This window comes from Haloterrigena salina JCM 13891, assembly GCF_000337495.1.
GTDB classification, from domain to species: Archaea; Halobacteriota; Halobacteria; order Halobacteriales; family Natrialbaceae; genus Haloterrigena; species Haloterrigena salina.
Map to the genome: position 1 here is coordinate 165,405 of NZ_AOIS01000045.1, position 45,747 is coordinate 211,151.

The 45,747-nt window shown below is 66.5% G+C and carries 49 protein-coding genes (1 of these 49 cut by a window edge); 25 read left to right on the forward strand and 24 right to left on the reverse strand.

Annotated features, from left to right (window positions below):
* Both C477_RS13420 and C477_RS13425 read left to right on the forward strand, forming a co-directional pair.
* Positions 1-394, forward strand: the 3' portion of a protein-coding gene (locus C477_RS13420; protein WP_008895042.1) for a DUF3054 domain-containing protein. 38 nt of this gene lie to the left of the window's left edge; only the last 394 of its 432 coding nucleotides appear in the window; its start codon lies off the left edge, out of view; its stop codon occupies positions 392-394.
* Positions 395-511: 117 nt separating this feature from the next.
* A complete protein-coding gene (locus tag C477_RS13425) occupies positions 512-1,222 on the forward strand; it encodes a helix-turn-helix domain-containing protein (protein WP_008895043.1) in 711 nt (236 codons plus the stop codon).
* Between the two features lie 264 nt (positions 1,223-1,486).
* On the opposite strand, the gene C477_RS13430 is transcribed toward C477_RS13425, so the two are convergent.
* From C477_RS13430 to gcvT, 3 genes are all read right to left on the reverse strand, one after another.
* Positions 1,487-2,626 carry a GIDE domain-containing protein gene (locus C477_RS13430; RefSeq protein ID WP_008895044.1) on the reverse strand — a complete coding sequence of 380 codons (1,140 nt, stop codon included), beginning with the start codon at positions 2,624-2,626 and terminating at the stop codon, positions 1,487-1,489.
* Positions 2,627-2,770: 144 nt separating this feature from the next.
* Positions 2,771-3,154 (reverse strand): glycine cleavage system protein GcvH, encoded by a 384-nt coding sequence (gcvH, locus tag C477_RS13435; RefSeq protein WP_008895045.1) that lies wholly within the window; start codon positions 3,152-3,154, stop codon positions 2,771-2,773.
* Between the two features lie 2 nt (positions 3,155-3,156).
* Entirely contained in the window at positions 3,157-4,281 is a 1,125-nt protein-coding gene (gcvT, locus tag C477_RS13440; protein ID WP_008895046.1) for a glycine cleavage system aminomethyltransferase GcvT, read from the reverse strand.
* 467 nt (positions 4,282-4,748) lie between these two features.
* Here gcvT and C477_RS13445 point away from each other — a divergent pair, with 467 nt between their 5' ends.
* The gene (locus C477_RS13445; protein ID WP_049914529.1) at positions 4,749-5,693 is read left to right on the forward strand and encodes a DMT family transporter; all 945 of its coding nucleotides are present in this window, start codon (positions 4,749-4,751) and stop codon (positions 5,691-5,693) included.
* Positions 5,694-5,819: 126 nt separating this feature from the next.
* Here C477_RS13445 and C477_RS13450 read toward each other — a convergent pair whose 3' ends face one another.
* Both C477_RS13450 and C477_RS13455 read right to left on the reverse strand, forming a co-directional pair.
* Positions 5,820-7,436, reverse strand: a complete 1,617-nt coding sequence (locus tag C477_RS13450; protein ID WP_008895048.1) for a S8 family serine peptidase — start codon at positions 7,434-7,436, stop codon at positions 5,820-5,822.
* Positions 7,437-7,717: 281 nt separating this feature from the next.
* Entirely contained in the window at positions 7,718-8,989 is a 1,272-nt protein-coding gene (locus tag C477_RS13455; RefSeq protein ID WP_008895049.1) for a S8 family serine peptidase, read from the reverse strand.
* A 255-nt stretch (positions 8,990-9,244) separates the two neighbouring features.
* On the opposite strand from C477_RS13455, the gene C477_RS13460 reads away from it, so the two are divergent.
* The 6 genes from C477_RS13460 to C477_RS13485 all read left to right on the forward strand — a co-directional run bounded on the left by C477_RS13460 (position 9,245) and on the right by C477_RS13485 (position 14,612).
* The gene (locus C477_RS13460; protein WP_008895050.1) at positions 9,245-9,715 is read left to right on the forward strand and encodes an NYN domain-containing protein; all 471 of its coding nucleotides are present in this window, start codon (positions 9,245-9,247) and stop codon (positions 9,713-9,715) included.
* 74 nt (positions 9,716-9,789) lie between these two features.
* Positions 9,790-11,274: a sensor histidine kinase gene (locus C477_RS13465; RefSeq protein ID WP_008895051.1), complete on the forward strand. Its 1,485-nt coding sequence runs from the start codon at positions 9,790-9,792 to the stop codon at positions 11,272-11,274.
* Between the two features lie 98 nt (positions 11,275-11,372).
* On the forward strand, positions 11,373-11,594 hold the full coding sequence (locus tag C477_RS13470) for a hypothetical protein (protein WP_008895052.1): 222 nt from the start codon (positions 11,373-11,375) through the stop codon (positions 11,592-11,594).
* Positions 11,595-11,662: 68 nt separating this feature from the next.
* Complete coding sequence (locus C477_RS13475; RefSeq protein ID WP_008895053.1) at positions 11,663-12,514, forward strand: TatD family hydrolase; 852 nt, start codon at positions 11,663-11,665, stop codon at positions 12,512-12,514.
* A 74-nt stretch (positions 12,515-12,588) separates the two neighbouring features.
* Entirely contained in the window at positions 12,589-13,170 is a 582-nt protein-coding gene (locus C477_RS13480) for a DUF2150 family protein (RefSeq protein ID WP_008895054.1), read from the forward strand.
* Positions 13,171-13,640: 470 nt separating this feature from the next.
* Positions 13,641-14,612 carry a phosphoadenosine phosphosulfate reductase family protein gene (locus C477_RS13485; protein ID WP_008895055.1) on the forward strand — a complete coding sequence of 324 codons (972 nt, stop codon included), beginning with the start codon at positions 13,641-13,643 and terminating at the stop codon, positions 14,610-14,612.
* A 136-nt stretch (positions 14,613-14,748) separates the two neighbouring features.
* On the opposite strand, the gene C477_RS13490 is transcribed toward C477_RS13485, so the two are convergent.
* From C477_RS13490 to C477_RS13500, 3 genes are all read right to left on the reverse strand, one after another.
* Positions 14,749-14,943, reverse strand: coding sequence for a DUF7333 family protein (locus C477_RS13490; protein ID WP_008895056.1), 195 nt, complete (start codon positions 14,941-14,943; stop codon positions 14,749-14,751).
* 80 nt (positions 14,944-15,023) lie between these two features.
* Positions 15,024-15,794: a hypothetical protein gene (locus C477_RS13495; protein WP_049914530.1), complete on the reverse strand. Its 771-nt coding sequence runs from the start codon at positions 15,792-15,794 to the stop codon at positions 15,024-15,026.
* A gap of 124 nt (positions 15,795-15,918) precedes the next feature.
* Complete coding sequence (locus tag C477_RS13500) at positions 15,919-16,761, reverse strand: aldo/keto reductase (RefSeq protein ID WP_049914531.1); 843 nt, start codon at positions 16,759-16,761, stop codon at positions 15,919-15,921.
* A gap of 196 nt (positions 16,762-16,957) precedes the next feature.
* Between C477_RS13500 and C477_RS13505 the strand changes: the two genes are divergently transcribed.
* Genes C477_RS13505 through C477_RS13520 form a run of 4 tightly spaced genes read left to right on the forward strand, consistent with a single transcriptional unit; the run spans position 16,958 to position 20,550 of the window.
* Entirely contained in the window at positions 16,958-17,932 is a 975-nt protein-coding gene (locus C477_RS13505) for a DUF4129 domain-containing protein (protein ID WP_008895059.1), read from the forward strand.
* 10 nt (positions 17,933-17,942) lie between these two features.
* Entirely contained in the window at positions 17,943-18,491 is a 549-nt protein-coding gene (locus C477_RS13510; RefSeq protein WP_008895060.1) for a DUF7269 family protein, read from the forward strand.
* Positions 18,488-20,038 (forward strand): DUF58 domain-containing protein, encoded by a 1,551-nt coding sequence (locus tag C477_RS13515; RefSeq protein ID WP_008895061.1) that lies wholly within the window; start codon positions 18,488-18,490, stop codon positions 20,036-20,038. The genes C477_RS13510 and C477_RS13515 overlap by 4 nt, the downstream gene beginning before the upstream one ends.
* A complete protein-coding gene (locus C477_RS13520; RefSeq protein ID WP_152423325.1) occupies positions 20,035-20,550 on the forward strand; it encodes a DUF7519 family protein in 516 nt (171 codons plus the stop codon). The genes C477_RS13515 and C477_RS13520 overlap by 4 nt, the downstream gene beginning before the upstream one ends.
* A gap of 59 nt (positions 20,551-20,609) precedes the next feature.
* Here the strand turns inward: C477_RS13520 and C477_RS13525 are convergent, their stop codons facing one another.
* Positions 20,610-21,560, reverse strand: a complete 951-nt coding sequence (locus C477_RS13525) for an AAA family ATPase (protein ID WP_008895063.1) — start codon at positions 21,558-21,560, stop codon at positions 20,610-20,612.
* Between the two features lie 415 nt (positions 21,561-21,975).
* On the opposite strand from C477_RS13525, the gene C477_RS13530 reads away from it, so the two are divergent.
* Positions 21,976-22,758: a class I SAM-dependent methyltransferase gene (locus tag C477_RS13530; protein WP_008895064.1), complete on the forward strand. Its 783-nt coding sequence runs from the start codon at positions 21,976-21,978 to the stop codon at positions 22,756-22,758.
* A gap of 25 nt (positions 22,759-22,783) precedes the next feature.
* Here C477_RS13530 and ric read toward each other — a convergent pair whose 3' ends face one another.
* Both ric and C477_RS13540 read right to left on the reverse strand, forming a co-directional pair.
* Positions 22,784-23,500, reverse strand: a complete 717-nt coding sequence (ric, locus tag C477_RS13535) for an iron-sulfur cluster repair di-iron protein (protein WP_008895065.1) — start codon at positions 23,498-23,500, stop codon at positions 22,784-22,786.
* A gap of 320 nt (positions 23,501-23,820) precedes the next feature.
* Positions 23,821-24,567 carry a proteasome assembly chaperone family protein gene (locus C477_RS13540; RefSeq protein WP_049914542.1) on the reverse strand — a complete coding sequence of 249 codons (747 nt, stop codon included), beginning with the start codon at positions 24,565-24,567 and terminating at the stop codon, positions 23,821-23,823.
* 125 nt (positions 24,568-24,692) lie between these two features.
* On the opposite strand from C477_RS13540, the gene C477_RS13545 reads away from it, so the two are divergent.
* The 4 genes from C477_RS13545 to C477_RS13560 all read left to right on the forward strand — a co-directional run bounded on the left by C477_RS13545 (position 24,693) and on the right by C477_RS13560 (position 28,574).
* Entirely contained in the window at positions 24,693-25,601 is a 909-nt protein-coding gene (locus C477_RS13545; RefSeq protein WP_008895067.1) for an RsmB/NOP family class I SAM-dependent RNA methyltransferase, read from the forward strand.
* Complete coding sequence (locus C477_RS13550; protein ID WP_008895068.1) at positions 25,601-26,107, forward strand: DUF7122 family protein; 507 nt, start codon at positions 25,601-25,603, stop codon at positions 26,105-26,107. Before C477_RS13545 ends, C477_RS13550 begins: the two co-directional genes overlap by 1 nt.
* Positions 26,108-26,196: 89 nt before the next feature.
* On the forward strand, positions 26,197-27,237 hold the full coding sequence (locus C477_RS13555) for a hypothetical protein (RefSeq protein ID WP_008895069.1): 1,041 nt from the start codon (positions 26,197-26,199) through the stop codon (positions 27,235-27,237).
* Between the two features lie 314 nt (positions 27,238-27,551).
* Positions 27,552-28,574: a DMT family transporter gene (locus tag C477_RS13560; protein WP_008895070.1), complete on the forward strand. Its 1,023-nt coding sequence runs from the start codon at positions 27,552-27,554 to the stop codon at positions 28,572-28,574.
* A 24-nt stretch (positions 28,575-28,598) separates the two neighbouring features.
* On the opposite strand, the gene C477_RS13565 is transcribed toward C477_RS13560, so the two are convergent.
* The 4 genes from C477_RS13565 to C477_RS13580 all read right to left on the reverse strand — a co-directional run bounded on the left by C477_RS13565 (position 28,599) and on the right by C477_RS13580 (position 33,377).
* Entirely contained in the window at positions 28,599-29,447 is an 849-nt protein-coding gene (locus C477_RS13565; protein WP_008895071.1) for an alpha/beta fold hydrolase, read from the reverse strand.
* A 584-nt stretch (positions 29,448-30,031) separates the two neighbouring features.
* Positions 30,032-30,958, reverse strand: a complete 927-nt coding sequence (locus C477_RS13570) for a VOC family protein (RefSeq protein WP_008895072.1) — start codon at positions 30,956-30,958, stop codon at positions 30,032-30,034.
* A gap of 87 nt (positions 30,959-31,045) precedes the next feature.
* On the reverse strand, positions 31,046-31,498 hold the full coding sequence (locus C477_RS13575; RefSeq protein WP_008895073.1) for a response regulator: 453 nt from the start codon (positions 31,496-31,498) through the stop codon (positions 31,046-31,048).
* 283 nt (positions 31,499-31,781) lie between these two features.
* The gene (locus tag C477_RS13580) at positions 31,782-33,377 is read right to left on the reverse strand and encodes a DUF790 family protein (RefSeq protein ID WP_008895074.1); all 1,596 of its coding nucleotides are present in this window, start codon (positions 33,375-33,377) and stop codon (positions 31,782-31,784) included.
* A 112-nt stretch (positions 33,378-33,489) separates the two neighbouring features.
* On the opposite strand from C477_RS13580, the gene C477_RS13585 reads away from it, so the two are divergent.
* Positions 33,490-34,062 (forward strand): diadenylate cyclase, encoded by a 573-nt coding sequence (locus C477_RS13585; RefSeq protein ID WP_008895075.1) that lies wholly within the window; start codon positions 33,490-33,492, stop codon positions 34,060-34,062.
* 141 nt (positions 34,063-34,203) lie between these two features.
* On the opposite strand, the gene C477_RS22945 is transcribed toward C477_RS13585, so the two are convergent.
* From C477_RS22945 to C477_RS13595, 3 genes are all read right to left on the reverse strand, one after another.
* Positions 34,204-34,770: a zinc ribbon domain-containing protein gene (locus C477_RS22945; protein ID WP_152423329.1), complete on the reverse strand. Its 567-nt coding sequence runs from the start codon at positions 34,768-34,770 to the stop codon at positions 34,204-34,206.
* Positions 34,691-36,283 (reverse strand): S1C family serine protease, encoded by a 1,593-nt coding sequence (locus C477_RS13590; RefSeq protein ID WP_008895076.1) that lies wholly within the window; start codon positions 36,281-36,283, stop codon positions 34,691-34,693. The genes C477_RS22945 and C477_RS13590 overlap by 80 nt, the downstream gene beginning before the upstream one ends.
* A gap of 177 nt (positions 36,284-36,460) precedes the next feature.
* Positions 36,461-37,018 carry a DUF5806 family protein gene (locus tag C477_RS13595; RefSeq protein ID WP_008895077.1) on the reverse strand — a complete coding sequence of 186 codons (558 nt, stop codon included), beginning with the start codon at positions 37,016-37,018 and terminating at the stop codon, positions 36,461-36,463.
* 324 nt (positions 37,019-37,342) lie between these two features.
* Between C477_RS13595 and C477_RS13600 the strand changes: the two genes are divergently transcribed.
* A complete protein-coding gene (locus C477_RS13600; RefSeq protein ID WP_008895078.1) occupies positions 37,343-37,576 on the forward strand; it encodes a ribbon-helix-helix domain-containing protein in 234 nt (77 codons plus the stop codon).
* A 4-nt stretch (positions 37,577-37,580) separates the two neighbouring features.
* Here C477_RS13600 and C477_RS13605 read toward each other — a convergent pair whose 3' ends face one another.
* The 5 genes from C477_RS13605 to C477_RS13625 all read right to left on the reverse strand — a co-directional run bounded on the left by C477_RS13605 (position 37,581) and on the right by C477_RS13625 (position 40,798).
* Complete coding sequence (locus C477_RS13605; RefSeq protein WP_239641878.1) at positions 37,581-38,132, reverse strand: hypothetical protein; 552 nt, start codon at positions 38,130-38,132, stop codon at positions 37,581-37,583.
* A gap of 367 nt (positions 38,133-38,499) precedes the next feature.
* Positions 38,500-39,117, reverse strand: a complete 618-nt coding sequence (locus tag C477_RS13610) for a sodium/glutamate symporter (RefSeq protein ID WP_008895080.1) — start codon at positions 39,115-39,117, stop codon at positions 38,500-38,502.
* Complete coding sequence (locus tag C477_RS13615; RefSeq protein ID WP_008895081.1) at positions 39,114-39,701, reverse strand: hypothetical protein; 588 nt, start codon at positions 39,699-39,701, stop codon at positions 39,114-39,116. Before C477_RS13615 ends, C477_RS13610 begins: the two co-directional genes overlap by 4 nt.
* Before the next feature lie 295 nt (positions 39,702-39,996).
* Entirely contained in the window at positions 39,997-40,353 is a 357-nt protein-coding gene (locus C477_RS13620) for an SPW repeat domain-containing protein (RefSeq protein WP_008895082.1), read from the reverse strand.
* Positions 40,354-40,444: 91 nt separating this feature from the next.
* The gene (locus C477_RS13625; protein ID WP_008895083.1) at positions 40,445-40,798 is read right to left on the reverse strand and encodes a four-helix bundle copper-binding protein; all 354 of its coding nucleotides are present in this window, start codon (positions 40,796-40,798) and stop codon (positions 40,445-40,447) included.
* 276 nt (positions 40,799-41,074) lie between these two features.
* Here C477_RS13625 and C477_RS13630 point away from each other — a divergent pair, with 276 nt between their 5' ends.
* The 3 genes from C477_RS13630 to C477_RS23570 all read left to right on the forward strand — a co-directional run bounded on the left by C477_RS13630 (position 41,075) and on the right by C477_RS23570 (position 42,248).
* Entirely contained in the window at positions 41,075-41,395 is a 321-nt protein-coding gene (locus tag C477_RS13630; RefSeq protein WP_008895084.1) for a hypothetical protein, read from the forward strand.
* Positions 41,383-41,964, forward strand: a complete 582-nt coding sequence (locus C477_RS13635) for a hypothetical protein (protein WP_008895085.1) — start codon at positions 41,383-41,385, stop codon at positions 41,962-41,964. The genes C477_RS13630 and C477_RS13635 overlap by 13 nt, the downstream gene beginning before the upstream one ends.
* Before the next feature lie 122 nt (positions 41,965-42,086).
* Complete coding sequence (locus tag C477_RS23570) at positions 42,087-42,248, forward strand: hypothetical protein (RefSeq protein ID WP_008895086.1); 162 nt, start codon at positions 42,087-42,089, stop codon at positions 42,246-42,248.
* Between the two features lie 24 nt (positions 42,249-42,272).
* On the opposite strand, the gene C477_RS13640 is transcribed toward C477_RS23570, so the two are convergent.
* A complete protein-coding gene (locus C477_RS13640; RefSeq protein WP_008895087.1) occupies positions 42,273-43,730 on the reverse strand; it encodes a DEAD/DEAH box helicase in 1,458 nt (485 codons plus the stop codon).
* Between the two features lie 106 nt (positions 43,731-43,836).
* Here C477_RS13640 and grpE point away from each other — a divergent pair, with 106 nt between their 5' ends.
* Positions 43,837-44,907: a nucleotide exchange factor GrpE gene (grpE, locus tag C477_RS13645; RefSeq protein ID WP_008895088.1), complete on the forward strand. Its 1,071-nt coding sequence runs from the start codon at positions 43,837-43,839 to the stop codon at positions 44,905-44,907.
* A 201-nt stretch (positions 44,908-45,108) separates the two neighbouring features.
* A partial coding sequence (locus tag C477_RS13650) for an Hsp70 family protein (protein WP_008895089.1) occupies positions 45,109-45,747 on the forward strand: 639 nt, incomplete at its 3' end.

A 45,747-nucleotide genomic window follows, 5' to 3' on the forward strand; every position in this document is an offset into this window, starting at 1 on the left:
GGTCGACCGAACGACGCTCGCCCTCGGCGTCGGTGACGTCGGCCTAGTCACCGGATTGCTGGTCTACGGCCAACTCAGCCACGAGGCGAATCCGCTCGCACAGCCCCTCGCGACGCTCGAGACGATCGCCCCGTTCGTGATCGGCTGGCTCGTCGTCGCGGCGCTGGCCGGACTCTACACGCGGTCGGCCGCCGCGGCGCCGTTTCGAGCGGCCCGGCTGACGGCGGTGGTGTGGCTCGGCGCGGCGAACGTCGGGTTGCTCCTCCGGCAAGGGCTGTTCGGCGACTCGGCGATCTGGCCGTTCCCGCTCGTGATCACGGGGTTCGGGTTCCTCCTGCTGGTCGGCTGGCGCGTCGGGTACGCGACCGTCGTCGGCCGGAGCGGGACCGCGTAATCGCGCGCTGGACTCACTTTTCGGGACGCGGTACCGTGGGAATCGATGGCGTGCGATAGGGTCACGGGCCGCGGCGTCTCCAGTAGCTACTTGAGTCGACCGCGCGACCCCTCGCGTATGGGCGGACGTGGGCCAAAACGGGAACTCGCGGAGAAGATCGCCGGGGAAATCACGCTGAGCGACGATCCCGGCGCGACCTTGCGGAAGTGGCGCACCGATTTCGACATCTCGCAAACGGATCTCGCCACCGAGTTGGACGTCTCGTCGTCGGTCATCTCCGACTACGAGAGCGGGCGCCGGGAGAGCCCCGGCATCGGCGTCGTCCGCCGGCTCGTCGACGGACTGCTCTCGATCGACGAACGGCGGGGCGGCGACCGTATCCGGCAGTACGGCCGGGTCCTCTCGGCCGGCTTCGACAGCGACGTCGTCCACGACCTGCGGGAGTACGCGACCTCGATCCCGCTCGAGAAACTGTACGACGACATCGACGCGACCCGGATCACCGCCGGGAGCACCGACCGCATCAGCGGTCACACGGTCATCGACAGCATCCAGGCGATCACGCGTCTCTCGAGCGAGGAGTTCTTCCGGCTCTACGGGCAGAGCACGAACCGCGTGCTGGTGTTTACGGGCGTCTCCCGCGGCGAGTCGCCGCTGGTCGCCCTGCGGGTCGTCAATCCGACGCCGAACGCGGTCGTTCTCCACGGCATCGACGAGGAAGACCTCTGGGATCACGCCGCCGATCTGGCCCGCATCGACGGCTACTCGCTGGCCGTGACGAACACCGATCTCGACGGGATGCTCGAGTACCTCGTCGGCCTCGAGTGAGCGACTCGTCCGCTCCCCGATCCCCGTCCTCCACGATGCTCGACTGGACGGAACGCGTAACGGTCGCCCTGACCGCGGTCTTCGCGGTCACATTGACGCTGACGATCCGCGCCGACGAGCCGCTGCTGTGGCTCCGCTGGCGGCCGCGATGATAGTGCTCTCGGGTTCGCACTCGTCCTCGTCAACCGGGACGACTCGTCTCCGTAACTACTTGTTCCCGTAATCACTCGTCACGCGACACCGGCGGCCGTCGATTCCCTCACCTCACCACAGTCCAGCCACTAGCGACAGCGCGAGGAGCCCGCTCCCCGTCAGCGCGAGCCCCGCGAGCGCACAGCCCGCGATCGTCCGGCGGAACCGTCGGTCGACGCGTCGCTCACAGCCGGCGGCGACGATATGCTCGGAGCCGGATCCCTCGCCGTCGGTCACCGTCGGGAGCGCCTCGAGTTCGAGTGCCGATTCGTCGGCCCGGTCCGGTCTCGAGCCGTCGTCGTCTCGAGCGTTCGGGACCTGCCGGGCGTTTCGGTCCGGTTTCGCCCGGTCTCCACCTCGAGCCACGCCGACGACAGTGAGTTCGTCGCCCGGTTCGACGGTCGCCTCGCGGTACGTCTCCCGGTGCTCGGTCGGTTCGTAGTCGGTCTCGGCGAGGTGCGTCCGGAGCGATCCGGACGGCCGTTCGCCGGCGGGCACGACCGTCGACTCGGTCTCCTCCAGTCGCAGTGTCGCGCCCGCCGGGTCGACGGCGACGCGGCCGGTTTCGTCCTCGAGGAGGAACGCCGTTCGGCGGTCGTCGATGGGGCGGGTCTCTCGCAGCGTCGCGTCCGCGAACGAGAGAAACGACGCGCCGCGACCGGACCGCGTCGTCTCGGGCCCGTCGTCGGATTCGGCGACGCCCTCGCGGGTGACCGAGAGTTCGTAACAGACCGCTTCGCGGCCCGACAGCGGCGCCTCGAGGGGTTCCTTGAGCGGGCGCATCGTTCCGCTCACCCGTACGGGATCGTCGTCGCCGGCGACGTCGCCAGCGTCGGTGACGGGCGTTCGACGGACCCGGAGATACGATCGGAGGGTCGTCACGGCGCCGCCGAGGTAGTAGGATCCGATCCAGACTGGGGCCGCGACGAGCGCGAGCAGGAACGCACCTCTGCGGCCGCCGAGCAATGCGACCGCGTTCGAGAGGGACCCGAACGCGAACGGCAGCCAGACGGCGACCGTACCGAGGAACGTCCACAGGGCGAACGCCCGCCAGCCCATGTCGATGCGGCGACTCAACGGGAGTCCCGACCCGTCCGTGCAGACGGCGATACCGACGCCGACGAACCAGCCGTGCAGGAGCAGGGCTAACGCGAGCAGATCTAACCCGGTGACCGACGAGCGGGCGGCGATGCCGACGGCCGTGAGCGACATATCGGTGTCTTACGGCAGCAAACAGGTGAGAAAGGATACACGTTTCGACTCGAGCCGACGAGTCGGAGACGGACGATCGACGGATAGAGTCTGCCCCAGGCAGCGAGACCCGACCAGCGCGAGCGGTTCTCAGTCGAACCGCCGTCAGGCGATCTGTTCCTCGTACTCCGCGGCCGTGAGGAGGGCCTCGAGTTCGCTCGCGTCGTCGGCGTCGATCTCCAGCATCCAGCCGTCGCCGAAGGGGTCGTCGTTGACCAGTTCCGGCGCGTCGAAGAGGTCGGCGTTGACGGCCGTGACCTCGCCGCTGACCGGCGCGTAGAGGTCGGAGACAGCCTTGATGGACTCGACCACGCCGAACTCCTCCTCTTGGTTGAGGGCGTCGCCCTCGTCGGGGAGTTCAACGAAGACGACGTCGCCGAGTTCGTCTTGCGCGAAGTCGGAGATACCGACTCGAACGGTGCCGTCGTCCTCGAGTGCCCACTCGTGCGATTCCAGGTAGCGTCTGTCGTCGGGGATTTCGAAGCTCATGGTTATACGGTATCGATGAACGGTGTCGTTTCAACTCTTGCCTTTTTGGACTGGCCGCGGACGACGACCTGCAGGGTCGTCCCCGGTTCCGCGTACTCGACGGGGACGTAGCCCAGTCCGATGGGTTGCTCGAGCGAGGGACTCATCGTGCCGCTGGTGACGGTGCCGATCACGCGGCTGTCGGTGTTCGTGATGTCGTAGCCGTGTCGCGGGACGCCGCGGTCGATCAACTGGAAGCCGACCAGTTTCTCCTCGACGCCCTCGCGCTCGAGTTCGGCGAGAGCGTCCCGGCCGACGAACTCGGTCTCGAGGGCGACCGTGAAGCCGATGCCGGCCTCGTAGGGCGTTCGCGGATCGGACTCGCGGTCGAAGTCCTGGCCGGCCAGCAGGAGGCCGGCCTCGATCCGGAGCGTGTCCCGGGCGCCCAGCCCGCAGGGCTGGCAGTCGAACAGCGACCAGACGTGCTCGGCCGCCGACCACGGGACGATCAGTTCGAAGCCGTCCTCGCCGGTGTACCCCGTGCGGGCGATCCAGCAGTCGACGCCGTCGACCGTCGCGTACTGGGCCTCGAACCGGTCCAGTTCGGTGATCGACTCCGCGGTCGCCTCGTCGACCAATTCGGCGGCGTCGGGCCCCTGTACGGCGAACATGGCGTACTCGTCGGTCCGGTTGTCGACGGTCGCCTCGAGGCCCCACTCGTTGCGGTAGGTGATCCAGCGCTCGTGGGTCGACTCGTCGGTCCCGGCGTTGGGGACGAAGAGGTAGGTCGGCTCGCCCCCTGCCTCGTCGTTGGCTCCCTCGGCGGTCTCGTCGGGGAGCCGGTAGACGACCGTGTCGTCGATGATGACGCCGTCCTCGTCGGTGATCGCGGCGTACTGGGAGTCGCCGACGGCGAGTCGGGCGACGTCGTTGGTCGTGAGTCGTTGCATCAGTTCGGTCGCGTCCGGTCCGGTGACGTGGATCTGTCCCATGTGAGAGACGTCGAAGATCCCGACGGCCTCGCGGACGGCCGCGTGTTCCGACCGGATCGAATCGAACTCGACCGGCATATCCCAGCCGCCGAACTCCGTGAACTTCGCGCCACGCTCGTCGTGTAGCCCACGCAACGGCGGCGTCTGAAGCGGCATGCTCGAGTGGTTCGCCGGCGGAGTAGTAATGTCTTTTCGTCGCTCGGAGCGGGAGCAACCCGCGGTAGCGATCCGGCGACGAGTGCTCCCGAATCGGCTCGACTCGAGTTCGGAACCGGAACGCCCGATTCACCCTGGTCCGGTACGTGTGCACAAGTACCATTTTCCGCCTCGGTCGCTCGCTGTGCTCACTCACCTCTCGGCGCAAAAACCGACGCTAAAAAGCCGCTCGCTCCCTGACTCACGGGCTCGCGCCCGTTCGTCTTTCGTGAAACAATTTCACCGGCGTGAATAGCGTCCAGAAATGAGATACCTTCGAGCGAGGTCGAAATCGCTACCGTGCAACGGATTGAATGGAAGTTATACAGGACTGATGAGAGGAGATCCAGTCACGGATTTGATAGGATATTTCTGCCCGAAGACGAATCTGACATGAGAGAACTGTCCCCGTTCGTTGAACACCCAATATGAATCAGTGGATAACGGCTCTAGAACAGCGGGTTGACCCGATGGTCGGCGTCGTGGTCGCAGTCATCGCCGTCAGTACGAGTGCGATCCTCGTTCGATGGAGCGGAGCGCCGAGCGTCGTGAAGGCGTTCTACCGGGTGCTGTTCATGGCGGTCGCCGTCGCGCCGTTTGCGCTCCGCGACGTCGACGCCCTCCGAGCGATCTCGAGGCGCGACCTCGTCTTTGCGATCGTCTCGGGGCTGGCGCTGGCCGCCCACTTCGCGAGCTTTTTCGAGAGCCTGGAGCTGACCACGGTGGCCGCGTCGGTGACGCTGATCACCACCCAGCCGATATTCGTCGGCGTCGCTGCGGCGACGCTCCTCGACGAGCGACTCACGCCGCGGATGATCGGCGGGATGACCGTCGCGCTCGCGGGTGCGTTCGCGATGTCGGTAGGACCGCTCGTCATCGATCCGCTGCTCGGCGGCGGCGACATCGTCGCGGCGCTCGAGACCGCGTTCGCGGGGAGTACTACCCAACTGTACGGCAACGCCCTCGCGCTCGCCGGCGCGGTCGTCGGCGCCGTCTACACGCTCTCGGGCCGCTCGCTCCGCCAGCGGCTTCCGCTGTTCACCTATACGTTCGTCGTCTACGCCGTGTGTGCCGTCGCCCTCGGCTTCCTCGCCGTCGGGAGCGATGCGCCGCTTCTCGGCTACCCGCAGGCGGAGTGGATGCTCTTCCTCGCGATGGCCCTGTTCCCGGGCATGTTCGGCCACACGGTCATCAACTGGGCGCTGAAGTACGTCGAGTCGAGCGTCGTGAGCGTTTCGTTACTGGGCGAGCCCGTCGGGAGTACGATCCTCGCGCTCGTCTTGCTCGGCGAGGTTCCGGAAGCCGTGACGATTCTCGGCGGCGCCGTCGTGCTAGTGGGAATATCCCTCACGAATCGTGCACGGGTGACATAAGTCGTCGCAGCCGTCCCGTACACCGATAGTTTCGGATCGGTGCAACGATATCGATAGGCAAGCGGGCTGTACTGAACGCGATTTACACTGCCCGGACTGAACAAAAAGCCCCGCTACTAGCTACTGTTACCGACCCAGTTCTTCGATCCGTATCGTGTACGAACCGCTGCCGGCGTTCGCGTGGATCTGGATGCGCAGATCCTCGTCGCCCGAGAGTTCGAGTTGGATCGCCTCGCTGGCGCCGTCGCTCGCGGACGACTCGTCGTGGTCCCACCGCGTCGGCGACTCGCCGTCGACGTTGCAATAGAGGTCGAAATCGGCGCCGGCGGGCCCCTCGAGCGTGATCGTCGCCGAACACGGATCGCTCGTGCGGGGCGCGTACACGTACCGATCGCTCTCGCCCCACCAGCCGCCGGAGAGGGAGCCGTCGGCCCTCGCGCGGACGGTCTCGTCGCCGCACTGACCGGCGTCCTCGTCGGTGCCGACGGCGTTCTCGTTCGCGTTCGAATCCGCCTCGACGGCTGCAGCCGCGTCGACCCGGCCGGCGCCCTGCGCGGTCGCCTCGAGGCCGAGGTCGGTCGCCGTCGTCAGGAGGTGATCGCGGAGTTCCAGCGGCGAGAGATCTGGATGGGCCGAGAGCGCGAGGCCCGCGACGCCGGCGACGACGGGGGTCGCCATCGACGTTCCGGTCATGCGACCGTAGTCGCTCCATGGGACCGTCGAGACGAGGCCGGCCCCCGGCGCGGCGAGGTCGATCTCCGGCCCCGTGTTGGAGAAGTCGGCTACCGACTCGCCCTCGAGGGCCGAGACGCCGATGACGTCCTCGTAGGCGGCGGGGTAGGCGACGCCGTCGGCGCCCGCGTTGCCCGCGGCGCCGACAACCAGAGCCCCCTGCTCGAGGGCGTACTCGCAGGCCGCGGCCAGCGTCCGGTAGTCGTCGGCGGCGCCCAGCGAGAGGTTGATCACGTCGGCGCCGGCGTCGGCGGCCCACTGGATCCCGTCGGCGATGTCCGAGAGCGACCCCTGCCCGCTCGTGTCGAGGGCGCGCACGGCCAGCAGCGAACAGTCGCTGACCCCCGCCGTTCCCCGGCCGTTGTCCGTCTCGGCGACGGCGATGCCGGCGACGTGGGTCCCGTGCTGTTCGTCGCCGGCCGACGGGTACGGATCGCTCCCGTGTCCGGTGACGTTCTCGCCCAGCCGGTCGTCGACGGCGCCCTCGAGGTCGGGGTGGTCGTACTGGACACCCTGGTCGACGGTGGCGATGAGGACGTCCGCGCTCCCGGTGGTGGTCTCCCAGGCCGCCTCGCAGTTGACCTGCTGGGGGGCGCTCTGGTGGCCGTAGTAGGTGTCGTCGGGTTCGCCGAACGACTGGACGGTCGCGTTCCGTTCGACGTACTCGACGTGTTCGGCCCGCTCGATCGCCTCGATGAACTGCTCGCGGGCGTGGGCCGGCGCTTCGGAGGGGAAGCTGACGGTCGCGTACCCGATCGTCTCGTTAGCGTGGACGACGTCCGCGTCGCCGGGGACGGCCGCGCGCGCCTCGCGGGCGACGTCCGGCGCCGACGCCGAGATACCGACGACGAGTTCGTCTTTCTTCGGCCTCGGTTTTCGCTCCGGGGTCGCGCTGGCCACCCCGCTCGCGCCGAGCAACCCGCCCGCGGCGAGCGCGCCGGCACCGGCCAGAATCCGTCGTCTCTCGTAGCCGCCGTCCGCGTCTCCGTCTCGGGGACCGTTTTGTGTCATGAAGCGACAGTCAACAGATCTTGAAATTAGTAAACTCTTATCGAACCGAGTGTTGTTTATTCGAGATTGTTCCGGCTCGAGTGAGCGTGAACGGAACCGAGTCGGCTATTAAAACGTGAACTGGTAGAGGCGGCCATTCAGGCAGCCGTCGCCGGCCGAAAACAACGGCCCGGCGGTTGCTGCTCGATCGGCACCGATCGCAGTACCGCGATCGTCAGTCGGTCGGAACGGTGCCCCGACTCGAGGCGGTACTCGGCGCTAACACGAACAGGTTCGTCGCTTTACCCGCCTGTCGCGTCCCCGTTGGCACCGTCAGGAGACGGCGCCGTCTCGACGGCCGCGGCCGCGTCGACCCGGCCCGCCCCCTGACGGGTTTCGTCGAGGCCGAGATCGGTCGCCGTCGCCAGGAGGTGCTCGCGGAGTTCCAGCGGCGAGAGGTCGGGATGGGCCGAGAGCGCGAGGCCCGCGACGCCGGCGACGACCGGCGCCGCCATCGACGTGCCCGAGATCCGCGCGTAGTCGTCCCAGGGGACCGTCGAGAGGAGGTCGGTCCCCGGCGCGACGACGTCGATCGCCTGGCCGACGTTGGAGTACGACGCGATCCCGTCGCCGTCGAGGGCCGCGACGGCGACGACGTCCTCGTAGGCCGCGGGAAAGTCGACGGTCTCGCTCTCCTCGTTGCCGGCGGCGCCGACGAGCAGGGCTCCCTGCTCGAGGGCGTACTCGCAGGCCGACGACAGCGTCTCGTAGTGTTGGGGCGCGCCGAACGAGACGTTGATGACGTCGGCGCCGGCGTCGGCGGCCCACTGGATCCCGTCGACGATGTTCGAGAGCGAGCCCTGTCCGTTCCCCTCGAGCGCGCGGGCTGTCAGCAGCGAACAGTCGCTGATCCCGGCCGTCCCGACGCCGTTGTCCGTCGCGCCGGCGGCGATGCCGGCGACGTGGGTGCCGTGGCGCTCGTCGGCAGCGGCCGGGGAGGAATCGTCGCCGCTCCCGACGAAGTTCGCGCCCGCCTCGCCCGTCGCGCCCTCGAGGTCGGGGTGGTCGGACTGGACGCCCTGATCGACGACGGCGACGGACACGTCCTCGCTCCCGACGGTCGTCTCCCAGGCCGTCTCGCAACCGACCTGCTGGGGCGCGCTCTGTCGGCCGTACTCGCTGTCGTTCGGAACGACCGACGCGTGGAGGGACGCGTTCGGTTCGACGTACTCGACGACGTCCGTCGCCGCGATCGCCTCGAGGGCTCCGTCTCGGACTCGCTCCGACACCGACGGAAGCGACACGGTCGCGTATCCGATCATCTCGTTCGAGTGACGGACGTCGACGGCGTCGGGAACCGCGGCGTGCGCCGCTGCCGCGACGTCCGAAACCGTCGGCGAGAAGCCGACGACGAACTCCTCGGTCTCCGGCCACGGGCCGCGATCCGACGGCGCGCCGAGGCCGCTCGAGCCCAGCAGTCCGCCCAGCGCGAGCGCTCCGCCGCCGACCAGGAACGTCCGTCGATCGCAGGCGATACCGCTCTCGTCGTCGTCACGGGGACCAATCCGTTTCATCTGACGGAAAGCACAACTAACGGCCCGTAGTAAACGCTTCTCGAACGAACGGAGATTTATTCAACATCGTATTCGGGCGAGTGTATCAAACAGAAATACGGTATCCAAGTAAGTGCTGAACCTGTGAAGGTAACCGTTTAGAGCCCGGTCGAACTCCCGGAACAACTCGGTCGACGTTGGATCAACCGACCGACGCGTTTTCCCCCTCGAGTCGATCCGTCACACCTATCTCGGGGCCGCTGAAACGGCCAGTGTATGTTCGACCGCGTTCGCGCCCGTCTCGCTCGCCGCGCAGGCACGCTACCCGAAACCGAGCCGACGGTGGGGCTGCTGGTCGACGGGCCGAACGTCTTCCGCGACGAGTTCGACGTCGACCTGAACGACCTCCGGGACGCCGCGCGGGACCTCGGTCGCGTCGGCGTCATCCGGCTCTACCTCGACGAGCACGCGACGCCGGGGCTCATCCAGGCCGCCGAAGCCCGCGGCTTCGAGGTGATCGTCACCAGCGGCGACGTCGACGTCAAACTCGCCGTCGACGCGACCGCCCTCTGTGGCGACGGCACGATCGATCGGCTGGCGATCGGCTCCCGCGACACCGACTTCAAGCCCGTCCTCGAGTACGCGGGCACCGTCGGCGTCGAGACGGTCGCCATCGCGCCGGGCACGTACGGCCGCTCGGACGCCCTGCGGAACGCGGCCGACGAAGCGATCACGCTCGGCGACTGACGCGAAACGACCGTCTCGACGGTTGATGCGCCGTGCCGAAGCGTTCATGCTCGCCCCTCTTTTAAGAGATCAGCATGTGTTCCTTCGGTCACGACGAGCAGACCGCGGTTGACGTCCGGAGCGGCGAGTCCAACGGCCCGCTCGGACTGGAGAGCGGACTCGACGCCCTGCGCTCGAGTCCGGAATTTCGCGGTCCCGTCGAGTCCCTCGGCGAGCACGAGCCGAACGAACACCTCGCGGTGATCTACGAGGACCGGGACGAGCAGCTCGCGGCCGTCGTCCCGTTCGTGCGCCAGGGCCTCGAGCGGGGCGAACGCTGCATGTACGTGGTCAACGAGAACACGAGGGCTGAGATGACGGCGGCGATGGAAGACGGCGGCATCGACGTCGACGCGGCGACGGAATCCGGCGCGCTCACCTTCCACACGATCGGGGAGACCTACCTCCGAACCGGCCGGTTCGATCCCGACGACATGCTCGAGTGCTACCGGGACGCCATCGAGGCGGCTCGCGACGACTACGCGGGGCTGCGCATCAGCGCCGAGACGACCTGGATCGTAGACGAGGGAACGAGCCTCGAGCAGTTCATGGAGTACGAGAGTCGGGTCAACGACCTCTTCGACGGTGAGGACTGCATCGCGCTCTGCCAGTACGACCGAAACGTGATCCCGGCGGAGATCCTCTGTGACATCGTCCGCACCCACCCCCACCTCGTCTATGACGGCGCCGTCTGCCACAACTTCTACTACATCCCGCCCGAGGAGTGCTTCGGCCCCGACCGTCCGGACCGCGAGGTCGATCGCATGCTGGGCACGCTCTACGAGCGAACGACGGCGAAAGTCGAGCGCGACGAGACGATCGAGGCCTTGGAGGAGTCGAACGAACAGCTCCAGCGGTTCGCCTACATCGCCTCCCACGATCTCCAGGAACCGCTGCGGATGGTCTCGAGCTACCTCCAGTTGCTCGAGCGAAACTATCGCGACGACCTCGACGCGGACGCGCGCGAGTACATCGACTTCGCCGTCGGCGGCGCCGATCGAATGCGCGAGATGATCGACGGGCTACTCGAGTTCTCCCGGATCGAGACGGGCGAGACGACCCTCGAGCCGGTCGACTGCGAGGCCGTCGTCGAGACCGTCGTCACGGACCACCAGGTACAGATCGAGGAGAGCGGGGCGACGGTCGAGATCGGCGCGCTCCCGACGGTCAGGGGCGATCGGACCCAACTCGAGCAGCTCTTTTCGAACCTGATCGGCAACGCGATCAAGTACCGCGGCGACGAATCGCCGCGCATCGAGGTCGACGCGACGAAGTGCGGCCCTAAGTGGCGACTCGCCGTGGCGGACAACGGGATCGGGATCGATCCCGACTACCACGACCAGATCTTCGACGTCTTCAACCGGCTCCACGCGATCGGGGAGTTTCCCGGCACCGGAATCGGCCTCGCGCTCTGCCGGCGGATCGTCACCAACCACGGCGGGGAGATCGGCGTCGACTCCGAGCCGGGCGAGGGGACGACGTTCACCGTGACGCTCCCGGCGACAGCGCCCGACGCGTAACCACTGTCTCTTCGCTTGCTACTTTCCCCCATACGCTTAATCGCTCGCGAGTCGTTACTCAGTCCATGGATCACAGAAGCCGGTCCAGCCCTACCCCCATGAGAGGACGCCACCTGCACTCTCGACGGCTCCGCGAACTCGAGGAGCGACTCGACGATGCCGAACGGGACATCGACCGGCTGGAGAACACGTTGCGAGGGATCGTCCAGGAAACCAACGACATCTCTGTCGGCGGCCTGTGCAAGTGCGGGGAGTCGCTCCTGATCGTTCGCCAGCGGACGGTCTACTGCCCGCACTGCAAGTATCGCCGGGCGATTTAGCCGCGAGGGGGTCCGGCGACTCGACCGAAGTCGGAGATTTTTCACGCTCGGTCGGCCCACTAGCGCACATGCTCGACGACGAGACGCCGGTCCTCGACAACCACCTCCACCTCGATCCGGACAACCACCGCGGCATCGACGCCGTCCGCGACTTCGCCCGCCTCGGCGGCACCCACCTGCTGGTCGTGAACAAACCCTCCTGGCACCTCGGCGTCGAGGCCGAGACCGGCGAGGACTTCCGCGCGGTCTTCGAGCGGACGATCGAGATCGTCGACGAGGCCTCGAGCGAACTCGACGGGCGGGCCTGGCCCGTCCTGGGGGTCCACCCCGGACTGATCACGCGGCTCGTCGACGACCGCGGCTTCAGTCCCGACGACGCGCGGGACCTGATGCAGGCGGGGATCGACGTCGCCGCGGAGTACGTCGAGTCCGGCGAGGCGCTGGCCCTGAAGTCGGGTCGGCCCCACTACGAGGTCGACGACGACGTGTGGGCGGCCTCGAACGCGGTCATGCGCCGGGCCTTCGAGCGTGGCGCCGAACTGGACTGCGCCGTCCAGTTACACGCCGAGGCCAGCGAGGACATGACCGAGGTCACCGACTGGGCCGAGGAAGCCGGCCTCCCGGCACACAAGGTAGTCAAACACTACGCGAGCGGTCGCCTCGAGGGCCCGGTACCGAGCGTGATGAGCGAGAAGGATCGCCTCGAGACCGCCGCCGAGCGCGGCGAGCCGTTCCTGATGGAGACCGACTACATCGACGATCCGGACCGCCCCGGCGCCGTCCTCGGGCCGAAGACGGTGCCCCGGCGAGTCCGCTGGCTGCTCGAAAACGACCGCGAGGATGCGGTCCGTATCGCCCACGTCGAGACGCCGGAACGCGTGTACGGAATCGACACGGAAGGGACGCTCGAGCGGGCCTAAAGCCGACGTTTCGGTTCAGTAAGCTCGGCGTAGAGTAGAGAAAGGCATTTCAAGCGGCCGGTGTAGGTGTCTGTATGAGCAATCCCCCGACCGAGTTCTACTCGGAGGAACGCTGGCAGAACTGGATCGGCCGCATCAAGGACGAAGACATCGATCCGGAGGACGAAGACTCGGCCCGGCTCCTGTTGAACCTGCAGGACGACACGGCGATCGCGATCGCCAAGATCGTCGCCGCCTACGACGACGGGGAACTCGGCGAGGAGGAAGCGCTCGAGGAGATCAACGACGTACGCGAGATCGTTCTCGGCGAGGTCGACATCGAGGACGAGGAGAAACTCATCCTCGTCGACGGCGTCCAGACGAGCCTCGTCTGCGTCTTCTTCGCCGCCGAGGAGTACATCGCGGGCGGCCCCGCCGAAGAGGGCAGCGTCGGCGACTACCTCGGCGCCGCGGCCGACGCCGAGGCCGAGGAGGATCTCGACGCCGCGCTCGGCTACGCTGCACAGGCGGGCACGCTCATCATCGACGGCGAGGAACTCGACATGTCCGTCGCCGAGGACCTCGAGTACGGCCTCGTCACGGAGTGGATCAACGGGCTCGACAGCCTCCAGAGCGCGATGAGCGATCCCGAAGTCGTCGAGGAAGACGAGGAGTAACCGCGACGACGCGTCCAGTTCGCCGTCCGGTCCGGCCGCGCGCCGCTACTGTACCGCCCGTCCGACCCGGGGGCCGAATCCGTATCGTCGACGAACGATTCTACGACCGACGTTCGGAGGCCCGCGTCCCGAACAGCGTCGGCTTTCGTCGGCGGTCCCGACGGCCACCGGTTGCGGCAAGTATTGCGCCGCCCCGTCGGACGAACGGCGACGCGATCACGCCACCGTCCCGGCCCTCGAGTGAACACACCACACGGATCGGTGGGGTCGACCCGCCGCTCATCGATCACGACGGGCAGCCGTCGTTCGCACAGTACAGCACCTGAAAATCCAGTTCCTGACTCGCTCCGTCGAACGAGATCCGCGTCGGCTCGCGATACCGTCATCGCCGACCGATCGTCGCAGATTCCGACAGACGTTTCCGCTCCCCCAAAGCGTTTATCCCTCCTAATTATATCTAATTACACCACATGAGCGAGAACTTCCCCGACTACGTCGACGTCGACTACGAGGACGGCGACGGCGAGGATCCCGAGGACTATCCCCAGATTCAGGACAAGATCGAGAAGGCCATCGAAGTCACTCGCGAGGGTCTCGAGGCGTACGAGAACCCGGCCGTGATGTGGACTGGTGGCAAGGACTCCACGCTCACGCTGTACTTCATCAAGGAGGTCGCCGACCGCTTCGACCTCGAGGTACCGCCGGCGGTCTTCATCGACCACTACCAGCACTTCGACGAGATCCACGACTTCGTCGACCACTGGGCCGACGAGTGGGACCTCGAAGTCATCTACGCGCGCAACGAGGACGTCGGCGAGTACACCGAGGAACACGACCTCGAGCCGGGCGACGACATCGAGATCGACGACCTCTCCGAGCACAACCAGCACCACGTCGAGAACATCCTCGAGTACGAGGAGGACACGTTCCCGTTCCTGCTGGACACCTACGTCGGCAACCACCTGCTGAAGACGGTCGCGCTCAACGACGCGCTCGAAGAACACGACATCGACGGCGTCATCTCCGGCGTCCGCTGGGACGAACAGGAGGCCCGCGCCGACGAGACGTTCTTCTCGCCGCGCCACGACCCCGACATCTACCCGCCCCACGACCGCATCCAGCCCATCCTGCAGTTCGACGAGGCCGCCGTCTGGGACGCCTTCTGGAACTTCGTGGTGCCGGACACGGTCGAGAACTTCCCCGAGGAAGGCTACGTTCCCGAAAGCGACACCGACCTCCCGGAGGGTGTCGAACAGGAGGATATTCCGATCTCGCCGAAGTACTTCGCCGGCTTCCGCTCGCTCGGCAGCGAAGTCAGCACCGAGAAGAGCGACGAGGACCCCGCGTGGCTGCAGGACCTCGAGGGAACGACCGAGCGCGCTGGCCGCGCCCAGGACAAGGAGGACCTGATGGAGCGCCTGCGCGACCTCGGCTACATGTAGGCCGCTCGCGGTCGATCGCCAACTGAGTGCTCACCGCCGATTTTTCGGTTTCGTTCGCTCGAGAGCCGCTGCTGGCGCGGTCGAAATCGTAACGGTCGCGACGAACCAGTAGCGATAGCGCCGAGACCGACCGTCGTTATCGTCCCGTCGCGCGATACTCGCCGTATTTGATGCCGATGCCGAGCGTGATCAACCCGAACACGATCATCGACGGCGCGACCATCATCAACACGGTGTTCGTGGTCATCATCGGTGCGGCGATCAGGCCGACGACGCCGATCGCGATGACGGCGATAAACGCGGCCGCGGTCGTGGGAAGGTCGAACTCCATGTGCGGCCCTTGGGAAGCGGCCGCCTAATGGTATCGGGAATCGGCAGTCCGTTCAGGAGAATTGAACGGACGGAAAAGGGCTACTGCGACGGACGAACCAGGTTCGCCAGCGCGACGACGACCCCGAGGAACCAGCCCAGCGGGATCGAGATGCCGAGCCACATCGCCGCGTAGGCGGCGCCCTCGAGTTGGTAGTTCGACCGCAGGTAGTCGTTAACGCCGCCGACGGTGAGCACGTTGTCGAGCGCCCAGGCGGCGAACTCGTAGCTGGGATCTAAGATGTACGGGTGCAGCGACGGCGTCACGAGTGCCGCGACGACCGGCGGGAGGAACAGCGCCGTCATCGCGAACGGATAGGCGAAGATCACCGTCACCGCGCGGCCGCCGACCTTGGTACACGTCGCCGCGAGCGCGGTCGACACCGTCGCGACCGCGCTCGCCGCCGCGACGGCGAGGACCGAATCGATAGGAATGTCGACCTGTTCCATGTACGACATCGCGCCCCAGGCGACGGTCAGGAGCCCCCAGCCGAGCAGCGCGACACCCGTGACGCCGACGATGCCGAGACGGGTTCGCGTCGAGTCGAGTTTCGCCGCGTAGTAGCGGGTTGCGAGTCCGATGACGGTCAGTGGGTAGAGGAGCAGTAAGCCGAATAGTCCGAGGATACTCCAGCCGTTGTAGCCGATCTTCTGGGGGAGCGTTTCTGGCTTCCACTTCCCCATGACGGAGTGGCCGCGGCCACGCTGACGTGGAAAGACGAGCTCCATCCACGCACCGTGTAACCGCTGTACGTCGGCCTTGATCGCGCCGACGAACCCACCACCGCCACGTTGTCGTGAGCGGGTAGACATACGCGAGCCATAAAGCCGGTGTACCGTAAGCTTTCCTGAATTTCACGCGAGAGAAACATGTCTCGATCGACCACCGTACCGGCGTCGGCGGCGTCTCTCGCCGGTGTCGGCTGCTCGAGAGGTCTCAGTTCCAGGGCGCGAAGCTGGGGTCGACCTGCCGCTGCGTCTCGTCGATGCTATCGATTTTGTCGATGTCCTCTCGATCCAGTTCGAGAGTCAGGGACGCCCAGTTGTCGCGGATGTGCTCCTCGCTGGTCGCCTTCGGGATCGCGGTGACCCCCTTCTCGCGCAGCCAGGCGAGGCTGACCTGGGCCTCGCTGACGCCGTGTTTTGCCGCGACGTCCTGAACCTCGGGCTGGTCGAAGATCTCGCCGCGGGCGATCGGCGAGTAGGCGACGACCTCGACGCCGGCGTTCTCGCAGGCCTCCCGGAGGTCGGGCTGGGGGAGCAGCGGGTGGAGTTCGACCTGGTTGGCCAGGATCGGCGCGTTGCAGACGTCGACGGCCTCCTGGACCTGCTCGGGGAGGAAGTTGCTGATGCCGACGTTCTCGATCAGCCCCTCGTCGTACAGCTCCGAGAGCGCCGACAGCGTTCCCTCGGGGTCGTACTCGCCGGTCGGCCAGTGGATGTACAGCATGTCGAGGTAGTCGACGCCGAGCCGGTCGATGCTCTCGCGAGCCGTCTCGAGGACGTCGTCGTGTGCGAGGTTGGAGCGCCAGACCTTGGTCGCGAGGAAGACCTCGTCGCGGTCGACGTCGGCCGCCGCGATCCCCTCGCCGACGGCCGCCTCGTTGTCGTACGCTTGGGCGGTGTCGATGTGACGATAGCCCGCCTCGAGGGCCGTTCGGACGCTCTCGACGCACTGGTCTGGATCGTCGTTCTGCCAGGTTCCGAACCCGAGCATCGGCATGCCGTTCGCGGTCGGACACGTTCCGGGCACAACAGTTTCGGCGTCTTCCGTTCCCATGTGCGGAGGGAGGGACAGGGCGCGAAAAGGAGTTGTGTTTGCAGTAGCGTCTACCGGAAGCCGTCGTGCAATGTGACACCGGAGAGTACGCTGCGACGAGTCGTCCGTACCGAGCCCCGGAACTGCGAATTCGACGCGAGTTCGCGTCGATCCGGTCTGGAGTAAAACATTTCACGTATTACAAGAAAGAAAGGGCGTGGACAGAGATACGGGTCGCGTCGTGGCGATCGCCGTCCTGTGCTGTCTCGCCGTCGTGCTCGCGGCGGCGACGTTGCCGTCGATGGTCGAGAACGGCGGGAGCGGCGGCGGGTTCGGCGGCGCCGACGGCGGCGCCAGCGACGTCGAGGAACAGGGTGAACCCCCGGCGGCCGATTCCGGCGCCGAGGGAGACGAGGCGTTCGAATTCACGGGACTGTGCGTCGCGTTCCTCGACTCGGAGCTTGGGTTCCTCGCGCTCGTGTTGGGCGCGGTCGGAATCGCCGCGCTGGCGACCCGATCGTACGATACCAGAGTAACACTCATGCTCTCGGTCGCCTTGCTCCCGCTGGTCGTGCTCGTCTTCGTCGTCCTCACCGGCAGCTGCGGGACCCAGACCCTCGAGCCGCCGGCTCCGCCGGCCGATCTGCAGCCGCCCGCGGAGAACGGCTCCGGCGGTCCGTTCGGCGGCGGCGACGGCGACGGTTCCGTTTCCGGGCCGACCCTGCCCTCGCTGCTCGTGTTGACCGTTCTGCTGGTGACCATCGTCGGGGCGTTCGCGGCGCTGTTCTACAGCGGCGACGACGAGGGTCGGGAATCGACGGATCCCGTCGCGGAACCGGATGACGCCGTTCAGCGGGGCGAACTCGGCCGCGCGGCCGGCGACGCCGCCGATCGGATCGAGGAAGGCGACGATTTCGAGAACGACGTCTACCGGGCCTGGCGCGAGATGACGGAGCCGCTCTCCGTCGACCGACCCGACTCGAGTACGCCCGGAGAGTTCGCGGCCGCGGCGCGGGACGCGGGGCTGGATCCGTCCCACGTCGACGAGTTGCGGACGATGTTCGAGGACATCCGCTACGGCGATTGCTCGGTCACGGACGACCGCGAGCGCCGCGCCGTCGAGCTGCTCAGACGGATCGAAGCGACCTACGCCGACGACGGTCGCGACCGCGAGAACGGAGCGACACGATGAACGGATACCCATGAACAAGTACGCGATAGTCGGCGCCGGACTGGTCCTGCTCGGTCTGGCGTTCGTGGCGGTCCCGGAACTGACCGGTCCCCTCAGCCTCGGCGAGTCGATCGTGACCGTGATCGGCGTGATCGCGCTCCTCCAGGGGCTTCGAACGGCGCGGGATCGCCGACACGCCGACGTCGGGCAGACGGAACTGCCGACGCCGGAGCGGCCCCAGGAGCTGCCGACTCCCGGCGAGGAGATCGACGCGACGATCGAATCGGGCGACGTGACGTTCGGACGGCAGGGACGAAAGCTCAACGAACGGCTCGAGCGGGCGGCCGTCGACGCGCTGATGCTCGGGGAGGGGCTGACCGAGGACGAGGCCCGGCAGGCCCTCGAGAACGGGACCTGGACGGACGATCCGCTGGCGGCGGCCCAGTTCACGAACGCCGTTCCCGACTGGGCGCCGTGGCGCGTTCGGGTCCGAACGGCGGTGCGTCGCGACCGCCCCCGCCGCGCCAGACGCGCCGCGGCCGAGATCGCTCGAATTTCGGGGGTGCACGACGACGAATGACGGACGGAGACGAGGACGGACGATCGGCTGACGACCGACGACCGACGGACGGCCGGGGCGAGCGAGCCGACGGCGGCGAGACCGCCGGTCTCGATACGGGGACTCGCTCCGAGCCCGGTTCCGATGCCGACGCCGGTGGTCAGATAGACGCCGAGACTGAGCCCGCTACTGCCGCCGAGACGGGATCCAGCACTGGCGTCGATACCGAACCCGACGACGATCTGCCCGAAGGCGCGGATGGTGAGACCGCAGACGCCGCGGAATCGGTCGTCGTCGACTCGAGCGTCCGGGAGACGAACCGCTGGGCCGGCGTCGCCGCCGTCGCCTCGGTGTTCGGCGGCGCCGGCGTCGTCGTCACGTCGCCGGCGCTGTTGCTGGCGGCGGTCGTCGGCATCGCGTACGCGGCCTACGCCCGGGCCGGTCGGCCGCCGGCCCCGACGCTCTCGATCGATCGCGAACTCGAGGACGGCGACCTCGAGCCTGGCGAATCCGTCCGCGTGACGGTACGCGTCCGCAACGACGGGGACGAACTCCTTCCGGATCTTCGGGTCGTCGACGGTGTGCCGGCGGAACTCGCCGTCACTGACGGCTCCCCGAGACACGGGACCGCGCTCCGGCCGGGCGAGACGGAGACGTTCTCCTACGCGGTGACCGCTCGCCAGGGTACCCACGCGTTCGAACCGATAGCCGTCGTCGCGCGAGGGTTCACCGGCGACGCCGAGCGCGTCCAGCGGATCCGCGTCGACGCCGAACTCCGCTGTCCGCCCGCCGAGGCGGAGACCGACCTCCCGCTGCGGTCGCTGACGCTGCCTTTGACCGGTCGCGTCGAGACCGACGTCGGCGGCGAGGGCCTCGAGTTTCACTCGACGCGGGAGTACCGCCGCGGCGATCCGCTCTCGCGGATCGACTGGAACCGCCGGGCTCGCGGCCAGGAGCTGACGACCGTGACGTTTCGGGAAGAGCGGTCGGCGACGGTGATACTCGCCGTCGACACGCGCACGGACGCGTACCGTCGGCCCGACGAGACGGGGCGTCACGCGGTCGATCGCAGCATCGAGGCGGCCGTCGCCGCGCTCGACGCGCTGGATGCGGGCGGCAACAACGTCGGCCTCGCCAGTTTCGGCCCGCACCCGCAGTGGCTGGCGCCGGGCTCCGGGGCCGACCACCGGGCGTCGGCCCGCCGGCTGCTCGCGACCGATTCGGCGTTCGATCTGTCCCCGCCGGAGTCGTCGACGTCGATGCTGTACGTCCAGCAAAAGCGGTTCCGCTCGCGGATGCCGCCCGATTCGCAGGTGATCCTGTTCACGCCGCTTTGCGACGACGACGTCGTGCGGACCGCGCAGTTGCTCGAGGCCGACGGCCACCTCGTGACGGTCGTGAGCCCCGATCCGACGGGCGGGGAGACGCCCGGCGAACGGCTCGGGGCGGTCGAACGAGCGGTCCGCATTTCGACGCTCAGGGGGGCGGGCATCAGGGTCGTCGACTGGCCGGCGGACGACTCGCTGGCGGCGACGCTCGAGCGCAGTCGACGGCGGTGGTCGGCGTGAGTACCGACGTCGACGCGGTCGACCCCGACCATCGGCCCGCGGTCCTGACGAGCGGGCTCTCGATCGTCGCATTACTCCTCGGAGTGCTCTCGAGCGCCCTCTACTCCCCGTTCGTGCTCGTCGGCGGCGCCGCCGCGCTGGTGATCCTCGGCGGCGGGCTCTGGACGGGGTCCCGTCGGGCCGTCACGATCGGTACCGCCGTCGCGCTCGCGGGGCTGCTCGCGGGCGGCATTCAGGGGGTTCCGTCGGTCCCGATGCTCGCGAGCGTCACCGCGACCGTGCTGGCCTGGGACGCCGGCCACCACGCGGTCGGGATCGGCGAGCAGCTCGGCCGGAAGGCGACGACGGCGAGGGCGGAGCTCCCCCACGTCGGCGCCACGGTCGTCGTCGGGCTGGTCGCCGCCGCCGGGAGCTACGCGGTCTTTATCGCCGGTCCCAGCGGCCAGCCGGTCGCGGCCGTGATCGCCATGCTGTTCGGGGCGATACTCCTGTTGGCGGCGTTGCAGCGATAATCAGTTGCGCGACGACGCGATTTCGTCGGTCGCTCGAGTTCCGGTAGAAACGGTCGCTCCTACTCGAGCGTCGGAACGGAGACGGACTCGAGCACCCGGTCGACGATGGCCGCCTTCGAGGCGCCGTCGACCGAGGCGTCGGGCGTGAGCACGAGCCGGTGGGCCAACACAGGGCCGGCCACCCGCTTGACGTCGTCGGGCGTCACGTAGTCGCGGCCGACGATGACGGCGCGGGCCCGCGCGGCCTCGAGCAGGCGCTGGGTGCCCCGCGGCGAGACGCCGACGTCGACCTGGTTTCGCGTGCGCGTTTCGCGAGTGATATCGGCGATGTAGGAGACGAGGTCGTCGTCGACCCGGACCGACTCGGGGACCTCTCGGAGCGCGCGGACGCGGTCGCCGTCCAGCACCGGATCGATGCTCGGACTCCGTTCGGTGCGGCCGAGTCGGCGCTGCAACAGCTCCCGTTCGCCGTCCGCGTCGGGGTAGCCGATCGACTGTTTCACCAGAAAGCGGTCGACCTGGGCCTCCGGCAGCGGGAAGGTGCCGGCCTGTTCGACGGGGTTCTGCGTCGCGATCACGAAAAACGGCTGCGGAAGCTGGTGCGTGTCCCCGTCGACGGTGACCTGGCCTTCCGCCATCGCCTCGAGCAGGGCGGCCTGGGTCTTCGGCGGCGCGCGGTTGATCTCGTCGGCCAGCACGACGTTCGCGAAGATCGGTCCCTCGGTGAAGTCGAAGGTGCCCTCGGACTCGTCGAACACGTGGGTCCCGGTCACGTCGGCCGGCAGCAGGTCCGGCGTGAACTGGATCCGAGAAAACGACAGCCCCAGCGCCGACGCTAGACTGTTCGCGGTCAGGGTCTTCCCGGTACCGGGCACGTCCTCCAGAAGGACGTGTCCCCGCGCGAGGACGCCGAGCAGCGCGGTCTCGAGGAACTCTCGGTCCGCGATGACGCTCCGACTGATGGCATCGAGGACGGCGTTACACTCCGCGCGCGCGTCGGTAATATCCATGTCGTACCCGTAGTGATACTTACACATAAACGACCGTGGTCGAACGAGGGAGTCGGTGTCCCCGAACGGAATTACCGGTGCGTTCGCGGCGTCCGGGCCTTCGAACGCTCCCCTGGCCGATCCGTTGCAGTTGCCGGACGAACTGCTCGTGCCGACGGAGAGCGCGATGATATTCGGGGATAGCTTGGTCTGCGTCCCCCGACAATCGTCGCGTGTCCAAGCGGAGACGAGCCCGACCGGCACGAGGAGGGGAGACGAACCGGCGGTGCCGTCTCGTGTTCCGGACGACGGACCCGAACCGACCGATGCCATCGATTTCCCACCGTTCGACGCTCGATGTAGTGCTGTCCGTGACCGGTGTGACGATTCCGGTCGTCGAAGAACCGCGGACCGAACGAAACGGCGACCGGCGACGATGACGGACCGACCGCTCTCGGACCGGCCGATGCACGGGGTTCTCGCTGCGCTGGGCAAGCGAGTGCTCCGTCCCGGCGGTCGAGCGCTGACTCGGCGGCTCCTCGAGGCGCTGGCCATCGGGCCGGCCGACGACGTCGTCGAATTCGCGCCCGGCGCCGGAGCGACGGCGCGACGCGCGCTGGCGTACGAGCCGAACTCGTACACCGGAATCGAACTGGACCGCGAGGCGGCGCGGGCGCTCCGGGACGATCTGGGCGGGCCCGGTCGCGAGATCGTCGTCGGTAACGCGGCCGACACCGACCTCGCGGACGGCGCCGCGGACGTCGTCTACGGCGAAGCGATGTTGTCGATGCAACCGGACGCGGGGAAGGCGGCGATCGTCCGCGAAGCGAACCGGCTCCTCGAGCCCGGTGGCGTCTACGGGATCCACGAACTGGAACTCGTCCCCGACGGGCTGGACGCGGAGACGAAGGCGACGGTTCGGGACGACCTGACTCAAGCGGCGAAGGTACGCGCCCGACCGCTGACGGAATCGGAGTGGGTATCGCTGCTCGAGACCGAGGGATTCACCGTCCGGTGGCGAGCGACCGCCCCCATGCGCCTCCTCGAGCCGCGGCGGGTCCTTCGAAGCGAAGGCGCGATCCGGACGCTACGGATCGCGGGGACGCTCCTCGCGCGGCCCGACCTCCGCGACCGGGTCCGGTCGATGCGACGGGCCTTCGGAAAGCACGGACGACGACTGAACGCGGTCGCGCTCGTCGCCGAAAAGACGGAGGCGTGATCGAGTCCGCAGCCCCGTCGGTCGACTACTCCGCGACGACGGTCTCGAGGCGTTCCTGCGCGTCGGGAAACATGACGTTGTTCTCCTTGTGGATGTGCAGGTGCATGTCCTCCTCGAGCAGTCGCAGCCGGTCGAGCATGTTGCGATAGCTGGTACACGCGCCCTCCGGGACCGCGTAGTCGTCGGTCAGCGAGCGGAGCCGCTCGAGGTGGGCGGCGGCCGCGTCGTGTTCGTCCTCGAGGTGGTCGATCGCCTCGCGGATGCGCGCCTCCTCGTCGCCGGTCAGCGCCGTCTCGTCCTCGAGGCGCTCGAGTTTGGGGAAGACGTTCTCCTCCTCGTCCTCGATGTGGTGGGAGACCTCGTCTTCGAGGTCGAGAAACGTCGATTCGATGTCGCGGAGTTCCGGGTGGTCGTCCCCGTGGACGCGGACGACCTTCCGGACCGTTCGCTCGAGCGATGGCAACTCGGCCCGGAGGTAGTCGTGGTGGGTCTCGACGATGTCGTCGACGAGCGCCGACAGTGAGTTCCAGCCGTCGGTTCCGTCGCCGCCGTCCGACCGCGAGTCGCGGAGTCGCTCGACGACGGCCCCGACCTCGAGGTCGGCGTCGGCACAGGCCCGCTCGAGCGAGTCGTCGCCGCCGCAGCAGTAGTCGATGCCGACGGATTCGAACACCGACGCGAATTCGGGGTTGTCCCTGACGAGCGCTCCGAGTCGTCGCTCCGGATTGATTTCGTCCGTCATCGGTCCTGAACGGCGGCGGTGTGTGGTTCAACTACGATACCGTTTCGACTGAGATTTCGCCGGAGGAATCGGTCGTCATCGTCGTCTGCCATTTGTTTAGGCTCGCCTAAACTCATACAGTCGGAGAAAGCGACGCCGCGTCGAAGGTGATTTTCCCGAACATGATCGGGTAGATCGGCGCGGTCTCGAGACGCCCGCTCCGAACGCGGACGCGTCGAGCGACTGGCGCGGTGCCACCGATCGACGGCACGGTTCCGGAATCGAGAGTTCGATCCCGGCGACGACCCCCGAGAGAACGAGCCGCGATCGAGCGGAGATCGCTACTGGTACATCCGCAGCGGCTGGGCCTGCGAACTCTCCTCTTGGCCGATCTGTTGCATCTGCTGGGCGAACTGCTCGCGCTTCTCTCGGATCTCCGCCGCGCGGTCGAGTAGCTCCTGGACCTCGACCTCGACGTCGGCGATCGGGCAGACGCCGTCCTCGAGGAGGACGCTCGCGGCCTCGGGGTCGGGGAACTGCGGGCTCGATTCGACGACGAGGCCGACGCTGTCGTAGCCGCGCTGTGCGGCGCGGTTGATGAGCGCCCCCGTCGGCCCCGTGACGACGCCGTCCTCGGGCGGCATGGCGATTCCGCGCTCCTCGAGTCGCTCGGCGGCGTTCCCGGTTCCGATCCCGTAGATGTCGGGTTCGTCCTCGCCCTCGCGTTCGGCCGGCAGCCCGCTGAGGTAGAGCGGCAGCGCGTCCTGGCCGACGATCCACTCGGTGAGACACTCGGCGACGGAGCCGACGGCGTCGGATTTGATCGGCGCGTCGCTGCGCAGCGCGAGGAGGTCGTGCTCCTCGCTGGCGTGGATCCGGACCGGCGGCCGGGCCGTGCGGTCGCCGCCGCGGTAGACGCCGACCCGGGGCAGCCCGCCGCAGTCGACGCTGGCGTAGTAGCGCATGTCGAGTTCCTCGATGAGGTGGTCGGTCGCGATCTTGCCGACGAGTCCGAGCCCGGGGAAGCCCTCGACGAGAACCGGTTCCTCGAGGTCCATCTCGGGCCCCTGCTGGCGGATCTGTGCCATGTTCGAGACGTCTGTCGGCGTACCCATAAAATCGAGGGCGGCGGCTACCGGGCCGGAGCGGCGTCGATTCGGCCGCGCCCGGCGCTTCGAAACCCACAAACGCGGGGCGTGCGAATCCGGGTCCAATGGAGCCACTCGAGCGGTATCGACCTATCGTCGACGATTTCGACGCGTTCCTCGAGGCCTGTGAGCGGCCGCTGGGCAACGCCGCCCGCGTCAACACCATCAAGGCCTCGGTCGAGCGGACGCTCGAGGCCCTCGAGGAGGAGGGTCTCGCGTACGAGCAGGCCGACTGGAACCCCCGCGTATTGGACCTCGAGACCGGGTCGCCGGGATCGACGTGGACCTCGTTCCACGGCTTCACCCACGGTCAGGAGGAGGTCTCGGCGGTGCCGCCGGTCGTCCTCGATCCCCAACCCGGCGAGCGGGTCTGGGACAGCTGTGCCGCGCCGGGCGGGAAGGCGACACAGCTCGCCGCGCTGATGGACGACGAGGGGACCGTCGTGGCCAACGACAACAACCTCGGGCGCATCTCGGCGCTGCGCTTCAACGCCGAGCGCCTCGGCGCGACGAGCCTCGCCGTCACGAACGCCGACGCGCGCAACTACTCCCTGAACCGGTTCGACTTCGACGAGTTCGACCGCGCGCTCGTCGACGCGCCCTGTACCTGCGAGGGGACGATCCGGAAGAACCCCGACGCGCTGGACAACTGGTCCGAGGGAGCCATCGCGTCCGTCGCGGGCGTCCAGAAAGGTATCCTCCGGCGGGCGATACAGGCCACCCGCGAGGGCGGCACCGTCGTCTACTCGACGTGTACTTTCGCCCCCGAGGAGAACGAGGCGGTCGTCCAGCACGCACTCGAGGAGGAGGATTGCCGCGTCGTCGACTTCGATCTCGACCTCGAGTACTCGCCCGGCCTGACCGAGTGGGACGGCGAGGAGTTCGACTCGAGCCTCGAGCGGACGGCGCGGATCTACCCCCACCAGAACGACACCGGCGGCTTCTTCGTCACGAAACTGGAGGTGACCGCGTGATGAGCGAAAACGACGGGCAGCGCTTCGACCGTCTCCCCGCGACGCCGGCCGAGCGGACCGTCGAGGGCCGGGTCAGCCGCGAGGAGGTCGTCGACTACTTCGAGGACCGGTTCGGGATTCCGCCCGAAACGTTCGCCGACTACACGTTCTGGGAGAAAGGTGCCGGCAAGATCTGGATCTACGCCGGCGAGGCGCCGACGCCCCTCGAGATCGAGGCCATCGGGATGACCTGTCTGCGGACGCGCCAGGAACACTGGAAGCCGACGACGGACTTCGTCCAGCGCTTCGGCGGTCGCGCGACCGACTGCGTGATCGAACTCGACCGCGAGGAGGCGCGGGCCTTTGCGACCGGCGAAGACCAAGAAATCGAGCGCTGGGAGGGCGACTGGGGGTACCTGATCGGCGCTCATACAATCGCCGACGACCTCGAGCCGATCGGGATCGGCCTCTACGTCCACGGCGAACTGCGCTCGATGGTGCCGAAGGGGCGCCAGCGAGAGCTGTAAGTCGGCCTCGAGCCGGCGGAGCGATCCCGCGGGGTTCACAGGCTGAAGGTCCATCTAGCTACTAAGTGAGCGGTGCTGGTAGCGCCCGTATGAGCGACGAAGACGCCCCGACGGCGTCCCAGCCCGACGCCGGGCTCGCCGAGCGCCTCGAGGCCGGCGAACTCGTTCGCTGGATCTACCTCTACGGCGATCGGCGCCGCCTGTCAGCGATCCTCCTCGCGGCCGTTTTCGGCGTCTCGTTGGTGCTCATTCGGGCCGGACTGATCACGCCCGCCGAGGCGGGCGACGTGACGACGCTCTCGGGCGCGCTAATCGGCGGGATGCTCCCCTTCATCACTGTCGTCCTCGCGATCAACCAGCTGATACTCTCCGAGGAGTTCGGCTCGACCGGGGCGTTCTTCCAGCGCTTGGAGGAGACCGCCGAGTATCGCCGCCGAATCGAGGATCACACCGGCTACCGCCCGTCGCCGGCCGAGCCGTCGGAGTTCCTCCGCGTCCTGATTGAGGCGAAGCGAAAGACGGCGCTCGGATTGCAGAACGCCTGTCGCGACAGGCCGGACGACGTCGAGTCGCGAGTCGACTCGTTCGTTTCCCAGACCGATCCGCAGGATCGGGACGCCATCGAGACGCTCGCCGACGTCAGGTTCGGGTCGTTCGATGTCATCTCCGTGATCCTCCACTACAACGATCCGTGGCAACTTCAGATCGTCCGACAGCTTCGGGAACGCCACCGCGATTCCCTCCCCGGCCCCGCCGACGAGCAGTTAGAGCGACTCGAGGAACTGCTCGGAGACATTCACATCGCCCGGCAGTACTTCAAGAGCGTCTACATGCAACAGGAACTGGCCGACCTCTCGAAGATCCTGCTCTACGTCGGCTTCCCGACGCTACTCGGCGGCGCGTTCGTCATCATCGCGTACGGAAATCTGCTGGCGCTCGGTCTCCACTTCTACGTCTACGTGCTGGTCGTGAGCGCGACGATCACAGCTCTGTTCAGCCCCTTCGCCGTCCTGTTGCTCTACGTGCTCCGAATCGCGACCATCGCCCGACGCACGGCCGCGGACTTCGGGCCGTTCGTCCTGCAGCAGGAACTCCCCGAAGAGGAGACCAAGACCCTCGAGTTCTCGTGACGCCGGCCGACGTCGCGATCGCTCACGCGGCACGTCCTCCGAGAGGTGTCCGAGTCATCGGCAGCGAGCCCACTCAGCACCACAGTTGTCGCCGTCGTCGATCGGTTACGGTCGTCCGGTCGGAACCGACACGCCGTCGGCAGTCAGCGGTGCAGCCCCGTTGTGATATCCGATATCGTCTTGATCTATCAATGATTATCATGGCGTTCTACTACCGCGTTGGTTGGTAACATATATCTGCGAATACTGTGGTTTCAGGCCCTATATCGAGATATTAGCAACATACAAGTGTCCGGGAACCGTTTCGATATGAAATGACTGAAAAGGGATATCTAACGCTCTTCGTTCTCCTCGCGATCGCTTGGGGGACCGCCTTCGCGGCGATCGAGGTCGGACTGGCGACGCTGCCGCCGATCCTCTTTGCGGCCTTCCGGCTCGACGTCGCGACACTGCTGTTTGCCGGCGCCATCGTCGGCCTCGGACGGGAGTGGCGACCCCGGACGCGCACCGACTGGATAACGATCGGCGTCGCGGGCGGACTGATGGTCGGCGCTCATTACGGGCTGTTGTTCATCGGTCAGTCGTACGTCTCGAGCGCCGTCGCCGCGATCGTCCTGAGTCTGACGCCGATCGCGACGCCGCCGCTCGCGCTCGCGCTCCTCCCGCAGGAACGGCTCCGTGCACCCGCCGTCGTCGGACTCTTCGTCGGGCTCGCCGGCGTCGTCGTGATCGCGCTTTCGGGCGGCTCGCTCGGCGGACAGGCGATCGGCGTCGCCCTGCTGTTCGGTTCGGCGTTCGCCTTCGCGGTGGGCTCGGTACTGACCGAGCGATTACAGCGCACGCTGCCGGTACTGTCGTTGCAGACGTGGGCGATGGCTCTCGGCGCGGGGATCCTGCACGGCGTGAGCTACGCTCACCCGGGCGAAACCGTCCCCTCGCTGGCGGCGTGGACGACCGCGACGGTTGCCGCGCTCGCGTATCTGGGGATCGTCGCCACCGCGGGCGGGTTCCTCGCGTACTTCCTCCTGCTCGACCGCATCGGTGCGAGCCAGCTCAGCCTCGTCAATTACGCCTCGCCCGTCGTCGCCGCTCTCGTCGGCTGGGCGCTGCTGGGCGAATCGATCACGCTCGCGACGGTCAGCGGGTTCGGGATGATCGTCCTCGGCTTCGCCCTCTGTCAGCTCCCGTCGCTCTGGCGACTGCTGGCGCCGGTCGCCGGCTACAAACCGCGGCGCCGGCCGGCCGCGGACGATTGCGTCGTCGTCGACGGCAACGTCTACGTCCCCGACGACCGCGATACCGGTCGCGCCCCCTCCGCTACACCTTCCGCAGACTGACGCGTTCAATCCGAAGACGCGCTCTTACTGCCGCACTCGAGTCGCTGCTTCGCCGCGGAGAAACCGCTCGACCCAGTCGTCGAACCCCGCCTTTCGCTCGAGGAAGGCGCCGTGACGGGCGCCGGAGAACATCGCGAGTTGGCCGTCTGGGAGCCCCTCGTAGGTCTCGCGAAGGATCCCCTCGGGGAAGAACGGATCGTCGGTGCCGCCGATGACCAGCGTTCGGGACTCGAGATCCGCGAGGCGGTCGGTCCCGTCGTAGTCGCGGACCGCCTCGAAGGAGATCGGCACGTCTCGCGGATCGGCGGGGTTCGGCGGGTGGACTCGTCCGACTGTCCGGGAGAGCAACGGCACGGCCCGACGCCAGGCGCCCGTGAACATCGCCTCGTAAAGGCGGGCACGAATCTCGGTCCACTCGCCCTCGAGGGCTAAGCGATGGAGTTCGCGGACGAGCGGCCGGCCGCTCTCGGCGAGCCGACAGCCCGAGACGCCGAGGACGAGGCGGTCGATCAGGTCGGGCCGCTCGCGGGCGAGTTCCTGCCCGATCAGCCCGCCCATCGAGAGCCCCAGCACGGACGCCGCTCCGACGTGGTCCGCGAGGACGCGTTCGTAGTCGCGGGCCATCGCGCCGATCGATTGACGGTCCTTGAGTCCGCGCGGGCGGCTGACCAGATAGACGGTGTAGTCGGCGAGAAACCGGCGGAAAGTGGCGGCGGTCGTCACCGCGTCGGTGCGGCCGTACGCCCCGTCGAACATCGCGTCGCCGATGCCGGGGATCACGAGCAGCGTCTCCGGACCGTGGCCGACGCGGACGTACGGGTACCGGCCGTCGAACTGTCCGGTGTCGAACCGTTTCGTCAGTGTGGCTCCCATCCGAATCCTCTCGAGACGAACTGCACCGTCGGCGCGTAAAATAGTTGAACCCGCTCGTGCCGCGGTGACTCGAGTCATCCCTGCTCCTTCGCTGTGGTGTGGCCTGCTTGTTAGCGACTGCAATCGGCTGCGGTAATCGGTTCGAGATGCGAACTGTGCATCTGTCCGAATAACTCACCCGGACTTGGCGCCAACGCGTAGCCAACTCCACACGCCGATGAGTGCGCAAACAACCGTATAGACGCCGAGAAGGGCGACCCAGCCCGTCCAGTAGCGGGTACGAAAAATAGAGCGAGTCCGAGTCCGATCGTCGTTACTCCGACCAGAATCGTCGCCAACCCGCCGACTCGAGCGATTCGGTCGTCCGGGAGGTTCGCGCCCGGTGCGAAAACGAGATCCGCACGGCCGTCCGCACGTATCACGTATCCCAGATAGATCATTCCGATCCCCGCTCCACCGAGGAGCAAAGCACCGATCACATCACCGGGGTTCATACTCGCCGATTTGTTTCGGTTATTGATAAGTCCCCGCCGGTGCTTACCGCGAGTTCCGCGAATCACTTCGGATAACAAAATCGGCGACGACTATCGGGACAACTCCGGCAACCCGTCCTCGATCTCCTCGCGTCGGTCCTCGAGCCACTCGGGGAGGACGAGTCGGTCGCCGAGCGCCTCGAGTTCCTCGTCGACCGTGTAGCCGGGGGATTTGGTGGCGTACTCGAAGAGCACGGTGCCGTACTCGCGGGCGTAGACCGATTTGAACCACTTGCGGTCGATGATCTCGGTGGGTCGCAGCCCGCGGTCGATCAGGAACTGGCGCCACTCCTCCTGTTCGTCTTCGGCGACCTGGAACGCGACGTGGTGGACAGTGCCGGCGCCGGGGACCCCGCGTCGCGCCTGCGGATCCTCCACGATATCGACGACGAAGCCCAGGTCGCCGTCGGCCGTGTAGCGCTTGCGCGTGCCGTCGCGGTCGGTCTGGCGGTAGCCCATCTCCTTCAACAGGTCGCCGGTCGGATCGGCGCCGGTCAGCGAGAGGGTCACGCCGAAGAAGCCGCGGATCGCGTGGGCGTGGGGAACGGGGCTCTCCGGGAGGTTCGCCGGGGGCGCGTCCGCGCGAGCGACCAGTTCCAGCGGCAATCCGTCGGGGTCGGTAAACGGGAGGACGGTGTCGCCGAACCGCTCGCGCGGTTCCGCCGGCTCGACGCCGGCGTCGGCGAGTCGCTCGCGCCAGTAGTCGAGCGAGCCGTCGGGAACGAGAAACGACACCGCGCTGGCCTGGCCCGCGCCGACCCGTCCGTCGCGGGCGTCGGTGTAGGGGAAGAAGGTCATGCTCGTCCCCGGCGTCCCCTCGTGGTCGGCGTAGAAGAGGTGGTAGACCGAGACGTCGTCCTGATTGACGCTTCGCTTGACGAGTCGGAGGCCGAGCGTCTCGGTGTAGAACTCGTAGTTTCGCTGCGGATCGCTCGCGATGGCGGTGACGTGGTGGAGGCCGGGAGTTGCCGTCGGCATGAACGATCGTACCACGGCGGGCGGGATAACGCTGGGGCCGACGCTCGGCTGGCGGTTGTATCGTCGGTCGGCGCTCGCAGAAGGGGACTACGCGGATGCGGGGGGTAACGTCGCCTCGTCGAACCAGAACGCTTCGACGGCCCGGCCGATCTCGGTGAACTCGTCGGGATCGCTCGGCTTGGTAAGGTAGGCGTTCGCACAGAGCTCGTAGCTCCTGGCGATGTCCTCGGTCGCCTCCGAACTCGTGAGCACGAGCACCGGCGGCGCGCTCACGTCCGGTTCGGTCTTGATCGCCTCGAGGACGTCGAACCCGCTCGTCCGGGGCAGGTTCAGATCGAGGAGGACCAGACTCAGCTCCGTGGCGTCGACGCCGGCCCGCTGATCGCGAAGGAACTCGAGGGCCGTATCACCGTCGTGGGCCGTATGAAAGGTCGTCGAGACGCCGGCCTCCCGGAACGCTTCCTCGACTAGCCGAACGTCGCCGGGATTGTCTTCGACGAGCAAAATCTGTATCGGCTCGGTCTCACGATTGTTGGTCACGGAGATGCACGTTTCTTCGTTGACACCACTCCCGGTTAAGTCTGCGTACTAAAGAAATTGGATCGAACCCTCTTCGGAGTTCGATAGGTGTGAACGCTTCCCGACGATACCGGCCGAAAAAGCGTATGTAAGTAAAGATGGTGCTGATTATTTCCTCTCGGAATCCTAGCAGGTCTCGGGTTAGGTATCCGAGCTATCGATCCGCGAATAGCTCTCGAACCGCCGTTCCGCACGATCTCGGGTCCCGTTCGTCGGCGTTCGCACCGACGACGCGACGGTCCGACTACCGCTCGACGAGCGTCCCGCCGGCCAGCCCCTCCCACTCGACGCGGTAGCCGAGTTCCGAGAGGATCGCACTCGAGTCGCTGAACCCGGCCGCCTCGAGGCTCTCCTCGGCGTCGGAAAGCGCCATCCCGGCCTCGATCTCGTCCACCAGCGACTCGAGGACGGCTGGTCGGACGAGCGTTCGGCCGACCCGCTCGTGGTCGGGGAACGCGACGTCGGCCAGCGCGTCCTCGCTGACACCTCGTCGGCCGGCCAGCGCCTCGAGGGAGAGCACGTCCTCGTCGGGGCGCAGTTCGTCGGGCAGCGCGGCGGCGCTCTCGGCGACGAGTTGGCGTTCGTACTCCCGGAGGACGCCGGCGACGTCCTTCAGCCGGACGCTCCCGGAGTAGGGGATCGCCCGGAAGTCTCGGGCCGCGATCTCCTCGCCGACGCCCAGCGACTCGTCGACGGCGACGATCAGTTCGACGTCCTCGAGGTCCGACAGCTGCGCGAGTTTCTTCTCGACGTATTCGGGCGTCCAGAAGCCCATAATCTCGAAGTAGACGCGGAACTCGCTATGTCCGCCGTCGGCTTCGTCCGACGAGTCCCTGCGGGCGCTGCCCCCAGGACGATAGTCGAACGCGAAATCGGGGATCATCACCCGCGTTCCCGTCGCGAGCGGCTCGGGTTCGCGAACGAGGTCCCACTCGAGGTCCAGGTTCGAAAAGCGCGCGGCGAAGTCGGCCTCGACGCCGCTGTCGAAGGACACCTCGGCGACGGGCTCGGTGTCGGGCACGCGGACGGGATCCGCGTCCGAGAGCCGCAGCGTCCGTTCGGTCCCGCGGTCGTCGACCGTCGCCTCGAGGCGCCACTCGTCGGCCTTCGCGACCGTCCGGAGGAGGCGGGCGAACCGGGTACCGTACCGGCGGGTCGCCCGGAAGAGGTGGGTCGGTCCGGTGACGACCACCTCGCGCTCGGCGATGCCGAGTTCGGACGCGTCATCGCCGTTCTCGTCGTTTTCGACCTCGAGCCGCCGGATCTCGTACATCAATCGCAGTCGCTTGATCGCCGAAACGAGCGCCTTCGGATCGCTCGAGCGGACCCGGAGTTCGGTGGCGTCGAAGAGCGCGGTCTGTGCCAGCGAGAGGTTGTACTGGGCCACCAGTTCGTCGGGCTCCCACCGCGCGGCCAGTTCGGTGAGGACCTGTCGCTCCTCGAGGTCGGCGTACAGCGCCCCCGCGATGGCGTCGGCCGAGACGCCGAGCGACTCGCCGGCGCGAGCGAGGGCCGCGGCGCGCTCGTCCTCGCTCACGACGCCGACCGCTTCGGCGGCTTCGAAGGCGGTCCGGCGCGCTCGTTCGGGGTCGATCTCGGCGTCGGTCTCGAACGTCGCGTCGCGCTCGAGTAGCGCCGACAGCCCCCTGACGAGCTTGAAATCGTCCGCGTCGCGTTCAAGTTCAGTCACAGCCGCCTCGAGTTCCGCGCGAGATTCGCCGACGTGGCCCTGATACGTCCCGATGACGCGGGCGGCGAGCGGACGGTGCTCCCGATCGGCGAACTGGAGGTGGTAGCCGCCTCCGGCCCGCGAGACGCGGAGCAGGTCCTTGGTCAGCATTCGGTCGGTATCGGCGCGGCGCGGCAAAAAGTGGTCCGCTCCCGAACCGCCGGACGGTCCCACGGAGCCGTTCAGGCACCGGGGTTACGGCGCGCCGGGTTCAAACGCCGGTATGGACGACGAGCTTCGGATCGCCTACGAGACCCACGACGGGGTCCAGGAGCTGATCGACTGTCTCCACCACTCCCTCGAGTCGATCAGCCTGAACTTCGATCGGTGGGGCGAACAGTACGTGAAGGGGCCAGGAATGTACATCGCCGTCGTCACGGGCCCGTCGGTCGCGGACTTCGCGGACCCGATGGGGCAGAACACGTGGCCGACCGACCGCTGCCGGGACGTCTGTCTGGATCTGGAACGCTTCTACGAGACGGCCCGCGAGGTCGCGATGACGCGGGACGGCGCGCTCGTCGTCAGCGTCGACGGCGTCGTGCAGGAACAGCTGGTCCGCTTTACCGATCTGCTGCCCGAGGAGCTCGCGGCCGTCGACGAGCGGGAGGACGAGTACGAGGAGTGGATGGGATCGCGCCACATGAGCGCGCTGGACACCTCGCGGCGGCCGAACGTGGTCTCGACGCTGACGCTGAGCGAGGAGACCGGGCGCGTGACGATCTTCGAAAACGGGTCGTTCGAGACCGCCAAACGGACGGAACTCGGCGGCGAATGGAATCCGGAGACGTACGCGTGAGTTCGTCCCCGCGCTGAAGCGCGAGGATTCCTCTCGCTGGAGTCTCAGTCGGTCTGAGCTTCCACGGAGGCAACGTTCCCCGTACGGGTACTCCGGTTTGTCCGTTCCTCGTTGGCCGTTGTCTCTCGATCAGGGAGCGGGCTATGGCGTTCCCGCCAGTCGTAGTTTGGTCCACTTGAGGCGTACAAGCCGCGCCATCGACCTTACTTCTCGGCTGACCTGCCTCTCCAGGAACGTCCGTGATGCTGTGAGATCAGCGTGCCCTTCGAATCCACAGGGACACGTGAGCGTGTCGTGGCGAACTGTCTTATCACGTGAACCGCACTCGGGGCATTCCTGACTCGTCCATGCTTCCGAGGTTTCAGTCACATCACTCCCGTATTCTTCGCAAACGGATTTTAGCCGGTTGCTGAATCGGCGGTATGCCCAGAAGTTGTGTGTCTTCTCGTTCACGCGACACGACCAGTGCGTTGAAAGGACATCAGCGAACTCACCGACGTATACTGTACCGATCCCTTCCTCAACGAATTGTTCGACGAGATTTCGCACAAGCGCGTCTTGTGCGTGATTCCATTGTCGTGTTCGTTTCCGGTACAGTCGGTCACTGCGCTTACTGGTTCGACGCTGATTACGAATCCTGGCCGGGCGCGTCGCCGTTCTCGCAGTTCGTGATATAGGACTGCGCCTGCGGATGGTCCGGATACAGATCGAGGACGGTCTCCATCTTCGCCGTCGCCGTCTCGCAGTCGCCACGCCAGTAGGCCTCGAGACCCGCTTCGTAGGCAGCCTGCATCTCGCCCGTGGTGTTTTCGATGCCTAGTTCGGTCAGGAATCCCGCCGCAATCTCGATCGGGAGGCCGAACTGGATGTCCTGAATCTGGGCATCGTTGGGACTGAACGTCGCGACGCCGACGACCTCGCCGTCGCTGTTGTACATCGGACCGCCGCTGTTGCCGCCGTTGATCGCCGCGTCCGTCTGGATCGAGTTGATCCCGGTGTTGAGTTCGCGCCGCGCGCTGACGATGCCGGTCGTCATCGTGGGCTCGAGCGTGGTGTTCGTGTCGTCGAAGAGTTCGCTGATACCGATATCCGGATAGCCGATGACGTAGAGCTTCTCACCGGTGCTGAGGCCGTTCGCGCTGCCGAGGGTTACCGTCGGGAGGTTTTCCTCGTCGATGTCCAGAACCGCGATGTCCCGACCCATCGACGGCTCGCCGCTGGCTTCCTTGTACACGGTCCCCGTGGTTTCGACCTCGGCGGACCAGCTCTCGACCTCGAGGTCGTCGTCGGTCGTCGCCTTCCCGTTCAAGACGGATACCGACTCGGAGACGTCTTTGAGAGTCCCGTATTCCTCGTAGTAACTCATGATCTCCTCGTACAGTCGGCGACCGGACGCTTCCAGTTGCTCGTCGGTCAACGTACCATCCGACGCGAGCTCCTGTCGAATCGCGTTGCTCTGCTTTACCGCGAACCGCTCGTACGCCGTCTCCTCCGAGTTCTGGTGGGCACCGACGACGTGTGCGTTCGTGACGACGGTACCGTCGGGAGAAACAATAAATCCCGACCCCACTGCACCGCTCTGGACGTCCTCGCGTTTCGTGGTCGGGTTCTGCTCGGTGACGGCGATTAGACTATCAGCCACTTCGACTGGCCCCCGTTGATCGGCTTCCGTCTCCGACTGTTCGTACGCGGCCGTCCGTTCTCCGTTTTGGTATAACTCGAGGATGGGTGGCGATCGACCGCTCGTGGTTTGGTACTGGATCTCCTGTGAGGTCCCCGACTCGTATTCGAGGTAGAGAGTGCCGTTCCGTGTGGCGTACCCGCCGTTGTACTGGTTTTCCCCACTGTTTATGACGAACTTTCGATTGGACGAAAAGTAGAGTTGTTCATTCGTCGCTTCCCAGACGCCCAGGAGAGTCGGATCGACGGTATCGACCCACTGGACCGACGGCCAGGTCATCGTCCCGTCGACGACGTGGCGGACGTTCGTTATCGCGGCCTTATCGCGTTGGATAATCTGGCTCTCGATGTTCGGTGGATCTGGAATCGCCTCGGTTTCGTCGGCGGTCCCGTTCTCCGACTCGGTTTCGTTCCCGTCGGTTGCTGCCCCGTTGTCCGTCTCTTCGCTGGTCTGGTCGGAACAGCCAGCGACGGCGACGCTCCCAGCGACCGGAACGGCACGAAGGAGCCGCCGGCGAGTAATGGCGTCCTCAGAATCCATTCATTATGAATACATTCAATTTTGTATATAAGTATCCTCTGGCCGACCGATCGTACCGTTTCAAGGGCGGGTCGATCGGACGAGGATGGCTACTCCGTCCCGCTCGGACCGCCACCTTATCGATCGATGGCAGAATCGAACGCGATGACCGTTTCTAATCGCGTCGCCGGCGTCGGCTCACTCGGATTCGATCGCGTCCTCGCCGAGTCGCTCGCCGCAGTTCGGACAGCGGTCGTATCGAAGGTCGCGACTCGAGCGATGGACGGCCTCCATCGCCGCGCTGACCCGCTCTTCCGCGTTCGATTCGTCGGTCGGCGAGAGGGAGGCGCCTTCGACCTCGATCAGGAAGCGGGCCACCTCCGTCGCCTCGTATGCGATGTCGTCTAGCTCGTCGGCCGTGAAGAAGTCGGCGTAGGCGCCGTAGAGAAACGTCGCGCCCGCTCGGCGAACCTTCTCCTCGAAGGAGCGGCGCGACTGGTAGACGGCCTGGCGCGTGTACTGGTCGTCCATGAAGGGGACGAGGTCGGGGAGGTGTTCTCCGACGGTCGTCATCTCGACGCCCGTCACGGTTCGAAAGTCGGCACAGAGGCGCGCGACCGCCCACTCGCGGGCGGTGAAGGCGACGCGGTCGCGAAGGAATTCGGTGACGCGGTCGTAGTCGGCGCCCTCAAGTCGCTCGAACCGATCGGGCTCAGTTGCACTACTCGTAGCGGATGAATGCGTATCTTCGGGCATGGTTGGTTTCTGCGGTTGCCCGCGTCACGTACAGGGGTCCGACGAGCATAACGCTGTCCGTCGGGCACCGAAATCGCGCGGTCCGGCCCCGGACCATTGACGGCCGATAGATCGACGATTCGCGGCGGCTGAAATCCGTCGTTTCCGGCCGTCTCGACCCGAACCATTCAGTTTCACTTTCACCGCGGTACGCGAGTCCTTTTTACCGGCGATCCCCTTCCCAGCACATGGTCCTCACGAAAACCAGCATGGGACACGCAGCGGCGGGTGACGAGCGAACGGCCGCCTTTCGAGTCGGTCGTGACCGGAACGAGGTGACCGATAATGTCGCGTAGTTCGTCGCCCGACGATATCGTCGCCGAGCCCAACCACTCCCGCGCGGAGAACGGCCCCACGCTCGAGCGAGTGACGTTTCGGGCCACCGACGACCAGCTCGCGGCCCTCGAGTCGCTCGTCGACGACGGCGTCTACCACTCCAAGAGCGAAGCGCTCCGGGCCGGCGTCCAACAGCTCCTCGAGCGACACCGGAACGTCGAGATCGAGAGGGGGAGTCGGTAATCAGCTATCGGAGAGAACTATCGTCGATCCGAAGCGATTCCTCATCGACGGCGTCGAACTCGGCAGCCACGAGATCGCCGGCCGGGTCGAAGATTTCCGATTCGTCCCTCAGGACGTACAGGTCGCCCTGTTCCGTCTCTGCACCTTCCTGAGGGAAAAAGAGGAACCGATCGTTCGTGCCGAAGTACTCGGCGTGGACGGTATCGTAATCCGTAAACAGACCGCTTCGCTCGATATCCTGTGGGACCCAGCCCTGCGGTCCCGAAGTGATTCTGAACGGCGCGCTCGAGAAGAAGTTCTCGGGGCGAACCGCAGCCTCGCCGCCGTCGTCATCCAGAATTTCGAAGTCCTCGTCGATCTCGAGTTCGAAGGGGAGGTCCGCTTCGGTGAGCGGTCGGTACCGGACACGGACGAGATCGGTAATCCCTAACTCGTTTTCGGGTGGTGTCAATAACCGGTCGTCGAACACGTACTTCCCTCCCTCCTCGATTTGCGCGTCCGGGGGCACGAAGAGATACCCTTCTCTGTTCGTGTTGAAGTGTTGAATGACGCGCACGCTATGATTCCGGACGGCGTCCGGGTGGTCTACGACGGGAGCATCCTGCAGCGGCGGTGAAACGACTCGGAAAATTTCTCCCGAGAAGTACATCTCGCCGGTCGTGATCGCTTCTCGAAACTGTCTGTTGCCGTTGTTCCCCGACGATGACTCCTGTCCTCCGACAGTTCCGATCGCACCGAGTCCGAGTGCAGTCGAGGTGACCGAACCCGCCTTTAGGAACCACCGTCGTGATTTTCGGCCACGGTGATCGTTCATGGTGAATCAGTATCCATCGCGGACGCTCGGCCTTTTAGGCCGCGTTCCGATAGTCCACGGGCCAGCTTTTGCATGCATCTATCGGCTGTTACCGCGGGTTTCAGGGGATCTAGTTCTCGGACGAGGACCGAAGTCGTTGCCGGAAGAATCCGATGAGTTCGCTGACGTGGTCGGTTCCCCAAATCGAGACGATCGTCGCGCCGACCGTGTTGAACACGAAGTCGGTGACTATGTCGTCGATCCCGTAGACGGTGACTACCGTGCCGCCGAGGGCGAACTCCAGTACCTCCCAGACGACGCCGATCGCGAGGACGAAGACGACGATGAACACGGATCGAAACGTCGACGGGACGTTCATCTCATCGGAGTGGAGTTCGAACGCTCGGAAGGCGGCGTATCCCAGACCGGCGATAACCGATGCCGAGACCGTGTGGGCGATCTCGTCGTACCACTGGTACGTTTCGTAGAGCCAGAGCGACCCTCCGGTGTGGAGGATCACGGCGGCGGTGATCCAGAGGACGAGTCCGGCGTCCATCGAGTACCCGTACTCCCGACGCAACCACGCCGGCAGGAGCGTTATCCCGAGGGCCAACCCAGCTGTTCCGGTAATCGCGAACTGAACCGTCACCGCCCCGTAACCGAGGAGCGCGACGAGTGCGAGCTGCAGCCCCCGAACAATACGGCGCTCTTGGGTCTCTGTCAGCCCCACTGCGTCACTGAGCGTCATAGTGAGTCTGCTCCGTTCGCGGCTCGATCAACAGCCCCCGCCGGTTGGAATCGGACGACGTACCACTGAAAGATCCCACCGAGTGCGAGTCCGACGACGGTAACGACGACGAAATCCCACTGCAGTTCGGTCTGCGAGCGCAGGTACTCGGTCCCGAGCCACCGATCGGCGTAGAACTGCGCGACGGTCCAAAGCGCCTGAAGCGCCATCGTCGTCAACACTGCGAAACCGACGGAAAACCGACGGCTTAGTTCGACCGCGGTAAACGCTTCGAGCTCGACGACGACGATGAGTGCGAGCGTCGCGACAGTGATGTACACTGAGGTTTCGAACGGAAACACGGCTGCACCGGCGACGGCAGCGAACGCGACGACCGCGAGGAGCGGCCAAGAGACTACCGCCGTCCAGTCGCCGGTCGTTAGCGCCGGCGCTGCGACCGCGACGACGATGAGCAATTCGAATCCGCCCCAGAGTAGGATGCCCGTAAATACGTTCTCGAGGCCGCCAAGTGCTACGATACTCACTAGCAACCAGCCGATGATGGCGTTGATTCGCTCGTCACGGATGAGTTCCGCAAGCGTCACAGAGTATCACCACGGTTCGGGCCACTAAAAATGCGTAGCCGATTCGCGGCTCTCCGACCGCCTCGAGTTTCGATCGAATTGAGCTATTAGTTCCACACGTGCTCGCCACCGCCGTCTTCGCCGCCCTCTACTGGCTCCACCGCTCGAGTCCTTCCGAGAGCGGCGGCGGTGAGCGACCGACTCACGCCCAGACGAGAGACTGAGTCGTCGGTCGCTCGAGGCGCCCGCGTGATCGCGCGTTCGCCAGAATCGCGAGACGGTCGGCGCTTTCGCTCCGCGCTTCCCTATTCGGACGTTACGCGAACGGCTCGCGGCGCGATTCGGCCCCGACGTACGCGTCGTGACCACCGAAGCCCGCTATCACGGTCCCGGAAAAGACGTCGCTCCACAGCGCCGGTCCCGCGAGACCGAGCGCGAACGGCGCGACGACGAGCCAGCAGCCGAGGACTGCGACGATCCCCGCGGCGGTCGTGCTCGCGGGCCGTCTCCCGGCGCCGACGTAGTTGTAGCCGGCGAGGAGGACGACCGTAGCTCCGACGAGCACGTCGTTCCAGCGCCCGATCGCCGGCACCTGAAAGACGACTGGGGCCACGATCAGCCAGCAGCCGAGCAGTCCGTTCCCGCCGGCGGTCAGGTCCGTTGTCGCGGCCATCCGTGGGTCGAGGTCGGGAGTCGCTCGTCGGGAGTCGTCGGGGGTATAGGGCGATCAGCGCTCGCTGCGTTGGTGCACGTCTCGACGCCGATCAGGTCGACGCCATGTCGCGGCAGGTCTCCGCGCAGTCACGGAGGGCGTCCGCACAGACCTGGCAGTGTTCGGCGTCGTGGCGCTCGCACTCCTCGGCGCACTCCTCGCAGGCGCCGGCGCAGGCCTCGGCGAGTTCCGCGCTGTAGTTCGAGTCGCGAGCCATGAACCGCGCGTGCATCGTCGTCAGGTCGGCGACGTCCCGACAGAGCCGGAGACACTCGGCCATCTCCTCGCCCTCGCCGGCGCACTCGTCGGCACACCACTCGCAGGCCTGTGCGGCTTCGAAGCAGTTGTCGATACACGCTTGCATCTTCTCGTTCTCGCTGACGTGGTCGATCTGAGTTAGTGCCATTGCGATCGAAGGGACGCCGGCGACCGGCTTTGTTATCCACAGACCACGGCGGTCCGACCGAACGGTGAGGATCGATACTCGCGGTGGGAACCGCGGGACGGCCGATCGGTGAGGAGCGGTTCATGGACGATTACCGCGGATCCGACGACAGGTTCGTCGAGGATCGCTGCCATTGCTGGCCGCTATCGCCCCCGTTAGAGACGGCATCGACCCGATCGTCGCACCGATGAAATACCATGCCGCAGCTTAACGACCGCCGAAACTGAAGCCCGCAGTGTGACCCACTCTGCCGTCCACCTCCTCGGCATTCCGTTCGCGATCATCGCCGGCACCGGGGCCGGAGTGTTCGCGCTCCTGTCCTGGGGAATCTTCCGGGATTCGCCCTTCGGAACGGCGATCGCGCTTCTCTCGGTCGGGATGGTCGCGCTGACGATTTACCACACGATGTTACTCGTCGTCGAGCCGGCATCGCCGGTCCTGGACGTTCTCCGAAGCGCGGCGAACACGATCGTCGCGATTTTCATCGGCCTGCTGATACTCCGACACCGGCAGCTCCGACGCGATCGATCGGGAGGTGAGGCCGCGTGGACGGACTGACCCCCGTCGTCGGCTACAACCTGGCGATCGGCGTCGTCGTCACCCTCGAGCTCCTGTACCTCCTCTCACTCGAGGAGTCGGTGACGGCGTACCGTCGGTTCGTGCTCGTCACCGTCGCCGGGCTGGTGCTGGCCGTGATCGGCGGCCCGATCGTCGAGTTGGTGGCGCCGCAGCTGGTCCACTGGGTTCACGGCGCGGCCGCGTTGCTGGTCGTCTACGGTCTCTACGATCCCGTGACGAACGACGTGCGAACGACGGAGTGGGAGCGCGTGCTGTTGAGCGAACCGTCGCGGGTCCGACGGCCGGCCGAGTGGATGACGCCGATGGACGACGAGATCCTCGGTGCGCTCCACGGCACTGAGCTCGTGCTGACGCCGGCGGTCGTCGCCTTCAACACCGGGTTCAGCCGGAAGGAAGTGAACCGGCGCTTGATCGAACTCGCTGACCACGGGTTCGTCGAAAAGGTCGAACGGGGCAAGTATCGGCTGACGCGGCGCGGCGAGCGGTATCTCCGAGGACAACTTCGGGCGACCGCGTCGGCGGACGCCGAAACCGGAGTTCGAGGTTGAGCCGTCCGGCGGCGAACGACGGACCGAGTACGAACCCGCTCGCGCCGTTTCGGCCGAAACGGATGAGGGACGAGCGTATGCATGCTGTATCGATTTGTCTCGAACCGACAGAGAGTAAGCAAATGCCATACGAACCGCCGGTCGAGTGTCCGCTCTGTCGGGAAACGCTGGAACTGGACCAGACGCTCGAGACGCACCTCGTCGGCTCCCACACGCACCGCGAGGTCGCCCGCTATCTCGCCTCCCACCACGAACGAGTACAGCCCCGCTCGGTTTCGGACTGAACGTATTTTCCGTCTCGCTGGCCGTCAGTTACGTCGCCGTCTCGCGATCCGTTCCTCACCAGTGTCCTCGGCGACGACTTCGTAGAGGAGCGCGCGACCGCCGTCCGCTTTCGGCCGAAGGATCCGGCCGAGTCGCTGGACGAACTCCCGCTCGCTGCCGCTACCCGAAAGGACGACCGCGAGCGAGGCGTCGGGGACGTCAACCCCCTCGTCGAGTACGTTCGAAGTCGCGATTCGGGTGTAGGTCCCCTCCCGAAAGCGCTCTAAGATCTCTCGTCGCTCGGCGGCGCCGGTCTGGTGCGTGATCGTCGGGATCAGAAATCGTTCGCTGACGTCGTACGCGAGGTCGTTGTGAGCCGTGAAGACGATCGTCCGCTCGCCGCGGTGGTCGTCGAGGATCCCCTCGAGGGCCTCGAGTTTGGCCGCGCTGCCGAACATGAGCTCCCGTGCGCGCTGGCGAGCGAGCAGGGCCTCTCGGGCCTCCGGGTCCGACCCCGACCGCTTGACCAGTTCCTGGTAGTCCGAGCCGCTGCGCATCTCGATGCCCGATCGGGCGAGGTAGTCGGTGAACACCTCCTGCTTGCGCTCGTATTCCTCGCGTTCCTCGGACGTCAGTTCGACCGCGAGTCGCTTGACGTCGTAGTTCGCCAGATGGTCGCCGGCCAGTTCGTCGACATCGACGCGGTGGACGAGCGGCCCGACGATCTCCGCGATCACCTCGTGGGCGCCGTCGGGGCGTTCGAACGTCGCCGTGAGCCCGAGGCGGGCGGGCACCGCGAGCAGACGCGCGATCTCGCGATAGCCCTCGCCGCCGAGGTGGTGGACCTCGTCGAAGACGACCAGTCCGAAGCGGTCGCCGACCGAGTCGGCTTTGAGGTACGCCGAGTCGTACGTCGAGACCGTGATCGGCTCGAGGCGCTGCTCGCCGCCGCCGAAGCGTCCGATCGGCCGATCGAACTCCCGCTCGAGTTCCCGCTGCCACTGCTCGAGCAGATCGATCGTCGGCACGACGACGAGCGTCGGCACCGAGAGGCGCTCGATCGCCTTCAACGCGATGACCGTCTTGCCGCTGCCCGTCGGGAGTTCGAGGACGCCCGCGGGCGCACGGTCTGGCATGGAGCGGCCGGTATCGACGGCCCTGTCCGCCCAGCGGTCGGTCTCGAGCCACGCCGACAGCGCCTCGCGTTGATACTCGCGGAGTTCGTACGCCGAGTGGAGGTCCGGAAGGGACTCGAGGTCGAGCACCCTGTCGTCGATTCGATCGGCATTTGCGGTTGCGTCCGTCAGCGCCACACGGAGATCGGCGTAGCGAAACGCGGGGACGCGCCGCCCGTCGGTGCGCGGATCGGCCGCGAGATCGGGGACCGCCTCGCGGACGGCGTCGAGGGCGTCGCTCTCGAGGTCGTCGATCCGAACGGTGCCGTCCTCGTACCGGAGCGCGATCGGCGGCGACTCCGGACGGTCGTTCTGGGGCCGCGTCACGGTCCCTACTCGCGGCCGAACGACCAAATACTGTCGGACTGGCGACGGGCGGAACGACGATCACCGTACCTCAACCCTTTTATTACCGCTGTTCGTTGACAGCCACATGAGCGAAGACGAGGGCACGGACGCTACCGCCCAGGGTGTCCCGTCCGAGGACCACTCCGGCGACGCCGATTCGGACGAGAGCGTACCGACGACCGACGCCGACGAATCGGCCGTCGACGCCGACGCGCCGGAGACCGACTCGTCGGCCGCCGACGAGGACTCGGAGGAACGCGCGGGAGACGAATCGAGCGCGGACGAAAACGGCGAGACGGCGCCGCGACCCGAAACGAGCGACGACGTCCAGCAACTCCTCGATCAGGTCACGGAGTACGACGACGAACTCGCGCACAAGGTCAACGCGATCGTCGAGGAGGCCCGGGACCTGAACGGGACCGTCTCCGACCAGCGCGAGGAACTCGAGGACCTGACCGAGCGCGTCGAGGAACAGGCCGCCACGATCGAGGACCTCCAGGACGAACTCGAGGCCAGAGAGCAGCGACTCGAGGAGGCCGAGGACGAGGTCGAGGACCTGAAGAGCCGGCTGAAACGCAAACAGGCCGACTTCCAGAACTACAAGAAACGGGCCAAGAAGCGCCAGGAGCAGATCAAGGACCGCGCGACCGAGGACCTCGTCGAGCGACTGCTCGGCGTCCGGGACAACCTGAAACGCGCCCTCGAGGAGGACAGCGACGACGCCGACAGCCTCCGCGAGGGCGTCGAGATGACCCTCCGGGAGTTCGACCGAATCCTCGAGGACGAGAACGTCTCGGAGATCGATCCCGACCCCGGCACCGAGACCGATCCGCAGCGCCACGAGGTCATGATGCAGGTCGACAGCGCCCAGCCCGAAGGGACCGTCGCCGACGTCTACACGCCCGGCTACGAGATGGGTGACAAAGTCATCCAGAACGCGCAGGTGACCGTTTCCAACGGCCAACTCGAGGCCGAAGACGGCGAGGACGACGCGACGGACGAAAGCGACGAGGCTGCGGACGACGGATCGACGGCCGATTCCGACGGGGACGAATCGGACGACGAGAGCGAGGGCGCGATCGAGCTCGGCGGCGAGGTCGCAGACGAGGACGGTCAGACGGAGGCCGACGACGAAGCGACCGCCGACTCGGAGTAAGGTCCCAGACTGGATAGAAATCTGCCATTTCTCTCGACAATTTCGCGTCGATTATCGGCCGTTTTTCGACTTCGTGACAAGTTCACAAGGTCGTATTTTGTGCCGTTAAAGTGGCTTCTACGGCCCGATCGGAGAATTTTATTCGGCCCCCGATATTCCCTAGTAACCTTTAAAACAAAGTGCGCACAATAGCCGCCCACGATGGCGAGCAACAAAATTCTCGGAATCGACCTGGGGACGACGAACAGCGCCTTCGCGGTGATGGAAGGCGGCGATCCGGAGATCATCGTCAACTCCGAAGGCGAACGGACGACGCCCTCCGTCGTCGGCTTTACCGACGACGAGCGACTCGTCGGGAAACCGGCGAAGAATCAGGCCGTTCAGAACCCCGAAAAGACGATTCAGTCGATCAAGCGCCACATCGGCGAAGAGGATTACACCGTCGAGATCGAGGACGAGGAGTACACGCCCGAACAGATCTCGGCGATGATCCTCCAGAAGATCAAGCGCGACGCCGAGGACTATCTGGGCGACGAGATCGAGAAGGCCGTCATCACGGTCCCGGCGTACTTCTCGGACCGACAGCGCCAGGCGACCAAGGACGCCGGCGAGATCGCCGGCTTCGAGGTCGAGCGCATCATCAACGAGCCGACGGCCGCGTCGATGGCCTACGGCCTCGACGACGATTCCGACCAGACCGTTCTCGTCTACGACCTCGGCGGCGGGACGTTCGACGTCTCTATTCTCGATCTCGGCGGCGGCGTCTACGAGGTCGTCGCGACCAACGGTGACAACGACCTCGGCGGCGACGACTGGGACGAGGCAATCATCGACTGGCTC

Coding starts and splice junctions, on each gene's coding strand:
- C477_RS13485 (WP_008895055.1), top strand. CDS start 13,641: ATGAGCGAGAACTTCCCCGACTACGTCGACGTCGACTACGAGGACGGC.
- C477_RS13570 (WP_008895072.1), bottom strand. CDS start 30,958: ATGCCGACGGCAACTCCCGGCCTCCACCACGTCACCGCCATCGCGAGC.
- C477_RS13550 (WP_008895068.1), top strand. CDS start 25,601: ATGAGCGAAAACGACGGGCAGCGCTTCGACCGTCTCCCCGCGACGCCG.
- C477_RS13530 (WP_008895064.1), top strand. CDS start 21,976: ATGACGGACCGACCGCTCTCGGACCGGCCGATGCACGGGGTTCTCGCT.
- C477_RS13555 (WP_008895069.1), top strand. CDS start 26,197: ATGAGCGACGAAGACGCCCCGACGGCGTCCCAGCCCGACGCCGGGCTC.
- C477_RS13495 (WP_049914530.1), bottom strand. CDS start 15,794: ATGTCTACCCGCTCACGACAACGTGGCGGTGGTGGGTTCGTCGGCGCG.
- C477_RS13425 (WP_008895043.1), top strand. CDS start 512: ATGGGCGGACGTGGGCCAAAACGGGAACTCGCGGAGAAGATCGCCGGG.
- C477_RS13510 (WP_008895060.1), top strand. CDS start 17,943: ATGAACAAGTACGCGATAGTCGGCGCCGGACTGGTCCTGCTCGGTCTG.
- C477_RS13585 (WP_008895075.1), top strand. CDS start 33,490: ATGGACGACGAGCTTCGGATCGCCTACGAGACCCACGACGGGGTCCAG.
- C477_RS13465 (WP_008895051.1), top strand. CDS start 9,790: ATGTGTTCCTTCGGTCACGACGAGCAGACCGCGGTTGACGTCCGGAGC.
- gcvT (WP_008895046.1), bottom strand. CDS start 4,281: ATGCCGCTTCAGACGCCGCCGTTGCGTGGGCTACACGACGAGCGTGGC.
- C477_RS13600 (WP_008895078.1), top strand. CDS start 37,343: ATGTCGCGTAGTTCGTCGCCCGACGATATCGTCGCCGAGCCCAACCAC.
- C477_RS13475 (WP_008895053.1), top strand. CDS start 11,663: ATGCTCGACGACGAGACGCCGGTCCTCGACAACCACCTCCACCTCGAT.
- C477_RS13455 (WP_008895049.1), bottom strand. CDS start 8,989: ATGAAACGGATTGGTCCCCGTGACGACGACGAGAGCGGTATCGCCTGC.
- C477_RS13525 (WP_008895063.1), bottom strand. CDS start 21,560: ATGGATATTACCGACGCGCGCGCGGAGTGTAACGCCGTCCTCGATGCC.
- grpE (WP_008895088.1), top strand. CDS start 43,837: ATGAGCGAAGACGAGGGCACGGACGCTACCGCCCAGGGTGTCCCGTCC.
- C477_RS13500 (WP_049914531.1), bottom strand. CDS start 16,761: ATGGGAACGGAAGACGCCGAAACTGTTGTGCCCGGAACGTGTCCGACC.
- C477_RS13540 (WP_049914542.1), bottom strand. CDS start 24,567: ATGGCACAGATCCGCCAGCAGGGGCCCGAGATGGACCTCGAGGAACCG.
- C477_RS23570 (WP_008895086.1), top strand. CDS start 42,087: ATGCCATACGAACCGCCGGTCGAGTGTCCGCTCTGTCGGGAAACGCTG.
- C477_RS13515 (WP_008895061.1), top strand. CDS start 18,488: ATGACGGACGGAGACGAGGACGGACGATCGGCTGACGACCGACGACCG.
- C477_RS13560 (WP_008895070.1), top strand. CDS start 27,552: ATGACTGAAAAGGGATATCTAACGCTCTTCGTTCTCCTCGCGATCGCT.
- C477_RS13620 (WP_008895082.1), bottom strand. CDS start 40,353: ATGGCCGCGACAACGGACCTGACCGCCGGCGGGAACGGACTGCTCGGC.
- C477_RS13565 (WP_008895071.1), bottom strand. CDS start 29,447: ATGGGAGCCACACTGACGAAACGGTTCGACACCGGACAGTTCGACGGC.
- C477_RS13545 (WP_008895067.1), top strand. CDS start 24,693: ATGGAGCCACTCGAGCGGTATCGACCTATCGTCGACGATTTCGACGCG.
- C477_RS13590 (WP_008895076.1), bottom strand. CDS start 36,283: ATGGATTCTGAGGACGCCATTACTCGCCGGCGGCTCCTTCGTGCCGTT.
- gcvH (WP_008895045.1), bottom strand. CDS start 3,154: ATGAGCTTCGAAATCCCCGACGACAGACGCTACCTGGAATCGCACGAG.
- C477_RS13480 (WP_008895054.1), top strand. CDS start 12,589: ATGAGCAATCCCCCGACCGAGTTCTACTCGGAGGAACGCTGGCAGAAC.
- C477_RS13490 (WP_008895056.1), bottom strand. CDS start 14,943: ATGGAGTTCGACCTTCCCACGACCGCGGCCGCGTTTATCGCCGTCATC.
- C477_RS13445 (WP_049914529.1), top strand. CDS start 4,749: ATGAATCAGTGGATAACGGCTCTAGAACAGCGGGTTGACCCGATGGTC.
- C477_RS13470 (WP_008895052.1), top strand. CDS start 11,373: ATGAGAGGACGCCACCTGCACTCTCGACGGCTCCGCGAACTCGAGGAG.
- C477_RS13625 (WP_008895083.1), bottom strand. CDS start 40,798: ATGGCACTAACTCAGATCGACCACGTCAGCGAGAACGAGAAGATGCAA.
- C477_RS13450 (WP_008895048.1), bottom strand. CDS start 7,436: ATGACACAAAACGGTCCCCGAGACGGAGACGCGGACGGCGGCTACGAG.
- C477_RS13595 (WP_008895077.1), bottom strand. CDS start 37,018: ATGCCCGAAGATACGCATTCATCCGCTACGAGTAGTGCAACTGAGCCC.
- C477_RS13610 (WP_008895080.1), bottom strand. CDS start 39,117: ATGACGCTCAGTGACGCAGTGGGGCTGACAGAGACCCAAGAGCGCCGT.
- C477_RS13580 (WP_008895074.1), bottom strand. CDS start 33,377: ATGCTGACCAAGGACCTGCTCCGCGTCTCGCGGGCCGGAGGCGGCTAC.
- ric (WP_008895065.1), bottom strand. CDS start 23,500: ATGACGGACGAAATCAATCCGGAGCGACGACTCGGAGCGCTCGTCAGG.
- C477_RS13430 (WP_008895044.1), bottom strand. CDS start 2,626: ATGTCGCTCACGGCCGTCGGCATCGCCGCCCGCTCGTCGGTCACCGGG.
- C477_RS13460 (WP_008895050.1), top strand. CDS start 9,245: ATGTTCGACCGCGTTCGCGCCCGTCTCGCTCGCCGCGCAGGCACGCTA.